63 protein-coding genes, 1 pseudogene and 1 riboswitch (2 of these 65 running past the window's edge) are annotated in these 55,891 nt (G+C 49.2%); of the genes and pseudogenes, 48 read left to right on the forward strand and 16 right to left on the reverse strand.

All coding sequences use genetic code 11. From position 1 onward, the window contains the following. From ACYQ2N_RS15535 to ACYQ2N_RS15570, 8 genes are all read right to left on the reverse strand, one after another. Positions 1 to 354, reverse strand: partial view of a recombinase zinc ribbon domain-containing protein gene (locus ACYQ2N_RS15535; RefSeq protein ID WP_460000184.1) — the 5' portion only. It extends 144 nt beyond the left edge of the window; only the first 354 of its 498 coding nucleotides appear in the window; it begins with the start codon at positions 352 to 354; its stop codon lies beyond the left edge, outside the window. Continuing rightward, complete coding sequence (locus ACYQ2N_RS15540) at positions 317 to 574, reverse strand: recombinase family protein (RefSeq protein WP_460000186.1); 258 nt, start codon at positions 572 to 574, stop codon at positions 317 to 319. Before ACYQ2N_RS15540 ends, ACYQ2N_RS15535 begins: the two co-directional genes overlap by 38 nt. After that, positions 571 to 786 (reverse strand): recombinase family protein, encoded by a 216-nt coding sequence (locus ACYQ2N_RS15545; protein ID WP_460000187.1) that lies wholly within the window; start codon positions 784 to 786, stop codon positions 571 to 573. Before ACYQ2N_RS15545 ends, ACYQ2N_RS15540 begins: the two co-directional genes overlap by 4 nt. Positions 787 to 1,304: 518 nt before the next feature. Continuing rightward, a riboswitch (cyclic di-GMP riboswitch) is annotated at positions 1,305 to 1,394 on the reverse strand. Between the two features lie 134 nt (positions 1,395 to 1,528). Beyond that, positions 1,529 to 1,963 (reverse strand): hypothetical protein, encoded by a 435-nt coding sequence (locus ACYQ2N_RS15550; RefSeq protein WP_460000188.1) that lies wholly within the window; start codon positions 1,961 to 1,963, stop codon positions 1,529 to 1,531. A 74-nt stretch (positions 1,964 to 2,037) separates the two neighbouring features. Beyond that, entirely contained in the window at positions 2,038 to 2,292 is a 255-nt protein-coding gene (locus ACYQ2N_RS15555; RefSeq protein WP_460000558.1) for a DUF4367 domain-containing protein, read from the reverse strand. After that, positions 2,240 to 2,563 carry a hypothetical protein gene (locus ACYQ2N_RS15560; RefSeq protein ID WP_460000190.1) on the reverse strand — a complete coding sequence of 108 codons (324 nt, stop codon included), beginning with the start codon at positions 2,561 to 2,563 and terminating at the stop codon, positions 2,240 to 2,242. Before ACYQ2N_RS15560 ends, ACYQ2N_RS15555 begins: the two co-directional genes overlap by 53 nt. Further along, positions 2,560 to 2,805, reverse strand: coding sequence for a hypothetical protein (locus ACYQ2N_RS15565; RefSeq protein WP_460000191.1), 246 nt, complete (start codon positions 2,803 to 2,805; stop codon positions 2,560 to 2,562). The genes ACYQ2N_RS15560 and ACYQ2N_RS15565 overlap by 4 nt, the downstream gene beginning before the upstream one ends. Continuing rightward, complete coding sequence (locus ACYQ2N_RS15570) at positions 2,795 to 3,364, reverse strand: RNA polymerase sigma factor (RefSeq protein WP_460000193.1); 570 nt, start codon at positions 3,362 to 3,364, stop codon at positions 2,795 to 2,797. Before ACYQ2N_RS15570 ends, ACYQ2N_RS15565 begins: the two co-directional genes overlap by 11 nt. Positions 3,365 to 3,585: 221 nt before the next feature. On the opposite strand from ACYQ2N_RS15570, the gene ACYQ2N_RS15575 reads away from it, so the two are divergent. Both ACYQ2N_RS15575 and ACYQ2N_RS15580 read left to right on the forward strand, forming a co-directional pair. Beyond that, on the forward strand, positions 3,586 to 4,701 hold the full coding sequence (locus ACYQ2N_RS15575) for a hypothetical protein (protein WP_460000194.1): 1,116 nt from the start codon (positions 3,586 to 3,588) through the stop codon (positions 4,699 to 4,701). Between the two features lie 264 nt (positions 4,702 to 4,965). Next, entirely contained in the window at positions 4,966 to 5,310 is a 345-nt protein-coding gene (locus ACYQ2N_RS15580; protein WP_460000195.1) for a hypothetical protein, read from the forward strand. A gap of 621 nt (positions 5,311 to 5,931) precedes the next feature. Here the strand turns inward: ACYQ2N_RS15580 and ACYQ2N_RS15585 are convergent. Further along, positions 5,932 to 6,289 (reverse strand): annotated as a pseudogene (locus ACYQ2N_RS15585) (phage holin family protein); the annotation flags it as partial. Position 6,290: 1 nt separating this feature from the next. Further along, entirely contained in the window at positions 6,291 to 6,842 is a 552-nt protein-coding gene (locus ACYQ2N_RS15590) for a sigma-70 family RNA polymerase sigma factor (protein WP_460000196.1), read from the reverse strand. Positions 6,843 to 7,349: 507 nt separating this feature from the next. Here ACYQ2N_RS15590 and ACYQ2N_RS15595 point away from each other — a divergent pair. From ACYQ2N_RS15595 to ACYQ2N_RS15630, 8 genes are all read left to right on the forward strand, one after another. After that, complete coding sequence (locus ACYQ2N_RS15595) at positions 7,350 to 8,228, forward strand: YicC/YloC family endoribonuclease (protein WP_460000198.1); 879 nt, start codon at positions 7,350 to 7,352, stop codon at positions 8,226 to 8,228. 15 nt (positions 8,229 to 8,243) lie between these two features. After that, positions 8,244 to 8,519 (forward strand): extracellular matrix/biofilm regulator RemA, encoded by a 276-nt coding sequence (gene remA / locus ACYQ2N_RS15600; protein ID WP_460000199.1) that lies wholly within the window; start codon positions 8,244 to 8,246, stop codon positions 8,517 to 8,519. 10 nt (positions 8,520 to 8,529) lie between these two features. Beyond that, positions 8,530 to 9,138: a guanylate kinase gene (gene gmk / locus ACYQ2N_RS15605; protein ID WP_460000200.1), complete on the forward strand. Its 609-nt coding sequence runs from the start codon at positions 8,530 to 8,532 to the stop codon at positions 9,136 to 9,138. Next, positions 9,135 to 9,341 carry a DNA-directed RNA polymerase subunit omega gene (rpoZ, locus tag ACYQ2N_RS15610; RefSeq protein WP_460000201.1) on the forward strand — a complete coding sequence of 69 codons (207 nt, stop codon included), beginning with the start codon at positions 9,135 to 9,137 and terminating at the stop codon, positions 9,339 to 9,341. Before gmk ends, rpoZ begins: the two co-directional genes overlap by 4 nt. Before the next feature lie 12 nt (positions 9,342 to 9,353). Further along, complete coding sequence (gene coaBC / locus ACYQ2N_RS15615; RefSeq protein WP_460000202.1) at positions 9,354 to 10,562, forward strand: bifunctional phosphopantothenoylcysteine decarboxylase/phosphopantothenate--cysteine ligase CoaBC; 1,209 nt, start codon at positions 9,354 to 9,356, stop codon at positions 10,560 to 10,562. Between the two features lie 6 nt (positions 10,563 to 10,568). Next, positions 10,569 to 11,759 (forward strand): methionine adenosyltransferase, encoded by a 1,191-nt coding sequence (gene metK, locus ACYQ2N_RS15620; RefSeq protein WP_460000204.1) that lies wholly within the window; start codon positions 10,569 to 10,571, stop codon positions 11,757 to 11,759. A 171-nt stretch (positions 11,760 to 11,930) separates the two neighbouring features. Further along, entirely contained in the window at positions 11,931 to 13,190 is a 1,260-nt protein-coding gene (locus ACYQ2N_RS15625) for a phenylacetate--CoA ligase family protein (RefSeq protein ID WP_460000205.1), read from the forward strand. Between the two features lie 14 nt (positions 13,191 to 13,204). Then, the gene (locus ACYQ2N_RS15630; RefSeq protein ID WP_460000206.1) at positions 13,205 to 13,606 is read left to right on the forward strand and encodes an ACT domain-containing protein; all 402 of its coding nucleotides are present in this window, start codon (positions 13,205 to 13,207) and stop codon (positions 13,604 to 13,606) included. Between the two features lie 70 nt (positions 13,607 to 13,676). Here the strand turns inward: ACYQ2N_RS15630 and ACYQ2N_RS15635 are convergent, their stop codons facing one another. Further along, positions 13,677 to 14,879: a solute carrier family 23 protein gene (locus ACYQ2N_RS15635; protein ID WP_460000207.1), complete on the reverse strand. Its 1,203-nt coding sequence runs from the start codon at positions 14,877 to 14,879 to the stop codon at positions 13,677 to 13,679. Between the two features lie 292 nt (positions 14,880 to 15,171). Continuing rightward, positions 15,172 to 15,834 (reverse strand): TerC family protein, encoded by a 663-nt coding sequence (locus ACYQ2N_RS15640; protein WP_460000209.1) that lies wholly within the window; start codon positions 15,832 to 15,834, stop codon positions 15,172 to 15,174. A gap of 498 nt (positions 15,835 to 16,332) precedes the next feature. On the opposite strand from ACYQ2N_RS15640, the gene ACYQ2N_RS15645 reads away from it, so the two are divergent. The 17 genes from ACYQ2N_RS15645 to ACYQ2N_RS15725 all read left to right on the forward strand — a co-directional run bounded on the left by ACYQ2N_RS15645 (position 16,333) and on the right by ACYQ2N_RS15725 (position 34,585). Further along, positions 16,333 to 18,045 carry an IS1634 family transposase gene (locus tag ACYQ2N_RS15645; RefSeq protein ID WP_459997420.1) on the forward strand — a complete coding sequence of 571 codons (1,713 nt, stop codon included), beginning with the start codon at positions 16,333 to 16,335 and terminating at the stop codon, positions 18,043 to 18,045. Positions 18,046 to 18,345: 300 nt separating this feature from the next. Further along, the gene (priA, locus tag ACYQ2N_RS15650; RefSeq protein ID WP_460000211.1) at positions 18,346 to 20,697 is read left to right on the forward strand and encodes a replication restart helicase PriA; all 2,352 of its coding nucleotides are present in this window, start codon (positions 18,346 to 18,348) and stop codon (positions 20,695 to 20,697) included. Between the two features lie 115 nt (positions 20,698 to 20,812). Next, complete coding sequence (gene def, locus ACYQ2N_RS15655; RefSeq protein WP_460000213.1) at positions 20,813 to 21,268, forward strand: peptide deformylase; 456 nt, start codon at positions 20,813 to 20,815, stop codon at positions 21,266 to 21,268. Between the two features lie 53 nt (positions 21,269 to 21,321). After that, positions 21,322 to 22,320 (forward strand): methionyl-tRNA formyltransferase, encoded by a 999-nt coding sequence (fmt, locus tag ACYQ2N_RS15660; RefSeq protein WP_460000214.1) that lies wholly within the window; start codon positions 21,322 to 21,324, stop codon positions 22,318 to 22,320. Between the two features lie 23 nt (positions 22,321 to 22,343). Continuing rightward, complete coding sequence (locus tag ACYQ2N_RS15665) at positions 22,344 to 23,045, forward strand: zinc metallopeptidase (RefSeq protein ID WP_460000216.1); 702 nt, start codon at positions 22,344 to 22,346, stop codon at positions 23,043 to 23,045. Then, complete coding sequence (gene rsmB, locus ACYQ2N_RS15670) at positions 23,038 to 24,399, forward strand: 16S rRNA (cytosine(967)-C(5))-methyltransferase RsmB (RefSeq protein WP_460000218.1); 1,362 nt, start codon at positions 23,038 to 23,040, stop codon at positions 24,397 to 24,399. Before ACYQ2N_RS15665 ends, rsmB begins: the two co-directional genes overlap by 8 nt. 14 nt (positions 24,400 to 24,413) lie before the next feature. Continuing rightward, positions 24,414 to 25,484 carry a dual-specificity RNA methyltransferase RlmN gene (gene rlmN, locus ACYQ2N_RS15675; RefSeq protein ID WP_460000220.1) on the forward strand — a complete coding sequence of 357 codons (1,071 nt, stop codon included), beginning with the start codon at positions 24,414 to 24,416 and terminating at the stop codon, positions 25,482 to 25,484. A 3-nt stretch (positions 25,485 to 25,487) separates the two neighbouring features. Then, complete coding sequence (locus ACYQ2N_RS15680) at positions 25,488 to 26,276, forward strand: FhaA domain-containing protein (protein ID WP_460000221.1); 789 nt, start codon at positions 25,488 to 25,490, stop codon at positions 26,274 to 26,276. Positions 26,277 to 26,286: 10 nt separating this feature from the next. Beyond that, positions 26,287 to 26,730 carry an FHA domain-containing protein gene (locus ACYQ2N_RS15685; RefSeq protein WP_460000223.1) on the forward strand — a complete coding sequence of 148 codons (444 nt, stop codon included), beginning with the start codon at positions 26,287 to 26,289 and terminating at the stop codon, positions 26,728 to 26,730. Continuing rightward, the gene (locus ACYQ2N_RS15690; protein ID WP_460000224.1) at positions 26,717 to 27,436 is read left to right on the forward strand and encodes a Stp1/IreP family PP2C-type Ser/Thr phosphatase; all 720 of its coding nucleotides are present in this window, start codon (positions 26,717 to 26,719) and stop codon (positions 27,434 to 27,436) included. Before ACYQ2N_RS15685 ends, ACYQ2N_RS15690 begins: the two co-directional genes overlap by 14 nt. A 4-nt stretch (positions 27,437 to 27,440) precedes the next feature. Further along, positions 27,441 to 28,718 carry an FtsW/RodA/SpoVE family cell cycle protein gene (locus ACYQ2N_RS15695; RefSeq protein WP_460000226.1) on the forward strand — a complete coding sequence of 426 codons (1,278 nt, stop codon included), beginning with the start codon at positions 27,441 to 27,443 and terminating at the stop codon, positions 28,716 to 28,718. Then, positions 28,715 to 30,121: a peptidoglycan D,D-transpeptidase FtsI family protein gene (locus ACYQ2N_RS15700; RefSeq protein ID WP_460000228.1), complete on the forward strand. Its 1,407-nt coding sequence runs from the start codon at positions 28,715 to 28,717 to the stop codon at positions 30,119 to 30,121. Before ACYQ2N_RS15695 ends, ACYQ2N_RS15700 begins: the two co-directional genes overlap by 4 nt. A gap of 5 nt (positions 30,122 to 30,126) precedes the next feature. After that, entirely contained in the window at positions 30,127 to 32,034 is a 1,908-nt protein-coding gene (gene pknB, locus ACYQ2N_RS15705) for a Stk1 family PASTA domain-containing Ser/Thr kinase (protein WP_460000229.1), read from the forward strand. Positions 32,035 to 32,050: 16 nt separating this feature from the next. Continuing rightward, the gene (gene rsgA / locus ACYQ2N_RS15710) at positions 32,051 to 32,947 is read left to right on the forward strand and encodes a ribosome small subunit-dependent GTPase A (protein ID WP_460000231.1); all 897 of its coding nucleotides are present in this window, start codon (positions 32,051 to 32,053) and stop codon (positions 32,945 to 32,947) included. Between the two features lies 1 nt (position 32,948). Next, a complete protein-coding gene (gene rpe, locus ACYQ2N_RS15715; protein ID WP_460000232.1) occupies positions 32,949 to 33,593 on the forward strand; it encodes a ribulose-phosphate 3-epimerase in 645 nt (214 codons plus the stop codon). A 168-nt stretch (positions 33,594 to 33,761) separates the two neighbouring features. Beyond that, a complete protein-coding gene (locus ACYQ2N_RS15720; RefSeq protein ID WP_460000233.1) occupies positions 33,762 to 34,403 on the forward strand; it encodes a thiamine diphosphokinase in 642 nt (213 codons plus the stop codon). A gap of 29 nt (positions 34,404 to 34,432) precedes the next feature. After that, complete coding sequence (locus tag ACYQ2N_RS15725; RefSeq protein WP_460000235.1) at positions 34,433 to 34,585, forward strand: Hsp33 family molecular chaperone HslO; 153 nt, start codon at positions 34,433 to 34,435, stop codon at positions 34,583 to 34,585. Positions 34,586 to 34,593: 8 nt separating this feature from the next. Here the strand turns inward: ACYQ2N_RS15725 and ACYQ2N_RS15730 are convergent, their stop codons facing one another. Continuing rightward, on the reverse strand, positions 34,594 to 34,947 hold the full coding sequence (locus ACYQ2N_RS15730; protein WP_460000236.1) for a response regulator: 354 nt from the start codon (positions 34,945 to 34,947) through the stop codon (positions 34,594 to 34,596). A gap of 161 nt (positions 34,948 to 35,108) precedes the next feature. Beyond that, positions 35,109 to 35,300 carry a 50S ribosomal protein L28 gene (rpmB, locus tag ACYQ2N_RS15735; RefSeq protein ID WP_460000237.1) on the reverse strand — a complete coding sequence of 64 codons (192 nt, stop codon included), beginning with the start codon at positions 35,298 to 35,300 and terminating at the stop codon, positions 35,109 to 35,111. 277 nt (positions 35,301 to 35,577) lie between these two features. On the opposite strand from rpmB, the gene ACYQ2N_RS15740 reads away from it, so the two are divergent. From ACYQ2N_RS15740 to ACYQ2N_RS15765, 6 genes are all read left to right on the forward strand, one after another. After that, a complete protein-coding gene (locus ACYQ2N_RS15740) occupies positions 35,578 to 35,937 on the forward strand; it encodes an Asp23/Gls24 family envelope stress response protein (RefSeq protein WP_460000239.1) in 360 nt (119 codons plus the stop codon). Positions 35,938 to 36,023: 86 nt separating this feature from the next. Then, positions 36,024 to 37,619, forward strand: coding sequence for a DAK2 domain-containing protein (locus ACYQ2N_RS15745; protein ID WP_460000559.1), 1,596 nt, complete (start codon positions 36,024 to 36,026; stop codon positions 37,617 to 37,619). Positions 37,620 to 37,675: 56 nt separating this feature from the next. Further along, complete coding sequence (gene sdaAB / locus ACYQ2N_RS15750; RefSeq protein WP_460000240.1) at positions 37,676 to 38,347, forward strand: L-serine ammonia-lyase, iron-sulfur-dependent subunit beta; 672 nt, start codon at positions 37,676 to 37,678, stop codon at positions 38,345 to 38,347. Between the two features lie 12 nt (positions 38,348 to 38,359). Next, on the forward strand, positions 38,360 to 39,223 hold the full coding sequence (gene sdaAA / locus ACYQ2N_RS15755; RefSeq protein WP_460000241.1) for an L-serine ammonia-lyase, iron-sulfur-dependent, subunit alpha: 864 nt from the start codon (positions 38,360 to 38,362) through the stop codon (positions 39,221 to 39,223). A gap of 90 nt (positions 39,224 to 39,313) precedes the next feature. After that, positions 39,314 to 41,638 (forward strand): ATP-dependent DNA helicase RecG, encoded by a 2,325-nt coding sequence (gene recG / locus ACYQ2N_RS15760; RefSeq protein WP_460000242.1) that lies wholly within the window; start codon positions 39,314 to 39,316, stop codon positions 41,636 to 41,638. 167 nt (positions 41,639 to 41,805) lie between these two features. Beyond that, the gene (locus tag ACYQ2N_RS15765) at positions 41,806 to 41,925 is read left to right on the forward strand and encodes a small, acid-soluble spore protein, alpha/beta type (protein WP_460000243.1); all 120 of its coding nucleotides are present in this window, start codon (positions 41,806 to 41,808) and stop codon (positions 41,923 to 41,925) included. Between the two features lie 129 nt (positions 41,926 to 42,054). On the opposite strand, the gene gpr is transcribed toward ACYQ2N_RS15765, so the two are convergent. Then, positions 42,055 to 43,041 carry a GPR endopeptidase gene (gene gpr, locus ACYQ2N_RS15770; protein ID WP_460000244.1) on the reverse strand — a complete coding sequence of 329 codons (987 nt, stop codon included), beginning with the start codon at positions 43,039 to 43,041 and terminating at the stop codon, positions 42,055 to 42,057. A gap of 247 nt (positions 43,042 to 43,288) precedes the next feature. Between gpr and ACYQ2N_RS15775 the strand changes: the two genes are divergently transcribed. From ACYQ2N_RS15775 to ACYQ2N_RS15785, 3 genes are all read left to right on the forward strand, one after another. After that, complete coding sequence (locus ACYQ2N_RS15775) at positions 43,289 to 43,963, forward strand: class I SAM-dependent methyltransferase (RefSeq protein ID WP_460000246.1); 675 nt, start codon at positions 43,289 to 43,291, stop codon at positions 43,961 to 43,963. Between the two features lie 120 nt (positions 43,964 to 44,083). Beyond that, the gene (gene rsmD, locus ACYQ2N_RS15780; RefSeq protein ID WP_460000560.1) at positions 44,084 to 44,662 is read left to right on the forward strand and encodes a 16S rRNA (guanine(966)-N(2))-methyltransferase RsmD; all 579 of its coding nucleotides are present in this window, start codon (positions 44,084 to 44,086) and stop codon (positions 44,660 to 44,662) included. Between the two features lie 65 nt (positions 44,663 to 44,727). Then, entirely contained in the window at positions 44,728 to 45,210 is a 483-nt protein-coding gene (locus tag ACYQ2N_RS15785) for an ATPase (RefSeq protein WP_460000247.1), read from the forward strand. Positions 45,211 to 45,213: 3 nt separating this feature from the next. Here the strand turns inward: ACYQ2N_RS15785 and ylbJ are convergent, their stop codons facing one another. Then, on the reverse strand, positions 45,214 to 46,368 hold the full coding sequence (gene ylbJ / locus ACYQ2N_RS15790; protein ID WP_460000248.1) for a sporulation integral membrane protein YlbJ: 1,155 nt from the start codon (positions 46,366 to 46,368) through the stop codon (positions 45,214 to 45,216). 163 nt (positions 46,369 to 46,531) lie between these two features. Between ylbJ and ACYQ2N_RS15795 the strand changes: the two genes are divergently transcribed. The 12 genes from ACYQ2N_RS15795 to ACYQ2N_RS15850 all read left to right on the forward strand — a co-directional run. Next, entirely contained in the window at positions 46,532 to 47,296 is a 765-nt protein-coding gene (locus tag ACYQ2N_RS15795; RefSeq protein ID WP_460000249.1) for a patatin-like phospholipase family protein, read from the forward strand. Between the two features lie 166 nt (positions 47,297 to 47,462). Next, positions 47,463 to 48,665, forward strand: coding sequence for an acetate/propionate family kinase (locus ACYQ2N_RS15800; RefSeq protein ID WP_460000251.1), 1,203 nt, complete (start codon positions 47,463 to 47,465; stop codon positions 48,663 to 48,665). Between the two features lie 76 nt (positions 48,666 to 48,741). Further along, a complete protein-coding gene (locus ACYQ2N_RS15805) occupies positions 48,742 to 49,251 on the forward strand; it encodes a YceD family protein (protein WP_460000252.1) in 510 nt (169 codons plus the stop codon). 36 nt (positions 49,252 to 49,287) lie between these two features. Then, positions 49,288 to 49,467 carry a 50S ribosomal protein L32 gene (gene rpmF, locus ACYQ2N_RS15810; protein WP_460000254.1) on the forward strand — a complete coding sequence of 60 codons (180 nt, stop codon included), beginning with the start codon at positions 49,288 to 49,290 and terminating at the stop codon, positions 49,465 to 49,467. Between the two features lie 148 nt (positions 49,468 to 49,615). Next, positions 49,616 to 50,188 carry a transcription factor FapR gene (gene fapR / locus ACYQ2N_RS15815; protein ID WP_460000256.1) on the forward strand — a complete coding sequence of 191 codons (573 nt, stop codon included), beginning with the start codon at positions 49,616 to 49,618 and terminating at the stop codon, positions 50,186 to 50,188. Positions 50,189 to 50,192: 4 nt separating this feature from the next. Next, complete coding sequence (plsX, locus tag ACYQ2N_RS15820; protein ID WP_460000257.1) at positions 50,193 to 51,191, forward strand: phosphate acyltransferase PlsX; 999 nt, start codon at positions 50,193 to 50,195, stop codon at positions 51,189 to 51,191. A 29-nt stretch (positions 51,192 to 51,220) separates the two neighbouring features. Continuing rightward, on the forward strand, positions 51,221 to 52,216 hold the full coding sequence (locus ACYQ2N_RS15825) for a beta-ketoacyl-ACP synthase III (RefSeq protein WP_460000258.1): 996 nt from the start codon (positions 51,221 to 51,223) through the stop codon (positions 52,214 to 52,216). Positions 52,217 to 52,218: 2 nt separating this feature from the next. After that, positions 52,219 to 53,166: an enoyl-[acyl-carrier-protein] reductase FabK gene (gene fabK, locus ACYQ2N_RS15830; RefSeq protein WP_460000260.1), complete on the forward strand. Its 948-nt coding sequence runs from the start codon at positions 52,219 to 52,221 to the stop codon at positions 53,164 to 53,166. Between the two features lie 80 nt (positions 53,167 to 53,246). Further along, the gene (fabD, locus tag ACYQ2N_RS15835; RefSeq protein WP_460000262.1) at positions 53,247 to 54,185 is read left to right on the forward strand and encodes an ACP S-malonyltransferase; all 939 of its coding nucleotides are present in this window, start codon (positions 53,247 to 53,249) and stop codon (positions 54,183 to 54,185) included. Position 54,186: 1 nt separating this feature from the next. Next, positions 54,187 to 54,930, forward strand: a complete 744-nt coding sequence (gene fabG, locus ACYQ2N_RS15840) for a 3-oxoacyl-[acyl-carrier-protein] reductase (protein ID WP_460000263.1) — start codon at positions 54,187 to 54,189, stop codon at positions 54,928 to 54,930. Positions 54,931 to 54,980: 50 nt separating this feature from the next. Then, positions 54,981 to 55,208 carry an acyl carrier protein gene (acpP, locus tag ACYQ2N_RS15845; RefSeq protein ID WP_460000265.1) on the forward strand — a complete coding sequence of 76 codons (228 nt, stop codon included), beginning with the start codon at positions 54,981 to 54,983 and terminating at the stop codon, positions 55,206 to 55,208. Positions 55,209 to 55,360: 152 nt separating this feature from the next. Further along, a protein-coding gene (locus ACYQ2N_RS15850) for an NAD(P)H-dependent flavin oxidoreductase (RefSeq protein WP_460000266.1) crosses the window boundary here: on the forward strand, positions 55,361 to 55,891 show its 5' portion. It continues 420 nt past the right edge of the window; only the first 531 of its 951 coding nucleotides appear in the window; its start codon is at positions 55,361 to 55,363; its stop codon lies beyond the right edge, outside the window.

Here is a 55,891-nt window from a genome sequence, read left to right on the forward strand (position 1 = left end):
TTTCATCCTTTTTTGAAACTGGATAAGCTCCTTTTGCTTGATTGCTAGCATTCGCTTATGGTTACGCATTGTATTGTGCATAACCATTTGCGCAAATTGATCCTTGTAAGCGGAAGCAAATCCGGTTACACGCCTTAGTTCATTTTGTACCACCTTTGTCAGCGGCTGTATGCTGATATAGTGCGCCGAGCATTGATGGACATTGGAACGATAGGTGGAGCAGGTATAATACTCATGCGTGTTATTGTGGGAACGGCAATGGTACATTTTCTCGCCACAGTCGGCACAGAATAGCAATCCTGAGAAGATGCCAACATCACCAAAGCGGTCTGTGTTGTCGTATCTTCTGCACAAGCTCAAACACTTCCGGTTCAATAATGGCTTCATGCGTATTTTCAAAGACAAGCTGATTTTCCTCCGGATTGTTGCATTTTTTCTTTTGCTTATAGGATTTCCGGTAAGTCTTGAAGTTTACCATATGCTCTAAATATTCCTTGTGTTCAAGGATATGGACGACTGCTGAAGAATTCCATTTCTCTGCCGCTTGCGTAAGACCGCCGCTTGCGCCACTCAATCCTTTTTAGCACGATATGCCGTGGGCGTTAGTACATTTTCCGCATTGAGGCGTTTGGCAATCTGCGTCGGGCCTACGCCATTGACGCACAGATTGAATGTCCGCTTTAAGATTTCCGCGGCTTCATCATCCACAACCCACTTCTTTGTAGAGGGAGGGGAGCGGCAGCCGGTTGAATGCCCTAAGAAAGCAGTAAAACCGAGCTTGTCCACTATTTCTTCATCCTCCATGTCCAACCAGAAGGACATAAGGAAGATGTTGCGCTTGGCCTCGCTTAAGGTTTTTAATATCTGGAATAAAAGTCCATCTCTGACGTGGACATTGAAGTGCGAGCCCTTCGGTTGTTTACATATAAAACTTAATTCCTGTTCCGTCCAATAAAAGCAAAGCTTTTCAAGGTTTCGTTCGCTAAGCTGTGAAAACAGGATTCCATTTTTTAATCGATAATGGTTGTCTTTTAGCCAATTTGTCAATTCATTTTTTAATATCTTTGGGGTAAGGGAAGAATGTTTTTGATATATAAAAAGTCGAAAATATGCCGTTTTTGCTAATAAGAAGACCGCAATTTTTTTGTAATAAATCGCGGTCTTATGGTCTATGAGATATATTGAATTATAGACATCTAATGTAAGCTACTCATCCAGATAGATTTTCACACTAAAGTCAATGAGCCGTGCTCCAAAGACAAAAAACCTGCCAATAAAAGGGCAGGTTTAAGACATATAGTCTCCGTGGCAGCCAGGCTGTCATAGTGCCGATCAGCACCTTAGACCCTTATGGCTTTGCGTCCCTGTTTTTAACAGGTTTGCCCTTATCACTGATAATTAATTTAATTAATAAAGAGGCCAGCGGATTGTTCTCTGACCTCAGCAAATAATCTTACTATTCGATGTCAATCCTTATTGGCTCCCCGTGTAATTTAGGGTACTCGATCCAACATTATAGCAAGCTAATTCAATATGTTACCGTAGCGGAATATAATGATTCAGTTTCCAACAGCATGCCGGAAGCATCATAAACTTTAGCGGTAGCACTTACCCTATAGGTGCCTGTGGTAACGTAGTAATATTCTACTATTTCAGTGCCGGCAACCCCGGTACCTGACGCCGTCCACGTCTTGATTGCGCTCCAGCCATTGCTGGTGGATTTTTGTAGCTGGACAGTCAAATCTGTACTGTACGAATTGTTGTAAAGTGTAACATTCCCAACACAAGCGGCTTTCCCAGATGAATCGATAGTTAGCCCCGCATCTAAAGTCCAAATGTACGTAAATAGAGGAGTCATCAATCCTTGTGTTTTTACGTTGTTTGTCCCGTCAGCCGCGTAAGCCGGAACGACAGAGAAAACGATCATAAGGACAACAAGACCCATGCACATAAATTTTTTCATAAAATAAAAAACCTCCTTTGAATATCTTTCAATAACTAAAGACAACAAAGAAGGTTTTTTGCAACAAAATTTTTTTAATCTACATATTTTACTCCTTCGGCTATCTTCACCGCAGTGTCCTCACTCGTCTGTGCCTGAACAGTAAACATATGGTTATCCATTTCCCATACGATTGTAACCATTGATTTTTTGACGACAAGCGTTCCCTCATGTCCGTTGATACTGATTGGTTTCAAGTCGGAAGCATCTTCAGTATCTACCCCATGGTTATTGCCTTCAGTTAATTCCGTATAAAGAATAAGCGAGCCCTGCTGATTTTCGAATACGATTTTTTTTTAAAAGTTCGTTGTTGGAAATGTTACTGACTTTATATCCGTCCGGCATATAAGTCGGAACATAGGCCTTGGTCCAGTTTACAACAGGACTTCTGCCGCCCGAACCGCTGTCGTTCTCCTTTAGTTCAAAAGATGTATATTTCGGTTGGATATCCATCAAAAAATTCAGCACCCTAACTCTCACTGCCTGCACGCTTGCCACTGTGGTAAACAATATAACAATCACAACCAGCATAGCTACAGCCACTCTGTTTAAGGGCTTCAAAATGCGCCGCCTTCCGGCATAGGCCTTCGGTTTTTTTTTAAATGAGCGTCCAGTTGTTGGCTAAACCTTTGGAATGCCTCCTCGGAAGGTAAAGACTCCGGGTCATTTTTCAGCTTTTCTTTTTCTTCCAGAAAAAGCTTTCCTTCTTTTTCCGAAGCGTCGTGCATGATCAACCTGAACAGACTGTCTTCATATTCTTCATAAAGCTTTTTCCGGATTTGTTCCGAGCTGTTATTCGACATGCTTAATCATCTCCTGATCCATGAGTTTTTTGGCTTTTCTTCGAGCTCTTGTCAAATACTGCCGTACACTAGCAGGCGCTATTCCCATAATTTCCGCTAATTTATCATTATCCATTTCCAGGATATATTCAAAATACAACAGATCTTTCTGCTTTTCCGGAAGCCTCAATATGGCATTCCCCATCTCTTCAATTTCTTCCTGTTGGATGATCCTGTCTTCTATGGTTTCTTCAAAGCCGGGAATTTTTTCAGCCAAATCCGTCTCTTCTCCATAATACGCATGCTTGTTCTGTACACGCCTGTGTTTTAAAAAGTTGATTCCCACACTCCTGGAGGTATAGACAACATAAGCAGCCGTTTTGCAACTGTCCAAAGTTTGAATTAAAGAAATTTTTTCAATTAGTTTTAGGAAAATATCGTTGATTAGATCTTCTACATTGTCCGCATCATGTATAATATTGTAAACGGTCTTTCGCACGAGACCGTAATAGCCCTGATACAAGTTAAGCATAAAGACTTTATCGTCATCGTTTGACATTGCGGCGATCATCATTACCATCCAATCACTCCTTCATGATTAATCATACCATAATTTTAGTGATTTTTTTTCAAGAACAATAGCCGCTGGCTTAGACTATCAGATTGAAACGATCATAAATTGAGTCGCTTCTGATGAACTTTCGATAAATAATTTTATAAAACCATGTTGCAAAAACACATCCCGGATGTCTTATATAATAAGAAGATTATCATTAAAAAATAAGAAGGTCATTGACTAGAATGAAAAAATATTTACTTCTGATTTTTTTTGTAACTTTGTTTTCTTCTGTTGTATTGCTCAGTGGCTGTACAGCCCAAATTGCAACATCAGCAGATAAAGAACGGAGACCTGTGACTTCATCCACGGGAGAGCCCGAAAATAATCAATCTGTTTTGCGGGATAATGATTTTTACGCCAAGACTTATGTTCAACCGCTGGTCGATTCCGCAATTTCCTGGGAATCTTGGGACAGCCCTGAAGAGATCGAAATCATTCCTTTGCTCACCTTTAGTTTCCAAAGTATTATCGGTGATAACATCAATGTTAGTTCTTATTGGAGTAATGAGGATCAAAAATGTCATATTCCTGCTGAAATGCTTGAAGCCCCCTTATGCAGACATTTCAACCTGTCGGAAAGTTATTTGAAATCATTAGAAGTATACAATCCCGTGGAAAATGCTTACCTAATAGGTCAAACATCCGGGGGAGGCGGTTTATTTGAAATCGATAAGGTTTCCAGACAGGATAAGCTTGTAACCATCGATTTTCATTATTATGATAATGTAACCGAAGAAAACCTTAAGAAGGTTACGCTTGTGGTGGATGAAGGTCAGCAGGACTTCAAATACCTGTCCTGTCAGGTAACACCAGTTCTCCCCTCTTTGACTGATCCCGGAGATACGGCTGCAGCCCAAAAACCTGAGATTGTTCTCTCAGAATCGCCGGCAGGCTGGTCATACATTGCTAAGCCTAAGGTATACTATTTCCATGCCGGGCGGGATATTTACGGCGTTGAATTTAGCTTGACTTACAATGCCGCTTCCGGCCAATATGAGTTTCAATCAGGTATGGGAGACTGCGACAAAATCATTTCCTATACGTTAACCGGGACTCGGTTCACAGTCGTGCTGAATGGAAAATATCAGCTGCTGTATCCGGATATCACGGCCATGGTTGGGATCAACAAGACTGTGAATGAGTATGGATATGAGGGAGTAAAAGATTGGTATAAAATGAAGCCGTCGTCTATCGTTACAGGCGAAGACGGCAATTATTACCTTACGGTTCCCTTTAATAAGACTTACAAAGATGGAGAAATTACCGATGTCCGGTTTTCTTTTGGCAAGATTGACTGACAACTAAAACATTTTATCAATCTCCCCTCTTTTTGGTGTTTAATTAAGATTTTTTATCAAAACATGTTGCACAAACCCCTTCTTGTTGTCTTATATCATAGTAAGAAACATTCATCAGACACTGTCATTTATAAAATTATATACATCTATGCGATGCGGGAGGTAAGACTTTGATTAGGAGCCGAGAGAAAAATTATCTTATTCTTTTTGCTGCTGATAATTTAAGAAGTAATAAAATAAACTGAAAAAAGGAGGTGACAGATATTGTCTGTAGAGTATGTTTTTAGGCAAGTAAATATAAGTAATATAAAAATGATTTTTATAGTCGCTACTCTAATTTTACTTATTGCACTTCTTCAAAAACTAAAACCAACTTTTTCAGTAACCTATCATATAAATAATAAACCTTCTTATGTAAAAGCCAAATTTATTTCCAAATTACTCACATCAGCTACATTATATATTTGTGGATTTTATTTATATTATTTTACTAATTTAACTGAAACATCAAAGTACTCTGCTTTTGCTTTATGGATTCCTATTATGTTGTATCATGCATACAAATGGGGATTTACGAAACTTTTTGAAAATGCAATTAGGGAAGAATAGCCTACCGGAGCGAAAGAATCATGATGATCAATCAGGCCAAAGACGCTTCTGATGTACACTCAACAGAACTAGGGCTCCCGCTGTAATGTCCCCACTTGTCAAGACACGATTTTAAAAATTAAAGATAATCTCCTTTTCTCACAATCGGTCTTGCTCTCTAATCGAGCGAGAGCATTTACCTCCTTTTCTTCTCTGAGGTCGACTTGACACGGGACCCTACGTTGGATGCTTCAATGGGTCGATGGCCGTGGCTTATAGAATGTATTTCTCTTGGGTAAGCCCCATCCCGCTGATTTAGCAGTAGCATCCGCCGCCCCCATGTCAAGTCTTGCTCTGGGATGCCATGACTTTGCTTTTTCATTTATCATATGATAATAATAAACACAACCCATGTCGCAAAAGTCCAAGGAATTTGGTCCAGTTGTTTTCTAATCCCAAAACAATGCCCGCATCACGTTCAAAGTGGTGCGGGCTTAATTTATATTTGGCTATTTTCACAGGGAAAGTGGGGATATAAAAATTTCCACTAAACTTTTGCAACAACCCCTTGTTAAGGCTAGTTTTTTCTCGCTTTTTTAGGTTAACAATTATAAACACCCGTAACGTTTTCATATGCCACATCTCTGGAAATGGCACCCCCATTTTTGCGGAGTTTTCAAGTATGCTGATACCTTCATTGGACAGATAAAAAGTAATAAGCATTGTTCTAAGCGAACTGCTTGAACCGATTATGTATTGGTCAATAATGTTCCCCAAGGCAACTCATGGAAAATATCAATACCTTTTTGCTAATACCTTTAAATCCGATATCACTCGAAATGTTTTTTTCGCAAATCGCCAACAGGACTCCGGTTACATAATCAATTGCCACAAACGCCATCAGCGCATAAACCAGAGAATCAAGACCCCCTAATAACCATCCCCAACCCCCCCCTATCAGAGCAAATATTATTTTGAAATTATTCAAAAACGTATCCACTTTAATTCCTCCTCAATGTTTCTCTGAACCATCTTGCCAATTTCTGCAAAGCCCGTTTTTTTGTTTTGCTGACTGCTTGTCTAGTAATTCCATAAATAGATGCAGTTTCTGTTACGGTATAGCCTAAAAAATAAATCATTTTGACAATTGTTAATTCAGATTCAGTCAGCACATCGTCAATACCTATTAACTCGAGCTTGAAATATGTGTCAGAGGTAGCCGATGCAGCTTCAGCATAATAAAGTTCACTGTCACTAAGGTCCGAATACGATACAAAATTGTGAAGTTTCTTTAGAGCTAATAATCTTTTTATATAGCTGCTGCGAATTGCTGTACATATATAGGAGACAAGGGTCCCTTCACTTGTGTTGTGCAGGCGGTCAAGCCGAATATTATTGAGAAGCTCAATAAAATCAAAAAGAAGATTGTTATAGGCATCATCATAATAGAGCTTATAAGCATACTTTTTTAGCAATGGATCAAATTTTTTTATAAGCATTAAAGTCGCGTCGCTGTCACCTTTCTGTGATTGGACAATCAGAGCCTCAGTCATCAGGCATCCCACCCTTCGACTGCTAAAGAGATGGCATGTCCAATTTTGTAAACCTCAAAAACTAATTTTTCAGCACCGCTTCACCTTATCCATGAAAAACAAAAGGGCAGAATTATGGGCAAATAAACCGCAATTCCTGCCTTTTTGCATTCTTGGAGATATGCTATTTGTACATTACGGAAAGCAATTTTTTGCCCGTAATAACTAACAAACCAATCACTCCGTCTTTTCCGATTAATTTTTAATAACCAATTATTTCCTTGCATATGTATAAGACAATTTTTGAAATGTTTTGCAACACTTAATTTCATACTTCGTAATTTTTGTGATTTCTCAAGAACAAAAAAAGAGGCTGCTCTAAAATGTGGGGTCTTTTTTTACCAATCCAGAAGAATAAAGTATAATGATAGAATAGCTTATGCGGTTCAAGTAGATGAATAAGGCTTAGGGAATCGCCATAGTATTTGAGGGGATGTAACTGGGCCAAGAATGGAGAGGTGCGTTTATTTGGCTAACAGTATGACCGGCTTTGGCCGGGGCGAGGCCAGTGGGCTGGATTACCAGTTTACTGTGGAACTAAAAGCGGTGAACCATCGTTTCTTGGAAGTAGTAGTCCGTCTCCCCAAGAACTTTATGAGCTTTGAAGAACCGATGCGCAAGCTGGTGCAGGAGAAGATCCAGCGCGGGCGGGTGGAGATATATCTCAATATCGCGCAAACGGAAGAAAAAAAGAGATTGGCTAAGGTTGACAAAGAATTAGCGCTGTCGTATGATAAAACACTGAAGGAACTCGCATTATCCTTACATACTGCCTATGAGGTGGATATTTACCGTTTGGCGGCGCTGCCGGAAGTTCTTTCCCTGGAAGAGGCTGAAACAGATCTTGACAAATTGTGGCCGGTCGGCGCTGAGGCCTTAGCGGCGGCACTTGATCATTTTGTACGGATGCGGGCGATGGAAGGGCTGAAACTGACAGAAGATTTGTTAGGACGCCTTGATTTCCTGGCCGCCTCTTTAGAGAAGATAGAGCAGCGATCCGATTCTGTGGTAGCTGATTATCAGAAACGGTTGCGGGAGCGGGTGCAAGCCTTGCTCGGCGAGACGGTGCTTGATGAAGCCCGCTTGGCTAATGAAGTTGCGTTCTTTGCGGATCGCGCTTCGATTACGGAAGAAATCGTGCGTTTCCACAGCCACTTGGAGCAAAGTAGGAAAGCCCTTAAAAGTTCAGATGCTGTCGGGCGCAAACTGGATTTTCTGATTCAGGAAATGAACAGGGAGATTAACACGATCGGCTCCAAAGCGAATGATTTAGGGATTTCCCAAGTTGTAATAGATGTCAAGAGCGAGTTGGAAAAAGTTCGGGAACAGGTTCAGAACTTAGAATAGGTAGGGGGGTTAATATTGGATATCAAACTTATCAACATCGGGTTTGGCAACATTGTCTCAGCTAACCGTATTATCTCTATTGTCAGCCCGGAATCCGCTCCGATTAAGCGGATTATCCAGGAAGCGCGGGATGCGGGCATGCTCATTGATGCGACTTATGGCAGGCGGACGCGGGCGGTTATCATTTGCGACAGCCATCATGTCATTCTTTCGGCTGTGCAGCCTGAAACAGTGGCCCACCGTCTCTCCAGCAAAGAGTCCAGTTCCCATGTAGAAGATCCGGCTGATTAGGTAAGTGAGCGTGGAGAAAAGAGATGGTTTGCTAGTTGTTCTTTCCGGCCCCTCTGGAGCCGGCAAGGGCACACTCTGCCGTGAACTGCTCCGGCAGGAACCGAATATCCAATATTCTGTTTCAGCGACCACCCGTCAACCCCGCCCTGCTGAAATAGAGGGGATTCATTATTTTTTCCGTACGAAGGCCGAGTTTGAGGGCATGATCGCTAAGGGTGAGTTGCTGGAATGGGCGGAGTTTTGCGGCAACTATTACGGAACTCCTATTTTTGCAATGGAACAGGCACTTAGTGCTGGGAAAGACGTTATATTAGAGATAGAGACGAAAGGTGCCCTCCAAGTCAAAAAGCGCATCCCGGACGGATTGTTTATTTTTGTGGTGCCGCCGTCCCTGGAGGCCCTGTCAGAAAGAATCCATAAGCGCGGGACTGAAGCTGAGGAGGTTATCGCCAAGCGGCTAGCCACTGCCCGTCAGGAAATTAAGCTGGTAACTGAATACGACTATGTTGTGGTAAATGATGAAGTTCCTGCCGCGGTTCACAGATTGCGCAGCATTCTTGTTGCAGAGAAGTGCCGTGTTCAGCGGAATCCATTTCTCTTTAAGGAGGAACATTCATGAAGCAGCCTTCACTCGATTTATTAATGAGCCAGGTAGACAGTAAATACACGCTGGTCGTAGTTACGGCCAAACGGGCACGCTTTTTAATGGAAGACAGTAACTCAGATGTAGTTACTAAGGGTGTTAAGCCGGTAAGCTTGGCTCTCGAAGACATTGCTCTGGGCAAAATCCGTTACGAACGGACGCGTGAAGGTATTAAATAAGAAGGTAACACTATGCTTGAAGGTAAGTTTATTCTTGTCGGCGTTACGGGTGGGATTGCTGCCTATAAGGCTGCTGAGGTTGTCAGCCGCTTGCGCAAGCTCCGGGCTGATGTGCATGTGGTCATGACCAAGGAAGCGGCCCACTTTATTGCTCCGCTCACCTTGCAAAGCCTCTCCGCCAATCCGGTGCATGTGGAGATGTTTACCGAGCCCAAGCTCTGGAATGTTGAGCATATCGCCTTGGCTGAGCGCGCAGACGCGGTTGTGGTCGTGCCGGCTACGGCTAATATTATCGCCAAAATGGCGGTAGGCTTGGCTGACGATTTGCTCTCGACGGTGCTCCTTGCTGTCCGGAGCCCTCTTTTTGTGGCTCCGGCGATGAATCATTGGATGTACCACCATTCGGCGACCCAGGAAAACCTAAGGTGCCTCACTGAACGTTCTGTGCACATGATCGGGCCGGCGGAAGGGTTTCAGGCCTGTGGCACAGATGGGGATGGTCGCATGAGCGAGCCGGAAGAGATCGTGGCAGAGCTTGAGCGCTTTTTCCAAAGCCAAACTTGGCTTAAAGGAAAGCGGGTTTTAGTGACGGCAGGAGGGACGCAGGAACCGCTTGATCCTGTGCGCTACATAGGAAACCGCAGTTCCGGGCGTATGGGCTATGCTATCGCCCAGGCGCTTCAGGAAGCGGGGGCGGAAACGGTTCTGATAAGCGCCCCGACTTCACTCCACCCGCCGTCGCAAGTTCTGCATGTGCCGGTAATGACTGCTCTCGAAATGCGGGATGAAGTGATCAAGCGCTTTCAGGAGGTTGATGTTGTGGTTAAGGCGGCGGCAGTCGCTGATTACCGACCAGCTGTGCAGTCAGAGCAGAAGATTAAGAAGCAGGGAGACAAGCTGCAACTCGAACTCATTCCGAACCCGGACATTTTAGCGGAACTCGGACGCTCTAAGAATGGGCAAATCTTAGTTGGGTTTGCCGCGGAAACCGAGGAACTTATCAAACACGCTCAAGAGAAAATGCACCGTAAAAATGTGGATTTATTGGTAGCTAACGATGTTACCAAGCCGGGAGCTGGTTTCGGCAGTCCCACGAATATTGTCAGCTTTCTCTTCCCGGACGGGAGAAGAATAGATTTACCCCAACAAGAGAAACTGGAAATTGCGCGCAGGCTTGTTCGTGAAATTGCAGTTTTACTCGGTGTAAAGGAGGAAAATTAACAAACAATGGTCAGAAAACTTTTTACTTCTGAATCTGTAACCGAAGGGCATCCCGATAAGATTTGCGACCAGATTTCAGATGCTATTCTCGATGCAATCTTCGAAAAAGACCCTAATGCCAGAGTCGCTTGTGAAACCTCAGTTACCACCGGACTGGTACTCGTAAGTGGGGAAATTACAACGACCTGCTATGTTGACATTCCCCGGGTTGTCAGGGAGACGATCAGGGAAGTAGGCTATACCAGGGCTAAGTACGGTTTCGATGCTGACACTTGTGCTGTCCTGACCTCAATCGGGGAGCAGTCTGCTGACATTGCTTTAGGAGTAGACAGAGCCTTAGAAGCGAAAACAGGGGAAATGTCAGACCAGGAGATCGAAGCGATCGGTGCCGGAGACCAGGGCATGATGTTTGGCTATGCCACGAATGAGACGGAAAGTTATATGCCCTTGCCCATTGACTTAGCACACCGGATGGCTTTGCGCCTAAGCCAAGTGCGCAAATCCGATCTCCTCGACTACCTCCGTCCGGACGGCAAGACGCAAGTGACAGTGGAATACGAGGATGGCAAGCCTGTGCGCGTTGATACAATTGTGATTTCGACCCAGCACCATCCGGATGTTACTCAGGAACAAATCCGCAAGGATTTGCTCGAACACGTGGTCTTTCCGACCGTGTCCTCTGAACTTCTCGATGAAAAGACCCGGTATTTTATCAACCCTACCGGACGCTTTGTCATCGGCGGCCCGCAGGGGGATGCGGGGCTCACCGGACGTAAGATTATTGTGGACACTTACGGCGGGATGGCTCGCCACGGCGGTGGCGCTTTCTCAGGCAAAGACCCCACCAAAGTTGACCGCTCTGCAGCCTATGCCGCGCGTTATGTAGCCAAAAACGTAGTTGCGGCCGGTTTGGCCGAACGTTGCGAAATTCAAATAGCGTATGCGATCGGGGTAGCCCAACCTGTATCCGTTGCTGTTGAAACATTCGGCACCGGCAAGCTTTCCGAAGAAAAAATCATTGAGTTAGTGAAGAAGAACTTTGACCTGCGCCCGGCAGGGATTATCAAGAGTTTAGACTTGCGTCGGCCTATTTACCGCCAGACTGCGGCATACGGTCATTTCGGCAGGACTGATCTTGATCTGCCGTGGGAGAAAATCGACAAAGCACAGGAACTGAGACAACAAGCAGGGCTGTAAATAATATTTTTTCTGGTATAGACTCCTTGTCGTATCTTGACAAGGAGTTTATTAATTAGATATGATAGCACAAAATAAGGACACTTTGTCTATATGGTGAAATACTAAATGTCGCTAAGCTAAAGTTTTGAGCACTAAGTTATTGAATATGCCTACTAGGAGGAAAAGCTGATGCTGCAAGAGGAAGAGATTGTGCACGAACTGCGCGAGACCGTTGCCAGAATTTTAAGAGTTCCGTATTATCAACAGCGTTTAGAAAAACTCGGTGTGACCAAAGCGGAGGACATTAAGTCTTTAAGCGATTTCCAGCGCCTTCCGCTGACCAGCAAAGAAGATTTAAGGCTTAACTATCCGTTCGGGCTGATGGCAGAGCCTTTGGAAAAACTGGTACGGGTGCATGCCTCGTCAGGGACAACCGGCAAACCAACGGTAGTAGGGTATACCCGTCAAGATGTTCAACTGTGGGCGCAGATCGTGGCTAACGGTCTGCGCCTGGCGGGTGCAACTTCTAAAGATGTTGTCCAGGTAGCGTATGGTTATGGGTTATTTACCGGGGGTATGGGCTTGCACTACGGGTGTGAAGAACTTGGCGCTTTAGTCGTGCCAATTTCAGGAGGGAATACCCAAAGACAACTCATGCTCATGCGGGATTTCGGCACGACAGTTTTGGCCTGCACCCCGTCTTATGCCCTCTATCTGGCTGAAAGTATGGAAGAAGCAGGAATCTCCCGCGCTGAACTGCGCCTGCGCATCGGGATTTTTGGGGCGGAACCCTGGACTGAGGGAATGCGTGAAGAGATCGAGGCCCGTCTCGGCTTAACGGCTATTGATATTTACGGCTTAAGCGAGATCATGGGTCCTGGAGTTGCGATTGAATGTGAGGCCCATCACGGGCTGCATATCGATGCGCATTTTTATCCGGAAGTGCTTGACGAAAATGGGAACCCCTTGGCGGAAGGGGAAAAAGGAGAGTTGGTGTTTACCACTCTCAAAAAAGAGGGTTTCCCGGTTCTACGCTACCGCACCAAGGATTTGACCACTCTCCGCTATGGCAAATGCGAGCACTGCGGACATGAGGGCTGGACCATGGACCGTGTGTCTGCAAGGGTTGACGATATGCTGATCATCCGGGGCGTGAATGTCTTCCCCAGCCAAGTGGAAGAAGCTATCCTCTCGGTCGGCGGCATCGAACCTCACTACCTGTTAGTCGTGGATAAGGTTGGAACGCTCGATCAGTTGGAAGTGCGGGTAGAGGTTAACACAGCTAGTTTCCTGGATGAGGTGCGTGAATTAGAGAATCTGCAAGAGCGAGTTAAGCGCAGAATTGAAGATATTATTGGCATATCCGTGCGCGTGCGCCTAGTTGAACCCAAAAGCATCCCGCGTAGTGAAGGGAAGGCTAAGCGGGTTATTGACAAACGCAAAGGTTAGAGGAGGGGACTAAGTTGCTGCAACTATCTATCTTTCTGGAAAACTCTCAGGGTCGGTTGGCTCAGGTCTTAAGCCTACTCGCGGAATTAAATGTTAACATTAGGGCTCTCTCTTTGGCAGATACCAAGGACTACGGTGTTTTGCGCATCGTGGTGGACGAGCCTGAAGCAGTAGCGGCTAAGTTAAGAGACCGGGAATGTGTCGTCTCAATCACACCTGTATGGGTGCTGAAAGTGCCTGACCGCGCGGGCGGCCTGGCAGAAGTCTTGAATCAACTGGTGGTACACGGGGTTACTGTTGAATATATGTACGCTTTCGTTGAAAAGGCCGGGGAAGCGGCGCAGGTGGTCATAAGAGTGCAGGATGAGAACGTGATGCGCGGGGCTATGGGGAAGTTAAATTACTCCCAAGGGTAATAACCTTATCCAAGAAATTTTAGAAGGGCCAACCTAGATTTAGGCTGGCCCTTGTTTTTAAGGAGTCTTCTTAATTCTCTTCCGGATCGCGGAGAACCAGGTTAAGCAGAATGCCTACAGCGGTAGCCCAGGCTACCCCGTGGTCTGAAACGCCGATGCCAAGGGCGAAGATAACGGAAGCGATAATCAGGTTTTTCGTGCGGGAAAAATCCACTTTAGCTTCGATCAGGGTACGCAAGCCTGCGGCACCGATCATACCAAAGAGGAGGATGGTAACTCCGCCCATAACAGCCTGCGGAATGGACATGACCAAAGCTTGGAGCGGATTAAACATGCTTAGGATTATGGCGATAATGGCAGCGACCCAGATGTTGCGTGTACTGTAAACGCGGGTGACAGCTAAGACGCCGATGTTTTCGCCGTAGGTTGTTACCGGAGGACCACCTAAGAAGCTCGCGACGCCAGTAGCCAGACCGTTACCTAGGAGCACTCTGTGAAAGCCGGGATTCTCGATGGGGTCAGAGTGCGTAATATTACCAAGGACGATCATATGGCCTAAGTCTTCGATAATTGTGACCATGGCTAACGGAGCCATCATGAAAATTGCTTCTTTATTCAAGCTAGGCAAGTGATAGGTGGAGAAGTTGACAGGGAAAGCAACCAGGTGTTGCATGGACGCAACGACTCCGCTGAAATCTACAATCCCCTTAAAAGCAGCTGCAATGTAACCGAGTATGATAGCTGCCAAGATGGGGATGATCTTAAGAAATCCTTTAGCATAGACAGACAGAAGCATTGCCACAGCCAGGGTGAAAATAGCTATATACCAGTCGTTGGCAGCCATGCCTGCTGCCACTGGGGTAAGGCTTAAACCGATGATGGCCACAACCGGGCCGGCTACTACCGGTGGGACGATTTTATGAATCCAGGCCGTGCCAAAGACTGACATAAGAAGGTACACTATAACATAGATAAGTCCTACTGCTAAGGCTCCACTCATCGCGGAAGCCAGGTCATTGGATTCTTTGACGAAGTAAGTTAAGGATGCGATATAAGCGAAAGACGAACCTAGGTAAGCAGGCACCCGGCTTTTGGTGAGGAGTAGGAAGATGATCGTGCCGATGCCTGAGGAAAGGAGAGCGATCGCCGGGCTTAAACCGGTTAGAAATGGAACCAGCACTGTTGCCCCAAACATGGCAAAAACGTGTTGCAAACCGAGCGGAATCGTTTGGGCAAGGGGGAGTTTTTCGTGAATCTGAACTTCTGTAGCCATGGAAAAACCTCCTTTTTCTTAAACAAAAAACCTCTTCCTTGCCCGCGAGCAAGAAAGAGGCACCCATGCCAAAAACATCATGGTCCACCATTCCCTTCTTAGCCTCACGGGACTAACTTAAAGGTAAAAGAGTTTTGCTTCGTTCAGAGCATACCATAAAAGCGTAAGTTTTGACAAGAAATTTTTTCGATCAAATAATTTTTCTGAAAGATTTTCTTTAGTCAGTGTTTATTTAAGATAAAGTAAACGCAAATGCTAAAGGTGAACTTTCCGGATGATCCAAGATATAAAGTTATCGGTGGGATCGATTTGCATCTGCTTTCTTTTTTAGTTTCCCCGCAACAATTACACCGACAACGATTAAGATGGTTAGGAGCCATTTTAAGTCGTTGTTCTCTTCAAAGAAAGTCTTAAGAAACGGCTCGTCAGTGATCATTTTCCCGGCTGTATAAGCAATGACTGCCGAACCAAGGTAGATAATAACCGGGAACTTGTCGATAACTTTAATGACCAAGGTGCTTCCCCAGACCACGATCGGAACACTAATCAATAAACCAAGGATAACCATTAAGAAACTACCGTGGGCCGCTCCTGCCACTGCTAATACATTATCAAGCCCCATCACTGCATCTGCAATAATAATCGTGCGAATAGCTGCCCACATCGTTGCGCCTGACTGAACGTCATGTTTTTTCTCTTCAACTAAGAGCTTATACGCCATCCAAATTAGGACTAAGCCCCCAGCTAAAAGTAACCCGGGAATTCTTAAGAGCCAGACGACTACCAAGGTTGCGGCAGCTCTAATCACAACTGCCCCGACTGTGCCCCAGGCAATCACAGCTTTTTGATTTTTCGGTGGCAAATTTCTGGCCGCCAGACCAATAACAATGGCGTTATCTCCGGCCAGGACCAGATCGATGATAATAATTGAGAACAAAGCAGACAAGAATTCCAATTAAACCACTCCTCTTCAAATTAATTACCTAGCTAATCTAAACGACCTCATAAATACATAATGTAGGTTAAATATAATTTCTCATTTTTTAATGAAAAAAATCACTACTGTTAAATCGAATGCCCCGTAGTATATAAAAAGACCTTTACCATTAATGGTAAAGGTCTTGCAACAACATGTTCGTTGCCTACAAAGCCGAGGGCAAACCCTGAGCTGACGACTTTGTAGTAAAGCTACTCCCCTTGAACATTTTATTTTGATAATACAGCATGAATGGTGTTGAGTCAATAAGCAGTGCAAGCTAGATTCGACAAACGTCGAAAGTCGGGAAGTACCAGTCCCCTCCTCGGGTCTTTGACACTTGCATTAAAAGAGAAATCCCTACAAGCCTTGAAAACAGGGCTTTTTTTATTGATAATCTGTCAAATTTGTCCTGGATAGTAGTGCGTAATGTTGCGTAATGTGGTATAATGTAAGGGATTGGAGGGATCCCTTATCATGAGGCTGAGCGTATCAAAGTCCAAAAATGCCATCTCGCTTTATGTCATACAATCTGTTTATGAGAACGGTAGGCGTTCTACTAAAGTTGTTGAGAAGTTAGGTACGATTGCCGAGTTACAAAAGAAACTAAATGGGCATGACCCCATTGAATGGGCCAAGTCATACATCGAGGAGCTTAATAAAAAAGAAAAAGAGCAGTCGCGTGAAATCATAGTCAAATATTCACCTTCTAAAGTAATTTCTAAAGACCATCAGCACCTGTTTAACGGCGGTTATCTTTTTCTGCAGCAGGTCTATCATGAACTTAATCTCCATAAGGTTTCTGCTGAGATATCAAAAAGACATAAGTTTTCCTTTGATCTGAATGCTATTTTGTCACGGCTCCTATACGGACGGATCCTTTTCCCTTCCTCCAAGCTCTCTACATATCTGCATTCCTCAAGGTTCATTGAGCAACCCGGTTTTGAACTACAGCATGTTTATAGGGCGCTTGAGGTCATTTCTAAGGAAATGGATTTTATACAGTCTTCTCTTTACCACAACAGTCTTAGGATCTCTAAAAGAAATACAAGCATCCTCTATTATGACTGCACTAATTATTTCTTTGAGATCGAACAGGAGGACGGCCTTAAACAGTATGGTGCCTCAAAAGAACACCGGCCTAACCCCATCATTCAAATGGGTCTGTTCATGGATGGGGACGGCATTCCCCTTGCTTTTAGCTTAAATAGTGGCAATACTAATGAGCAAGTAACACTTAAACCTCTGGAAGAAAAAATTCTTACCGATTTTAAACTTTCTAAATTTGTTGTTTGCACGGACGCCGGCCTGGCTTCCGTGAGGAATAGAAAATTTAACGACGAGGGCCAGCGAGCATTTATCACAACCCAATCGATTAAAAAACTGAAAAAACATTTAAGGGAATGGGCACTCGATCCAGAGGGTTGGCATCTTACGGATCATGATAAAACTTACGATATCACTAAACTTGATGAAGAAAGCTGCTGGGACAAATACTTTTACAAAGAACGCTGGATTAAAGAAGGTGATCTGGAACAAAAGCTCATTGTCACTTATTCCGTTAAGTACAAAAATTACCAACGTCAAATTCGCAACTCGCAAATCGAACGCGCTCAAAAGGTAATCGATACTAATCCCACCAAAATCTCAAAGAATAATCAGAATGACTATAAACGCTTCATCAAGAAAACCAGTTGCACATCTGACGGCGAAGTAGCAAGCAATGAAATTTATGCACTAAACACCGAATCTATTTCTGCCGAAGAGGTCTATGATGGATTTTATGCCGTTTGCACGAACCTTGAAGGCTGTGCGCAGGAGATTATCCGGATTAATCAACAGCGCTGGGAGATTGAAGAATGCTTCCGGATTATGAAAAGCGAATTCAGAGCGCGACCCGTATATTTGAGTCGCGAAGATAGAATTAAGGCCCATTTTACTACCTGCTTCATTTCGCTTATTATCTACCGATTACTGGAAAAGAAACTGAATAGTAAATTTACCTGCAGTGAGATCATTAACGGGCTAAGGGACATGAATTTCTACAAGGTCAAGGATGAGGGATATATACCCGTTTATACGAGAACCGATTTTACCGATGCCTTACATGGAACTTTTGGCTTCAGAACTGACTACGAGATAATAAAAAATAAACAGATGAAAAATATTTTTCGTGCGACAAAAGGATAGAAAATATTACTCACTTTTTTAAATCGCAAAAAAGCTTGGAAGTGCCGTGGGTACAACGTTTCCAAGCTTTTTGTAATCTTTAACTGTCAAAGATGAGATAATACAGCATGAATGGTGTTGAGTCAATAAGCAGTGCAAGCTAGATTCGACAAACGTCGAAAGTCGGGAAGTACCAGTCCCCTCCTCTTTTTGGGAGTAAAAGGAAGAAGCATGTAGGCGGTAAGTTCGTTTCCGGCGGGGAAATATGCTAAAATAGATATAAGTGAGGAGTCTTTAGTAAGTAAGGGAGGCGTCTGAGTTTTGCGCTATGCCCAAGTGTTCGTTGATGTAGCAAATCGGCGCTTGGATCAAATATATACATACATCATACCCGCGCACCTGGAGATAAACCCGGGGGCTAGGGTTTTAGTCCCTTTGCAAAAGCGCGTGGTTCAGGGAATAGTGGTAAAGATCACTGCAGAATTGCCGTCAGACTTACCGCCTGAACTTGAATCTTCCAAGCTGCGTCCGGTGGCGGCTGTGCTTGAGGGTCAGCCGGTGCCACCTGACCTCATTGAGCTGGCTCTCTGGCTGGCTGAGACTACAATCTGCCCTGTTGCCCAAAGCTTACATACGGTCTGGCCTGTGCTCAAAGGGAAGGCAGAGGAATGGGTGATTCCTTTAATAACTGCCGCTGATCCGGATTTGCAAGCAATGGAGATTTTTGATCTGGAATTGTACCAGGCTATGACAGTACTGCTCAGGGCCCGGCGCAAAGCCTTGCCTCTTTCTCTTTTATCTAAGCGCACAGGGATTGACCGCGCCCGGTTTGCCGACATGCTCAGGAGGGGTTGGGTAAAAACAGAATTTCGGTTTACATCGAACTGGAGACCTGGGCCCACACGGGAATTCGAGACGGAGCAGGGGAAAACTTTTGTCGCTAACGTTAGTAATGCGGATATATTATTTTCAGGTTCAGATGCAGAAGACCGGTTTGGGACAAGGGATTCTTCTGGCTCAGGGGCAAAAGGTGCTTTCACGTTAACTGACGAACAACAGGAAGCCTTAAAAAAAATAACTGCCGGGCTCGCTACCGGTTCTTTTCAAACTCTCCTGTTGCATGGGGTTACAGGGAGCGGAAAAACGGAAGTGTACCGGGCTGCGATCGCGCAAGTGCTAAGAGAAGGCGGGGATGCTATTCTTTTAGTGCCGGAGATTTCTCTGACTTCCCAGATCGCGGATTATTTCATTAAGGAATTCCCATCTGAGCTTATCATCCTGCACTCCGGACTCAACGCAGGGGCAAAGGCCAAAGCCTGGGAAGAAATCCTGGCTGGGACAAAGCGTCTGGTCATCGGCGCGCGCTCGGCGGTATTTGCCCCGCTGGCAAACTTGCGTCTGATTATCCTGGATGAGGAGCATGACGGCGCATATAAGCAAGGAGAGAATCCTAAATATCATGCGCGTGAGGTCGCGCGCAAGAGGATGGAGCGAAAAGGTGGCGTGGTAGTGCTTGGCAGCGCTACTCCGTCCCTGGAAGCATATGCAGCCGCCCGCAGCGGTAAAATCCAGCTCGTGACCATGCTGGCGCGGGTAGGGCAAAGGCCATTGCCTCCGGTCAAGGTCATTGATATGAGGGAGGAGTTGGCCCAAGGAAACAGGAGTATTTTCTCTCTCTATCTGCAAAGCGCTTTGCGGCAGAGACTTGAGCGCGGGGAACAGGCGATGCTCTTTCTCAACCGCCGCGGCTACTCCACGTTCGTAGTCTGCCGGGAGTGCGGGCATGTGGCCCGCTGCCCTTCGTGTGACGTAGCTTTGACTTATCACAGCCAGGGGCAGATGATGCGCTGCCATTACTGCAACCACGAAGAAGGTGTCCCCCACCGCTGTCCCCAGTGTGGCAGCCGCTACATCCGCTTTTTCGGGCAGGGCACCCAGCGAGTGGAGGAGGAATTAGCAGCCATTTTGCCTGAAGCCCCAGTCTTAAGGATGGATTATGACAGTACGCGGACACCAGAGTCTTATCGCGTAATCCTGGAACGTTTTCGGCGGCAGGAAGCATCTATTCTAGTTGGAACCCAGATGATTGCGAAAGGGCTGGATTTTCCCAATGTGACGCTGGTGGGTGTCATAACTGCGGATCAGACATTGAATATGCCGGATTTCCGGTCGCGGGAAAGAACGTTTCAGCTCCTTACCCAAGTGGCAGGGAGGGCAGGCCGTGCGCATAAGGAAGGTGAAGTAGTGATCCAGACCTATGCCCCAACCGACCTGGCGATCGTGCGGGCCTCAAGCCATGATTTTACCTCTTTTTTCTGGGAAGAGATTAATTACCGCCGCGAGCGGGGGTATCCTCCATTTACCCATGTCATTCGGGTGCTGCTGCAGCATGAGAAAGAAGAGAGAGTTGTGCGGGCGGCCCATGAACTTGCCTTAAGCCTGCAGAGGGGAATGGGTGACACGCCTGCCGGGAATAATGGATTGGATATCCTGGGACCGGCGCCGGCCGTCTTGCCCAAGCTTAAGAATGAGTACCGTTGGCAGGTTTCTGTTAAAGGGAAGGACCGGGACAGTTTGCGTGCTTTTCTCCATCGCGGGGTGCAAGACTATACGCAGAACCCTGCCAGTAGCGGAATCGCTCTAAATATTGAGGTTGACCCTCTTTCAGGGTAAGGTAGTGTATATAAGGTTAAAGTGTATATAAGGTTAATATGTGTAAAGATATTAAACATAGAGGTTATTTTTGGCCTAAACTTAGATCTATAAAGCAAGAGGAGGGAACGGAACTTTGGCGGTATATAAAATTGTAGAAATAGGCACACCGGTTTTGCGTGAGAAGGCGCTTGAAGTAAAAGAGGTAACTCCCAATATTAAAAAGTTACTCGACAATATGCGCGACACCATGTACGCTGCTGACGGAGTAGGCTTGGCTGCGCCGCAAATTGGAGTGTCAAAACGAGTAATCGTGGTCGACGCGGGAGACGGTCCGCTAGAGCTGATCAACCCGGTTATCTTGGAAAAGCAGGGGGAAGAGACTGATGCTGAAGGGTGTTTAAGCATTCCGGGCGTAACCGGGGATGTCACCAGGGCAGCCCAGGTGCGGGTGCAAGGGTTAAATCGCGAGGGAATAATGACCGAGATAAAAGGAGAAGGACTCCTGGCCCGGGTGCTGCAGCACGAAATCGACCATCTTGAAGGTGTCTTATTCGTGGATGTTGCGTCCAAGACTTATAAGAGTCGATAAGATTGGGTTGGATTGAACAGAATAAGGTATTTGGGGTTCATAGGGGGAATTCAATGAGAGTGGTTTTTATGGGAACGCCGGATTTCGCCGTTCCTTCTTTGCAAGCACTCCTCGAAGGTGGGCATGAGGTGGCGGCGGTATTCACCCAGCCGGATAGGCCTGCCGGACGGGGCAAACAGTTAAAACTAAGTCCGGTCAAAGTCTTTGCCTTAGAGGCCGGGATTAAGGTACGTCAGCCATACAAGATTAAAGATCCTATAGCTGTGGCCAAACTAAAGGAGCTTAATCCGGACTGCATTGTGGTTGTCGCTTACGGCCAGATTCTTTCCCGCGCGATCTTGGACATACCCCGGTTTGGCTGCATCAACGTCCATGCCTCTTTGCTCCCGCACTACCGGGGAGCAGCACCGATTCACTGGGCGGTCATGAACGGGGATTCTGTGACCGGGGTTACAACGATGCTGATGGATGAAGGGCTGGACACCGGGGACATACTATTGCAAAGAGAATACGCAATTGAGCCGGATGAGACGACCGGGGAAGTGCACGATGCCTTAGCCGAGATGGGCGGCAGGCTTTTGCTGATGACGTTGGATGCTTTGGCTGGACGTGCTGTTACTCCGCGTCCTCAGGGCGATGATTCTAACTATGCTGCCCTGCTGACGCGGGAACACGAACAGATCGTCTGGGAGCGTTCCGCCTGGGAAGTCCATAACCAAATCCGCGGTCTAAATCCTTGGCCCGGAGCATATACAAATTTTCAAGGAGAAGGGCTAAAAATCTGGCACAGCAGGGTAATCCCTCAGAACTACGACACAAAAATCCAAGTTCAGGCAACACCGGTATCCGAGGCTGGCTCGCTGACTGAGGCTCAACCGGAAGAAGCTGCTCAACCTGGACAAATTATTGGTATAGAGCCGGACGGGATTTTGGTACAGACTGGGCACGGAATTCTCAAACTCCTCGAAGTCCAGCCTGCCGGCAAGCGCCCCATGTCCGCGCGCGATTTCTTCAACGGCAGACGCGCCAGCATCGGAGAGGTCTTTAGATAGTTTTTTAAGAACGGAGGATGCTAATGTTCGGTTATCCTTTCTTTGATTCTACAATGGTACTTTTGATTCCGGCAATTTTACTGTCTATCTACGCCCAGATGAAAATTTCTTCCGCTTATAGGCGTTATTCAGAGGTGCCCTCCCGCTCCGGCCTGACCGGGTCACAGGCAGCCCGTGCCATCCTGCACGAGAATGGGCTTTATGATGTTCAAGTAGAACCCATTGGCGGCCGCCTTTCTGACCATTATGACCCACGCACCCGGGTCGTGCGCCTGAGTGAAGATGTCTACCACGGCAACTCTCTGGCTTCAATCGCAGTTGCGGCTCATGAGACAGGGCATGCCCTGCAGCATGCCACCGGGTATTTTCCGCTCCAACTGCGGTCTTCGTTCGTGCCTGTGGCCAATTTCGGCAGCAGTCTGGGCCCGATTTTGATTTTAGTTGGCTTATTTATGCCGTCTTTCGATTTTCTGTTACAATTAGGGATTTATGCTTTTGCGCTGGCGGTCGTTTTCCAAATTATTACTTTACCCGTTGAATATAATGCCAGCGGTCGCGCCCTGGCTCTCCTTCAGGACGGAAGTATGCTGGCCGGGGATGAAGTGCGGGGGGCGCGCAAAGTGCTTAATGCTGCTGCGCTTACCTATGTAGCGGCAGCTTTAGCGGCAGTGCTGCAATTGGCCCGCTTTATCTTAATTACCCAGGGCCGGAGCCGGGATGAATAATCCTTCACCACGGCAGGCTGCTGCCGGGATTCTGACCCAGGTGGAAGCAGAGAAAGCATACGCTAACCTGTTATTGCAAAACAGGCTGGCTCATTATCCTGAGGCTCGTGACCGTCAGTTTATCACCATGCTGGTTAACGGCGTGCTCAAGCACCGTCTGACCTTAGACTTCGCCCTGCGCTTACATCTCTCCAAGCCTCTCTCCAGCCTGCCCCATCAAGTTCGTTCAATATTAAGGATCGGTGCCTGGCAGGTTCTCTTCATGGAGAAAACACCCACGGCGGTGGCCGTAAATGAAGCGGTCGAGCTGACCAAGGGCAGCCAGCACAAGTTCTCCGCTTTAGTGAACAGCGTTCTGCGGCAGGTCAGTGCCCGGGGCTGGGATTTGCCGTGGCCTGACCCTAAGAGGGAGCCTGTGCGCTATCTGTCTGTGCGCTATTCCCATCCGGAATGGCTGGTGCGCCGCTGGTGGAAGCGCTGGGGCTTTGACGAGACCCAAGCGCTGTGCCAGGCCGATAACGAGCCGGCGCCGACGTGGATCCGCACGAATACCTTAAAGGTTTCCCGGCTGGAACTCGAGCAACGCCTGGAAGAAGAAGGGGTTAAGACTGAATTAGGGGCGCGTGTGCCTGAAAGCTTGATTATCCGGGAATTTGGAGCGGTGGAAAAACTGCAGAGCTTCCAGGAAGGGTTGTTTACGGTCCAGGATGAGAGTTCGCAGTTAGTGGCTCATGTCCTCTCCCCTGTGCCTGGGGAGCACGTGCTTGATGCCTGCAGCGCTCCCGGCGGGAAAACTACTCACTTGGCACAGCTGATGGATAACAAAGGATTAATTCTGGCGTTTGACGTCCATTCCCATAAACTTAACTTAATCGAAGGCCTGGCCGACCGGCTGGGTGTCAGTATTATCGAGCCGCATCTGGGGGATGCGCGCGCCCTGCCGGGGGTGAAACCTCTGAGTCAGGAGCGGGTGTTAGTAGATGCCCCTTGTTCCGGTCTGGGCGTGATCAGACGCAAAGCGGATTTACGCTGGCAGAAGGAAGATCAGGATTTGCAGGAGCTGCCGGTTCTACAACTGGCCATCCTGGAAAAAGCAGCAGAGTGTGTGGCCCTCGGTGGAGAACTCCTCTATTCCACCTGCACGGTGGAGCCGGAGGAAAACTTCGAAGTGGCCAAATCTTTTCGCCAGGCTCATCCAGAGTTCGAGCCGGTGGATTTAAGAGAGGGTCTCCCTTTTATCCTCACAGAAGAGCAAGACGCCCGCCAGGCAGCCAAGGGGATGCTCCAACTGCTGCCACACCGCCATGGAATGGACGGGTTTTTCTTAGCTAAATTCCGGCGCACGCAAGTTTAGCACGCGCGAATTAGGTGAATACTATGAAAAGATTGGAATTACGCGCCCTCGCAGAGGAAGAGTTAACTGAAGTTTCCATCGGCCTCGGACTGAAAAGGTTCCGGGCCGGCCAGCTATTCCAGTGGGTTCAGGGAAAAGCAGTGCAAACCTGGGACGAGATGAAAAACATCCCTGCTCAGGAGCGTTTGCAGCTTGCGGAAAGTTTAGACTTTCACCCTTTGGAACGAGTGCGGGAGCAACGGTCTCAGGACGGCACGCGCAAATATTTATTCCGCCTGCATGATGGGGAAACGATCGAGTGTGTCCTTATGGATTATGAACGGAGGCATGCCCGCGATCGGCGCACGGTCTGTGTCTCAACTCAGGTAGGGTGTGCGGTGGGCTGCGCTTTTTGCGCCACCGGCCTCGGAGGGTTCAGGCGCAACTTGTCGGTCGGGGAAATCGTAGGTCAGGTGCTCGACATTGTCTGTCACCTGCGCCGGGAAGACCCGGAATTTAACATCACCAATGTCGTCTTTATGGGTATGGGAGAACCCCTGCTCAACTACGACAACCTCTTACAAGCTATCGCCCTCTTAAATCATCCCAAAGGGCAAAATATCGGGATGCGTCGCATGACCATCTCGACCAGCGGGGTCGCCCCCAAAATTCGGGACTTGGCTCGCGCTAACCCGCAAGTAGGGTTGGCGGTGTCTCTCCATGCGGCCAGTGATGAGCTTCGGGATGCCTTAGTGCCGATGAACCGCCGCTACCCGCTTAAGGAGCTCTTGGGAGCCTGCCGTGAGTATTCAGAACTTACCAACCGCCGTATTACCTTTGAGGTCGCGTTGACCGAAGACACGGCTACGCGGGCACATGCGGAAAAATTGGCCGCTCTGCTTAAAGGACAGCTGGGGCACGTTAATTTAATTCCGGTGAATCCGGTGGCGGAAGCGGGAATGAAGCGCCCTCTGCAGTCGGAGTTAAAGACTTTTGCCGAATTGTTGGAAGGAAACGGAATTACCGTAACCGTGCGTGAGGAAAGGGGTACGGATATTGACGCAGCTTGTGGTCAACTTCGTCGACAGTGGGAGGGTGAATCATAGCTTATGAGTCTGTTGGCACGGTTTGAAGAGGTTGCCGAGCGCTTGTTCACCGGTCCGTTCAAAAAGAATATCAGTCGGCTTCAGCCTGTGGAAATAGCCAAGGAATTGGTAAAAGCCATGTTTAAACATAAGCAAGTCAGCGTCTCACGGGTGTATGTGCCCAATGTTTACCGCGTCTTTCTTCATTCGGGAGACTGGGGGCCTTTAGCCAGCTTCGGAGATGCTTTCCTAATTGAACTCTCGAAATATGTTTATAAAGAGGGGGAGCGCTCAGGGTTCACCTTTCTGACTAAGCCGGCGATTGAACTCCATGCTGATGATACAGTGAAAGCGCGGGAAATGTTTATTGAAGTCGATTTTGACGATTCTGTCGACATGAAGTGGGATGATGATGCGGACGAGGCCGCAGATGAATCGAATTGGCCGGAAAGGACGAATGTTTTGAAGAATCCGGTCAAGACAAACTTTCAGCTTGCAGAGGACAGCGGCAGGAATTCAGACTACTTTCTCGAAATTATTGAAGGATCGGATGCAGGAAAGATTTTCCCGCTGGCTCGGGGTACGCTCTACATAGGCAGGCATGCCCAGTGCGAACTGATGTTGTCTGACCCGGAGGTGTCCCGCCGCCATGTGACGCTTACCCAGGGGGAACAGGGGTGGATGCTTGACGATCTCGGGAGCACAAATGGCACTTGGGTCAACAGCCAAAGGATTACCCTGGAAGCGGTGGCACCGGGGGACCGCATCCAGATCGGACAGACAGTCATGATGATTAAGCGCAGAACTGCTTGAAGGTGGTTTTATGCAAATTATTTCAGTAATCGGGCGGCTTGTATTTGTTGCCCTAATTTATCTTTTTCTTTTTAGAGTGTTGACGGCGCTGCTGGCAGACCTCCAGGTCAAAGGCTTTTTTAGCCGCCCGGAGCGGGAGTTTGGCCGCCTTGAAGTACTTACCGGCGCGGAGAACTTGCCGCGGGGGAAAACTTTTCGCGTTGACAGCAAAGGGATCCGCATCGGACGCGGGAAAAACAATGACATCGTAATTCCCGACCATTTTGCTTCAATCGATCATGCCTATTTTCGCCAGTACAAAGGGAAGAGTTTCGTCGAAGATTTGGGCAGCACCAATGGAACTTGGGTGAACGGGGAGCGCATTAATTCTCCGGTGCAGCTCGTTGTAGGAGACTATGTGAAAATTGGAAGTATTACTTTCCAATATTCGAGGTGGCAACATGAGAATTCTTAGTTTCAGCGAAACAGGGTATGTGCGCAAAAATAATGAAGATGCCTACCTAGCCTTGTCAGAATACGGTCTCTATGCAGTTGCGGACGGCATGGGTGGGCATTTGGCCGGGGAGGTGGCCGCACGCACCGCTCTTAAAGAACTGGAACGCATGGTTCCTGAACTTGCCGATCTTGGTGAAGAAGAGGTGGAACCATGGATCAAGGCAGCTCTGATCCGGGCCAATGAGGTGGTGTATGAATCCTCCAGCCGTTTGCCGGAGACTGAAGGGATGGGTACCACTTTAACCGTGCTTTTTGTGCGCGGTTCCTTCGCTGTTATCGCTCATGTGGGGGATAGCAGGGCGTATCTGTGGCGGAGTGAGGAACTTAAGCGCCTTACTGATGATCACTCCCTGGTAGGGGAACTGGTACGACTGGGGCAGATTTCTGCCGAAGAAGCGGAAAAACATCCGCGCCGCCATGTCCTGATTCGGGCGATCGGAGCGGCCGAAGATATTCAGGTCGACTGCCTCAGCCTGGAAGCAAAGCCTAATGATGTCTTTCTTCTATGCACTGATGGTTTTTCCAGTGTCTTAGCTGAAGAGGAAATCGGGCAGGAGTTTGTAGAAGATAGTTCGTGGGAGGAACACTTGGAGAATTTGAGGCAATTAGTATTGGAGCGGGGAGCGCCGGATAATTTTACGGCTCTCTGCTGCATCGTGGAGTGATTTTATGTATCGATTGACACTCCGGATAATTATCCTGGCCATTCTCTGGGTTGGCCTCGGAATTCTCAAACTCGAGGGTAAAGTCAACCCCGACATTCTGTGGCAGGCGGGAATTTTTTCGTTTTTGCTGGTGGTCGGCAGTTTACTCGAGTACCTGCTGCACTACCGCGGGGATCCTTTTATTCTCCCCGCTGTTGAAGGCATTCTCGCGCTCGGGCTCGTGTTCCTAGTGAGAATCAGTCCGGAAACAGCCTTGCGCCAATTTCTATGGGCTAATTTAGGCTTGTTCGTCTTTTATGGAATGGTCTGGGTTTTGCGCGATTACCGGCGCCTGAGCCATCTTACCTATTTGTGGGGATTGGCGGCTGTCGGGCTCCTGCTCCTTACTCTTCTACTCGGGGTGACCAAAGGCGGCGCTACCAGTTGGCTTCAAATAGGAGGTCTAACCGTCGAACCGGAGGAATTAGTAAAGGTTGTTGCCCTCCTCTTCCTCGCTTCGTATCTGGGAGAGCACAAGGAACTTCTCAGTATCGGCACGGTCCAGGTGGGGCGCTTTTCTGTGCCTGACATCCGGACATTAGGACCGTTCGTGGTCATGGCCGGAATCTCCTTGGGGCTTTTGGCTGCGCAGAAGAGTCTGGGCACGGCTTTGGTCTTTTATACCCTCTTTGCCTTGCTCATTTACGTTGTGACTGAGAGACCCCTGTATCTGGGACTTTCTCTCCCTATTCTTGTGCTTACAGGCTCTTTAGGATACTTTTTGTTTGGGCATGTGCAACGCCGGGTTGCTGTCTGGCTTGACCCCTGGCAGGACGTATCCGGTAACGGGTTCCAGATTGCTCAGTCGTTGTTTGCGATTGGTGGGGGTCAGGTTTTGGGTACGGGTTTAGGAAATGGCATCGGGGCGTTTACAGTGCCCTCTGTCAGTACGGATTTTATTTTTGCCGTGATCGCCGAAGAACTGGGGTTTGCCGGGGCGATGGCTCTCTTGAGTCTGTTCTTGGTGGTAGTCATGCGTGCCTTTGTGATCAGTCTCGGTGCCAGGGACCAATTTGGACAGATTCTGGCTGCTGGAATTGGAATTTTGATTGCCACAGAGACCCTGATTATTCTCTTGGGGGTAACCAAGCTCTTGCCTTTGACCGGAATTCCGCTCCCTTGGGTCAGTTATGGCGGGAGTTCACTTTTAACTCATTTTCTGCTTCTAGGGCTATTGGCCAACATTTCTGAGACAGCGGCCGTCGGCGCACCGCGCTCTCCGAGGAGGGAGTATGCTGCATGATGAGAGGTTTGCGCCAAGTGGCCTTGGGATTTGCCTTGAGCTTCATCTTGCTCAGCTTAGGTCTGGTTTACTGGCAGGTAGTTAAGTCGGATGCCCTCTTGCATAATCCTGCTAACCGCCGTTTGGTAATGATGGAAGGCAGGGTGCAAAGGGGAGGAATTTTCGATAGAAATGGCGAAGTATTAGCGCAAACTAAAAAGAATAACGGAAAATCTGAGCGCATTTACCCCAAGGGGGAGACTTTTGAACCTTTGCTCGGGTATGCAACGGTCACCCACGGGTCAACTGGCCTTGAAGCGGGCCTGGCAGACTGGCTTTTGGGCATCAAGAGCGCAACACCCACGCAGGAATTGCAGCATACGTTTGACCTCCCCCGTGCGGGAGATGATGTGGTTCTTACCCTGGATTCCCGTCTGCAGCAAACTGCCTATGAAGGACTTAAGGGCAAGGTCGGGGCCGCGGTGGCCCTCGACCCGCGCACGGGGGCGGTGCTGGCTCTGGTAAGCCAGCCGAGTTTCAACCCCAATAAGTTAGAAGAAGATTGGAGTGCAATCTCCAAGAGCAAAAACGGCCCCCTGCTTAACCATGCTTTTGCCCTATTTCCGCCGGGGTCGGCTATGAAAGTTGTGACCTCGGCAGCTCTCCTGCGCTCTAGTCTGAATGTTACAGATCTTTATAATTGCACCGGTTCCACGGTCATCAACGGTCAGGTTATCCGGGAACAGAACGACCGGGCGCATGGCTGGGTTAACTTCAACATGGCCTTGGCTGATTCCTGCAACACCTATTTTGCTACATATGGTGTGCAAGCCGGGGAAGAAAAATTTCTGGCGGCTGCCAAGGGATTCGGCTTCGGGCAGCAGATCCCGTTTGAACTGTATATTCCGCCCAGCCAGATAACGAACGCAGCAAGCGTGCCGAAACGGCTTGACCGCAACGTGCTGGCTGCCAGTACGTTTGGTCAGGGTGAGGTTTTGGTAAGCCCGTTTCACATGGCCTTAATTACCTCAGGGATAGCCAACGGAGGAGTAATCATGGCTCCACACCTAGTGGAGAGGGTCTTGGACAGCGAGCAGAACATCTTGTATAAAAATCAGGCGCGCCCGTGGCTGACCGCCTTGTCCCGCGAGGAAGCGGACAAAGTTACAAGCGCGATGATTACCGCTGTTAATGACGGTACGGCCGTTCCCGGGGCTCTGCCCAATGTGCAGGTAGCGGCTAAGACCGGGTCAGCGGAACCGGGCGGGGATGTTTCCACTCATGCCTGGTACATTGCTTTTGCTCCGGCGGACAAGCCCCGCATCGCTGTGGCGGTGTTAGTGGAACATGGGGGCACCGGAGGAGGAGCAGCAGCTCCAATAGCCCAGGCTATGATCGCGCAAGCATTATCAGAAGGCAGGTGATAGAGGTGAGTAAAGTATTTGGCGGCCGTTACGAAGTTCTGGAACAAATCGGCACCGGTGGCATGGCAGTGGTCTATAAAGCGAAGGACGTGCTGCTTAACCGGATTGTCACGATCAAAGTTTTACGTGAGCAATTCGGGAGTGACGAGGAATTCCTGCGCCGTTTCCGGCGTGAAGCCCAGTCTGCAGCCAGCCTGTCCCATTCTAATATCGTTTCAATTTATGATGTTGGCAAAGATGGGGATATTGAGTATATCGTGATGGAATATATTGAGGGGCGCAATCTGAAAGAAATCATCCGCAATTATGCTCCTCTGTCCCCAGAGCAGGCAATTCTCATTGCCAAACAAATAGGGGAAGCAATTCACCATGCTCATGAGCATCACATCATTCATCGTGATATTAAGCCCCAGAATATTCTGGTTACAGCGGAAGGCAAAGTTAAGGTAACGGATTTCGGGATTGCCCGGGCAGTATCGTCGGCCACGGTTACGCATACCGGAAATATCGTGGGTTCAGTTCATTATTTATCTCCGGAACAGGCCAAAGGGGTTCAGACTAATGAGCAATCTGACATTTACTCTTTGGGTATTATTCTCTATGAACTGGTAACGGGTAAAGTCCCATATGACGGTGAGACTCCGATCGCTATCGCCTTAAAGCACCTACAGGAGGAAGCTGTTCCTCCGAGTAAACTTAATCCGCGCATCGGGCAAGAACTTGAAAATGTAATTATGCGGGCAGTGGCCAAATCTCCTGACACCCGTTATCCTACAGCAAGGGAACTGCTCAAGGATCTCGATCGGGTCCAAGCCGGATTACCGGTAGAGTGGTCTAAGCCCAAAGAGATTTATGATATTGGTGCCACGATCGTGCACAAATCTTTAAGCAAGGAAATTGCGGAAGCTTCCAAAGCTGACACACCGCGCCCGAAGAAAAAATGGAATAAGCGCTGGATTTGGGCAGTTGTGCTGGGGGCTGTGCTCATCCTCTTGGGCGGCACAGGACTGTGGGCCCGCAACTATGTGGTGGGGGCGAGTACGACGGTGCCTCCTCTGGAAGGCTTGAACGTGCCCGATGCAGGCAAGGCCCTGCAAGCTGCTAAGCTCGTGCTAGCTCCTAATCCTGCCGAAGAGTTTAATGATAAGATGGAAAAAGGTAAGGTTATTCGGCAGATTCCGGCTTCAGGCTCAAGTCTGAAAGAGGGCAAGGAAGTAACGGTCGTTGTGAGCAAGGGCCCGGACATGGCAGTGTTCCCCGACCTTATTAACCCGCCTGTATCTAAAGACAACGCACTCACTAACCTGCAAAATTTTGGCTTTACGGCTGAGCCGACGATTGAAACCCGTCCAGGCCTGGATATTCCTGAGGGGATGGTGGTGGAACAGGATCCTGCGCCTAAAACACCGTGGGCGAAAAGCGGGCCAATTCACCTGGTCGTTAGCGGAGGTCCGCTCTTGCAGACGATTAGCATGCCCAATGTCGTGGGCGTGGGTGCCGCTGAGGCGCGCAAGATTTTGCAGGATAACAAGCTCAACGACGTAGTGGTTAACAGCGAGCCGTCCAACACGTATCCGCGTGATGTGGTGATCAGCACTACGCCTAAGGCTAATGAATCCGTACAGCAGGGAAGCCAGGTGACAATGGTGATTTCGGGAGGCCCGGGTCCAATGGCGCGCGAGCTTGATCAGAGGATGCTCCTCGCAAATCTGCTGCATGCAGTGCCCAATGACGGCAAGACGCATAACGTAGCCATCAAGATTAATGATTCCCGGGGCCAAGTCGAAGTCTGGCAAGGAAGCTACCAAGTCGGGATGACCGAGGGAGTTCCTGATGGAGTACGCTACTATCCGCCGGCAGTTATGCAAATACTAGTAGACGGAACGATCGAATATGAAGACAAAGTGAGTTAATTTGGGATGGGTAAACATGATTGAGGGAATCTTGCTCAAAGGGTATGGTGGGTTTTATTATGTGTACGCGGAAGGCCGGGTATGGGAGTGTTCCCTGCGCGGTCGCTTTCGTATTCGGGATCAGGAATTCTTTCCAGGCGACCGGGTAATAATTCTACCTGCAACAGATACTAAAGCAGCAAAGGATAATAAAGCTGTGATTGAAAAAGTAAAGGAACGGTGCAACTCACTCGTGCGCCCGTCTATTGCCAATGTCGACCAAGCTTTCCTAGTCTTTGCCTTGACTTCGCCTGAGCCGGATCTCAATCTTCTCGACCGTCTCTTAATCCAGGTTGCGGAGGCCGGAGTAAGTCCGGTCATTGTATTTACCAAGCTTGATCTATGGGAAAAGGGTGCAGCAACTCAAGAAGACATTGTTGAGGTATACAAGAAAATAGGGTATACGGTTCATGCCGTTTCAAACAAATTAAAGCGCGGAATTCCTGAGGTTATCACGGAATTAGCAGGAAAGATCACCGTGCTCGCCGGTCCGTCCGGTGTGGGCAAGTCGAGCTTGCTTAATGCGTTCGCGCCTGGACTATCTCTGAAAACGGGGGAAGTGAGCCGTAAATTAGCACGCGGGCGCCATACTACCAGGCATGTGGAGCTGATGCTGGCGGGCGGAGGCTTAGTTGCCGATACGCCGGGCTTTTCCGTGCTTAATCTTCCTTCCATGAAGAGGGAGGAACTTACGCACTTTTTCCCGGAATTCGGACCTTTTCTGGGGCGATGCCGCTTTAAGAGCTGCCTGCACAACCAAGAACCGGACTGTGCGGTCAAAGAGGCCTTGGCCCAGGGAGAAATCCCTGCTTCACGTTATGAACATTATCAGGTTTTTTTACAGGAAGTAATCGCTGCCGAGAGGAGATACTAACTTGATTGCACCTTCGATATTGTCCGCTGATTTTGCCCGCCTGGGCGAGCAGGTGCGCCTCATTGAGGACGCAGGGGCGCAAGTTCTGCATATTGATGTGATGGATGGGCATTTTGTTCCTAACTTGACTTTCGGTCCGGCTTTAGTTAAGGCATTGCGCCCGCATTCTCGCATGCGTTTTGACGTGCACCTTATGATTGAGGAGCCGGAGCGCTATGTCAGCGAATTTGCGGCAGCGGGAGCTGACCATTTGACAGTGCACTGGGAAGCGACCCATCATGCTCACCGTCTAATTCAGCAGATTAAAGGCCTGGGGGTTACAGCCGGGCTTGCGCTGAATCCCGCCACGCCAGCGGACATGCTAACTCATGTCTTAGAGAATCTTGACATGGTATTGCTTATGAGTGTGAACCCTGGCTTTGGGGGACAGGAATTTATCAAGGCAGTCCTGCCCAAGATAGAAGCTGTGCGCCTCCAACTGGAGGTGCAGAACCCATCGTGCCAGATTGAAGTTGATGGTGGGATCCATAGCGGCACCGCTCCCGCTGTCATCAGAGCGGGAGCGGACATTCTGGTTGCGGGGGCGGCCGTCTTTGGTGCCCCTGATCCGGCGCAGGCTTACCGCGAGTTAGAGAGACTCAGTTAATCTACTAGGAGTCAGGAGTCAGGAGCCAGAATAAGAGAACCGGGGTAAACATTTGAGGACTCACTGGTATGGCAGAAGACGTAATTGTTCGTGACTACTGACTACTGAATTCTGAATTCTGGACAGGAGAGTAAATCTATCGAATCAGGATTTGAGGAGAGAGGCTTTGTGAAAATTGCGGTGATAGCCGGCGGGGAGTGGGATGCCGCTTGGGGTAAGGGGCAACTGCAAGAGGTTGATTTTCTCGTGTGTGCCGACAGCGGCGGGGATGCGGCTTTGGCAGCCGGGCGTCTGCCTGATTTGCTTATTGGGGACCTGGACTCTATCTCTGAAGCAGGCCTGAGTGAGATCCGACGCTCCGGAGTTAAGATAGAACAATATCCCCAGGCGAAAGATGAGACGGATTTGGAATTGGCTCTCAAGGACGCCATAACGAAAGCCCGAGCGGCCGGGGAGAAAGATATTCTCCTGTACGGAGCCAGTGGAGGACGCATTGACCATTTTTTGGGTAATGTGGCCTTAATGCTTAAGGCCGCCTTCCAAGGCTTGCGCCTCATACTCAAGGACCCGCAGCATGAGGTCTGGGTCTTGCATGGAAAACAGCGCATTCAGGGAGCGGTAGGACAGGAAATTTCCCTGATTGCCTTAACTGAAAAAGCAATTGTTCGTACAGAGGGATTAGCCTACCCTTTGAATGCCGAGTTACTATGGCAGTATTCCCCAAGGGGCATAAGCAATGTTTTTCTCGGCGAAGAAGCCACTGTGGAAGTCAGTGAAGGATATGTGCTTGTCGTGCAATTAGTTGCCTAATACCACACCGGTTGCCGCTCTTTTATCAAGTGCTGGAACGCCGTCCGGCCACGTTTTTGTGCAACTGTTCCAAGCCGCGTCTCGGTCAAACCTTGGTGTTGCTGGGAGAAAAAGAAATAGCAGAACTGATCGCATCTGCCATTTTTGTAATGAACACTATCAGTTTTCAGAAGAGGAACTGAAGGACTTATTACTTAAGTAAGCTTGAAACTTGCTCGATTAACGTCTCGATTTTTATGGGTTTGCTTAAGATGTTTTTGACTCCAAGAGCCTCATAGTGTGGGATGTACTGAGATTCTAGGTAGCCGGAGATTACAAGCACGGGGATTTTCTGCATCTCAGGCACCTGTTCGAGGATGGAGTAACCGTGCATGTCTGGGAGGCGGTGATCAAGGATGAGAAGATCAGGATCAAAACTTGCGATCTCTTGAACAGCTGTGGACCCGCTGGCGTATTCGTGAATTTCAGCCTTCATGGGTTCGAGAGCATTTTTGTACAGTTCACGAATCGCCGGAAAATCTTCTACTATGGCAATTTTCCTCATTGCTACACCTCCCACTAATCTTAATTATAGATAATTCGAGTTTCTTTAACAAGATTCCTGCAGAGGATATAGACAAAGAATGTCGCAATATCTAAAAGTTGGTCGTTAATTGGTGAAAAAGAAAAAAAGCCCGGCTAATACCGAGCTTTTCGTTCTGCTAATTAAACAGCGCGCTGAACTTTGCCTGACCGCAAGCATCTGGTGCAAACTCTGATCCGGGTGGGAGTACCGTTCACCAGGGCGCGCACTCTTTGCAAGTTAGGTTGCCAAGTCCGCTTTGTCCTAATATGGGAGTGGCTGACTTGCATCCCGGTGGAAACTCCTTTGCCGCATACAGCACAAATATTAGCCATACTCTACGCCTCCTTTGCACCCGAAATGACACTTATGTATTTTATCAAAAGATCCTGACCTTGGCAAGGTTTTGTCATTTATTTTTTGTCCATAATTTTTCTTGTTTTTACGTCCTCGAATATCAGGAATATTTTTGAACAGGCTTAATGGCTTCTTAACGGTGATTCTCTTTATAAAAACATAAAATCTTAAGATTTTCGTGGTTTTTTCTTTGAATAATACCAATTTACTTGATAGAATGTGGATGGACAATCGCAAGCGGGGAGGTTCCGTGGAATGGGCAAGGAAATCAATAACAATTTGGGGAAAATAGATATTTCCGAGGAAGTAATCGCCACGATTGCAGGGGCTGCTGCAATTGAATGTTATGGCTTGGTGGGGATGGCTTCTCAAAAGAAAATTACAGACGGGGTTGCTGATTTATTAGGACGGGAAAACCTGGCCAAAGGAGTTCAGGTTTCTATCCAGGAGGATGTAGTCGTCATTGACCTTTATATTATTGTCGGGTATGGAGTAAGAATTTCTGAAGTTGCGAGCAATGTGATGGAACGGGTGCGCTATACCACCGAGAACTTTACGGGTCTAAAGGTCAGCCAGGTTAATGTCAACGTGCAGGGAGTGCGTATCCTGGACTAGGACATATTCGAAACAAGAGTAGGAGGATTAGTTTGATACCAGGTACGGACTCGGGTAACAGCATAAACGGACAACAATGGAAGCACATGGTTGCCGGCGGGGCCAGAGCTTTGGAGCAAAGGAAGCAGGAAGTAGATGCTCTGAATGTATTTCCCGTGCCCGATGGGGATACAGGAACCAACATGTTCCTGACGATTCAGTCTGCAGCCCGCGATGCGGAGCAGACGGCGGGGGATTCTGTGTCCGAGGTAGCGGCTGCTGTTTCTATGGGTTCTTTAATGGGGGCCCGGGGTAATTCAGGGGTAATCCTGTCCCAGCTTTTGCGCGGTATCGCCAAAGGAGTTGAAGGCCTGAAGACTGTGACTTCCGGTGAATTGGCCCAGGCCTTGCAAACAGGAGTGGATACGGCGTATAAAGCAGTGATGAGGCCGGTCGAAGGTACGATTCTAACGGTATCCCGGGAGACTGCACGCGCAGCCCTCGCTAAGGCCAAACATGGCGGTACTCCGCTAGAGACTTTAACAGAAGGTTATCGTAAAGGTCAGGAGGCCTTAGCCAAAACGCCGGAACTCCTGCCGGCTTTGAAACAGGCAGGAGTGGTTGATGCCGGCGGGCAGGGGTTTCTGATTATTTTAGGCGGCTGGATTGCAGTGCTCGAAGGCAAGGCTCCTCAGCCAGAAAGTTTTGCTGCGGCAGCGGCAGTTCAGGGCATTGTCCGAGTTGAAAATCTGGAATATCCTTACTGTACTGAATTTCTGGTTAAGGGCAGTGATATAAATCCCAAGCAAATACGTCAGGATTTGATGGACAGGGGAGACAGCCTGCTCGTTGTTGGGACTCCGGAAGTGGTTAAGATTCACATTCATGTCAAAAACCCGGGTCAGATTTTGGATTATGCCTTGCGCTGGGGTGCGCTCCATGAGGTGGAGATCCATAATATGCTGGCTCAGAACGAAGCGATGGCTCACGCTCAGAAGGAACCGCCGTCGGCTGCGGAAAGTGCGGCCACACCGGAGCCTGACAAAGAAAACGGGGTTGTGGCCGTCACTATGGGGGATGGGATTACAGAGATATTCAAGAGCCTGGGCGTGGATGAAGTGGTTTTTGGCGGCCAGACCATGAATCCGAGCACGGAAGATCTGGCCGAGGCTGTTAGGAAAGTTAAAGCGAAAAACATCTTCATCCTTCCAAACAATGGAAATATTATGCTTGCAGCCCGCCAAGTGCGGGAAGTCGTGAAAGAACGTGAAGTCAGTGTAATTTCGAGCAAATCTATTCCACAGGGAATTGCAGCCTTAATCAACTTTGATCCTGAAGGGGAAGTTGAAAACAATCTGATGGCGATGGAAAACGGGTTGGCGGCGGTTAAATCCGGGGAAGTGACCTATGCGGTCAGAGATTCACAGTGGGACAGTCTTGAGATTAAGGCCGGAGATGTCCTGGGTTTGGTGGAAGACAAAATCGTAGCTACCGGAACAAGTCTGATGGCAGTAGCCCAGGCGACTTTAGAAAAAATGGAGTGGCGGACGCGGGATTTGGTTACTATATTTTATGGACAAGAAGTTGAACCCCAGGAAGTACAACGCTTGCAGGATTGGCTGCGGCGCGAAAGTTCCGGCGTGGAAGTTGAAGTCCATTCGGGTGGTCAGCCCCTCTATTACTACATTTTTGGCGTAGAGTAGTCTTCATGCCCTCCGGATCGACCGGAGGGTTTTGTCTAAGGAGGAAGCCAGGAAGCATGGGAAAGGCTAATGTATTTGACCTGCTCGGGCCCATTATGGTAGGACCTTCAAGTTCCCATACCGCTGGAGCCGTGCGTTTAGGTGCCATGGCCCGCAAGATTTTTAACGGGAAGTTGGCCCAGGCGCACATTCTTTTGCACGGGTCGTTTGCGGAAACGGGCAAAGGGCACGGGACAAACCTCGCCCTGGTGGCGGGGCTTTTGCAGATGAAGCCGGATGATGAACGGATTAGCCGGGCATTAGAACTTGCCGAAGAGTATGGACTCAAAGTGAGCTTCGCTAAGACAGATTTAGGGGATGTTCATCCGAATACGGTGAAGTTTATGCTCCAGAGCCCTGAAGGCCGCCAGATGGAGATTACCGGGTCTTCAATCGGAGGTGGGAGAATCGTAATCACGGAAATCGACCAGTTTGTGGTCGAGATTCCGGGGGATTATCACACCTTGGTACTCTTGCACCAAGATTTGCCCGGGGTAGTGGCTCAAGCCACTAATCTGCTGGCTACTGCGCAAATTAATATTGCCCAGATGCGGGTTTCACGTGAGAAAAAGGGGGCTCAGGCCCTGACAGTTGTGGAAACTGACCAGGCGATTGAACCGGCTGCCCTGGCATTAATGAGGAAATTGCCGAGTGTTTTCCAGGCTATGGCTATTGAACCGTTGGAATAAGGAGGAATCCTGATGCTCGCGTATGAAGACCTGGTGCATCAAGCGGAAAAGAAAAACCTTAAAATCGGCCAGGTCGTAATCCTGGATCAAAGCGAACAGTTGGAACAAACGGAAGCAGAACTGCGTCGGCGAATGGCTGAGAATCTGCAGGTGATGCGGGATTCGGTAAGGATAGGGCTCACGGGGGAGCGCAAGTCCCTTTCCGGAATGGTAGGGGGAGATGCGGCCAAGGTTGAGGCCCGACGTGCCCGCGGAGAAAGCCTGGTAGGAGATACTGTAACTAAGGCGATCGCGCGCGCGCTGGCGGTATCTGAAGTGAATGCGAGCATGGGTAAGATTGTGGCAGCCCCGACCGCGGGCTCGAGCGGTGTGCTGCCGGCAGTGCTCCTTACTGTGGAAGAAGTTTACCAGGCAGCGGAAGATGATGTCATAACCGCTCTTTTTACTGCAGCAGGCTTAGGAGTAGTTATAGCAGACAGGGCCAATGTTTCCGGAGCAGAAGGCGGGTGTCAGGCAGAAATAGGTTCGGCCACGGCGATGGCAGCGGCCGCAGCGGTGGAATTGGCCGGGGGGACTCCGCGCGCAGGCGCGTATGCGGCAGCAATTGCCCTCAAATCAATGCTCGGGCTGGTGTGTGATCCTGTGGCCGGGCTGGTTGAAGTGCCGTGTGTCAAACGTAACGCAACCGGGGCTACGTTGGCCTTGGCGGCGGCAGAAATGGCTTTGGCCGGGGTCAAGAGTGCCATTCCGCTGGATGAGGTTATCGACACCATGGAGGCAGTTGGGCGGCAAATGCCCTGTGCCCTAAGGGAAACTGCCCAGGGAGGCCTGGCTATTACCCCCACTGGTAGAAGGGTGCATGCGGATTTTCTCTAAAGCCTGTTGGGCGGCTGTCCGATACAACTGTTTTCCGGTAGTGGCTAACTTGCTATGATTACATAATATGGAGGCTCTTAAGAGGTTCTGATGAAGGCTGAGGAATTAATCTTTAATAACTTAAAGAAAGCCCTGCGGGCTGAGGAAAGACACGGTTTTAGCAATACCGGTGCGCTCGGGGGCTTTTCTTCGTTCCTGCAGGGGTTAGCAGCTAGGCTGGAACAGCTCTCCCTGGACGGGGACTGGGAAGTGCTGCGCCGGATTGCTGAAGTTTACCAGGCTTCGGCACCGGGTGCACGGCGAAAACTAATTACTGAACTGAGCTCTTACATCGAAAAATGGGAAGACCATTTAAGCAGTGAAGCCTTTGCACCAAAAAACCGTAATACTGTCCCCAATTCAGATAATAACCTGGCAGACAATAACTTGCGCTATGTCAAAGGGGTTGGGCCGGAAAGAGTGAAACAACTGGCTAAGCTCGGGATCACTACCCTACCGGAGCTTTTTCTTCATTTTCCCCGCCGCTATGAAGACAGAAGGCCCAGGCCTATACCTGACCTCAAAGATGGGGATTATGCCACAGTAATCGGCACGGTAACAGCCGCTCAGATCAGTCAGGGCAAAATCAAGGTCATTAAGCTCAGCCTCGAACAAGAGGGGAGAATAATCTATGCAGTCTGGTTTAACCAAACATACATCCTTAAGCAATACCCGCCCGGTACAGCCCTGGCGGTAAGCGGAAAAGTGCGCTGGAACTATAAAGTTCCGGAAATTATGGTCAGTGACAGCGAGAAGGTAGAAGGGGGTGTAAGTCCTGCCGCCATCCTCCCAGTTTATCCGGAAACGGCCAAGCTTTCCTCCAAAGTCTTGCGCAACCTGATCCACGGTCAGCTTGCTAAGGTTAAGGAGTGTTTTCCTGAGTATCTGTCACCCGAGCTGGGCGAGGGCTGGATGGCGCGGGATGCGGCCTATCGCGAAATGCATTTTCCCTCAAGCTTTCCTTCCCTGGGCAAGGCCCGCGACCGTTTGGTTTGGGAAGAAATTCTCTTTCTCCAGCTGGCGGTTGCACGCCTGCGCCAAACTCCGCGTGCATTTAAGAGCCCGGTGCTGACAGGCGGAGATGAATTGGTGCAAGGATTTCGGGCCAGCCTTCCATATGAGCTTACTAAGGCCCAAGAGCGGGTGATCAGCGAAATCTTCCGGGATATGGCCCAGCCTAGGGGAATGACGCGTCTGGTCCAGGGTGATGTCGGTTCAGGCAAGACAGTGGTAGCGATGGCAGCCTTGCTCAAAGCGGCAGGCTGTGGCTACCAAGGGGCAATGATGGCCCCTACAGAAGTGTTGGCGTGGCAGCACTATCAGTCCTTAACAGAGGCTTTTGCCCCTTTGGGAATCACGGTCGTTTCCCTGCTGGGCAGCCACAACCGGGCCGAACGGGAAGAGAACCTGGCGTGCATTGCAGAGGGACGGGCTCAGATTGTGGTTGGAACTCATGCTCTAATCCAGGAAAGTGTCGTATTTCATTCCTTGGGCTTGGCGGTTACGGATGAACAGCATCGTTTCGGGGTACGCCAGCGCTCCCTGTTGCAGGAAAAAGGGTCCTATCCCCACGTGTTGGTCATGACAGCCACTCCCATTCCAAGGACACTCGCCTTAACTTTATACGGAGATTTGCAGATATCAGTAGTAGATGAGATGCCTGCAGGGCGCAAACCGATTATCACCCGCAAGCTCTCAGAACGGGCGCGGCCGAGTATGGAAAAGTTTTTAGCGCAAGAAATGGAGCGCGGGTGTCAGGTTTATGTTGTTTGCCCTTTGGTCGCGGAATCCGAAGTCCTTGACTTAGTCTCTGCGACTGAGCAAGCCCAGGATCTTAAAGCCAAGTTCCCGAACAGGCGCGTGGAACTCTTGCATGGACGGATGAAAGGTTCGGAGAAAGAAGAGATTATGCGGGATTTTCAGGCCGGGCAGATTGACATCTTGGTTTCAACCACTGTAATCGAGGTAGGGGTCAATGTCCCTAACGCCACGGTAATGGTCATTGAGAGAGCGGAACGCTTCGGCCTCGCTCAGTTGCACCAGCTACGGGGCCGGGTCGGCCGCGGCACAGAACAGTCATACTGTATTCTTATGACTGAATCCCCCCGCAGTAAGCGCTTAGACATCCTGTGCCAGAGTCAGGACGGTTTCAAAATTGCCGAGGAAGATCTGAAACTGCGCGGACCGGGAGAACTTTTGGGAACAAGGCAGCACGGACTGACAGAACTTAGACTGGCAGACCTGGCGCATGATGGCAGGCTGGTCGAGCAGGCTTATATGACAGCCCAAAAAGTGCTCGCCCAGCCGGAGAATTATCCTGCAGTGTGGCGGGAAATGGAGCGCTTCCATGATCCGCGCAAGGCCGGGATTCATTAAAAAACTTTCCTTGTCAGGAATTTATTTGCGGGGATAAAAAAGGCTCTTTGTTTGATACTATCTTTAGAAATATGAGATAAAACTTACGGGCAGCGATGAAGGACTGGCCCGCGAGGCGCACAAGGCGCAGACAGCGCAGAATGCGTAAACAGAGGAGGTGTAAGCAAGTGGCTGACAATAATAAGACGCAAATTAAGCTCACACCTGAACTGGAGAAGTTTAAGTATGAGGTGGCACAGGAAATAGGGATTGCTAACCGCAAGCACAAAAAGTTCCCTAACACTTAAGGAAAGATTTTCAGCTTACAATGTGGAAACTAACCCTTAAGAAAAGGGAACGTAAGCCTTGATACAGGCGATTTGCGGAAAGTGAATTACGAAGCGAAAGAAGCGGGAGAGATCCAGCTTCTTTCGCTGTTATTGGAGATACCGTTCATACTCTTCCCGGTCAATCCCTGGGTGCAGGCTTATGCCCAAAGCGCCGGCAATAATTCTGGCAGTCGTTTGGATTAAAGTGTCAATTTCTTTCGGGGTTACCATTAAGTTTTCATTATAGGGAGAGAGGACCTCATTCATAATAGTATGCACTGCCTGGGGGTTAAGCCCTTTATAAAGCTTATAGAGGCTGGGACTGCTTTTAAGTTGCTCCATTAAAGCATCAAGAGTATTGCTCGCTATGACTGCGGCGTTAACAACTGTCGGAATTCCGATCGCCACTACCTTGCAGCCTATGGATTCTTCATTAATCCCAAGACGACGGTTGCCCACTCCTGATCCAGGATGAATTCCGGTATCAGCCAATTGGATGCTGGTGCCGATCCTATCCAGTGATCCCGCTGCCAGGGAATCAATCGCGATGACCAGATCAGGTTTTACGTGTTCCACAATGCCACGGATAATTTCCGCTGTTTCAATTCCGGTTATTCCCAAAACACCCGGTGCAATCGCACTTACTTTGCGCAGCTTACCCTGCAATTCTTCCGGGGAATACCGAAATAGATGTCTGGTCACAAGGCTTTTATCAACCACCTGGGGTCCAAGGGCATCCGGGGTAGCGTTCCAGTTGCCGAGGCCAACGAGCAGAATACTGGCCTCTTCCGTCAATTTCATTAGTTCCACAAGTTTCCGGGCCAGGATCTCCGTTATTTCCTCATGAACCAGATAATTGTTCTGGCGAACTTCAGGGGCATCGATTGTTATGTACTGCCCGCGTGGGCGGCCCATTTCTTTAACCCCTTCGTCTGTTTCAATGGTAATAGTGGTCACCAAGGCATGCTCAAAATGCTCTTCATCCATGCGGACGCCGGGAATTTCCTCCCCGACTTCACCCCGCAAAATCTCGTGCGCTTCAACGACCAAATCTAAGGATACATTAAACTCGCGAAAAAACTCTGATTTTTTCATTTTACATATTCCCTCCTTGGCTGGAAAAAAGGTCACTGGCCCGCGGACCAGTGACCAGAGAGGAGAAACATAAGGAAGAACTGGATGGGGGAAAGGCATCATAAAAAAGATTGCCTGCTCGTTTAGTATTAAACACCTTTCGTAAAGATATACAATTTTTCAAGGCTAAGTTTCAAAAAACCGGGAGCACAGCTTAAATGGATTTTTTGTGATATACTGGGTAAAAGTGCTTGAGGAGGAGAGAGACGTGAGTCGAAATTCTTTGTTTGATAGGGTTGCCGCTGATTATGACAGCTGGTATAGAAGTGAATTAGGGCAAGCTGTAGATCAGGTGGAAAGGGAAGGAATCGATAATGCATTCACTCCTCCAGGATCCAATATACTTGAAGTCGGGTGCGGAACCGGGAATTATACGCTCAGTTTGGCTGGGAGAGGTTATATCCTGAGCGCGCTCGATGTTTCCGGGCAAATGCTGGCTGTGGCGCGAGCTAAAGCTAAAGAGGCTGGACGGGATGTTAACTGGATACAGGCAGATGTCAGGAAGGTCTTGCCCAAACTGGGGGAGTATCACGGAATTCTCTCTGTCACTGCGTTTGAGTTCATCCACAAGCCTCAGGAAGTGTTGGCTGATTTATATAAGCATCTTCTCCCCGGGGGATGTCTTGTCATTGGAATAATAGCCGCGAACAGCCCGTGGAGCGACCTTTATCGGCATGCAGCAGCGGATAACCCTGAATCTGTGTTTGCCCAGGCTAGCTTTTACAGTGAAGCTGATATTCAGAGTTGGGATGTTGGCGCAAGTCCGGTGATCAGCAAAGCACTCTATTTTCCGCCGACTGTTTCCGGTCTGGCCGAAGCCCTTAAGTTGGAACGGGCACAAATGGGGGCACCGGGTTTTTTGGTGGCGAAATGGGTCAGATAATCTGATATAATATAGCTAGGGTTACTATTTAGGTATACAGAATTCAGTAGTCAGAATTCAGAATTCAGAATGCCTGAGAATAAGCTTCCCCTCCTGACTCCTGTCTCCTGAGTAGTTACCATCCAGGAGGATAAACATATGCGGATCATTGCGGGAGATATGCGCGGTCGCCGTTTGCGAACCCCGGAAGGGAATGTTACCCGTCCCACGGCTGATAAAGTTAAAGGAGCAATCTTTAATATTTTGAGGAATAAAGTAGCAGGTGCCAGAGTGCTTGATTTATTTGCCGGCACCGGTAACCTTTCCTTTGAAGCGCTTTCCCGCCATGCAGCTTCCGCTGTCATGGTCGAAAATAACGAGAAAGCTCTCCGGATTATTAGGGAAAACATGATCCTCGCCGGGATAGAAGAGTGTGTTGAGCTGATGGCGATGGACGCTTTTCGTTACCTGCGCGCATATCCTGATCAAATCTTTGATCTTATTTTTCTCGACCCTCCGTATCAGCACGGCTTAGTGGTGCGTGCGGTACGAGAATTAGCTCAGCCCTGCCGTTTAAGCCCTGACGGGGTAATCGTCGCGGAAACCGCTAAAGATGAGGAGTTAGAAGATATTCCGCCCGAGTTTGGGCTGCGCAAGACGGGAGAGTATGGAGACACCAAGGTTTGGTACTTGCAGCGCAATATTTTAGGCAGCCGATAACTTCGAGTAACTAAGTATCATGGTAAAGATTATAGTGGAATTATTGAGTGAAGGAGAGGATGAATATGGAAAGTGATGTTCTTAGCCTCTTAGATGAACTGGAGGAAATCGTTGACCGCGGCACGAAGATTCCGATGACGGGGAAGGTACTGGTTGATGACACGGTCATCTTTGAGCTCCTGGATAAAGTGCGGGCAGCCTTGCCGGAGGAAATGCAAAACGCTAAATGGGTTTTGGCTGAAAGACAGCGCATCCTGACTGAAGCGGAAACAGAAGCGCAAAAGATGGTGGAACAGGGCAAAAACTACGTGGAAAAAATGGCGGAAGAAAATGAAGTGGTAAAACAAGCACAAGGATATGCCGAGGATATTGCCAGGCAGGCCCAAGCTTTTGCCCGGGAGGTGAAAGTGGGCGCAATCCAGTACGCGGACGAACTCTTGCAGAAAGCTGAAGTGAGTCTCTATGACACCATCCAGGCACTGCACCGCAACCGGGAAGAACTGCAGTCAGTAAAAGAAGAGCGCCGCAAACCTGCGGCTAACGAGTAATACTTAAACCCGCCGCATTGCCCTCGCAAATAAAGATAAACAGAGCATCCCAGCGAGGATAAGCACAAACCACTCAAGGGAGTACCAGCTCATCAGCCAAAAATCGCGGGTGGTAAAGGAAGCGGGAACTGCAGTCTGGGCCGGAATGTCAACCAATTTGAGCAAGAACTGGCTTAAGATCAAGGCAAATAATCCTTGCAGGGTTCGGCCGATAACAAAGGGAGAGAAGCGCAAGTCAGTAAGGCTCGTAAAACTCATAACCTGGAAAAAGACTGAGAGCCCGCCCCAGCCCATTACAAAAGCCAGAGCGGCGATTTGTTGGTTCAAGTTTGGAAAGGCACTGATTGCGCTCCTGCAGCCTATGGTCGTTTCTAATAATCCTTCTAAAAGTGCTTTTACCCCTGCTGCCGGCACAAAAGTGCCTAAGAGCGGCTCCAGGAGAAAGGCCAGGATATCGGTGACATGCCAAACGCTCAGAAGGTGGATAATAACAGAGAAGAAAACGATGAATCCCCCTACCGTTAAGATCGTTTTTCCGCTTTGCGTAATGGCATCACCGATTACCTGGCCGAGAGGGCGAGCGTCTTCCTCCTGGGCTTTTTTCATTTCTTGCCAGGCGCGGCTTAGTGTTATTTGCTGTCCTTGGGGTCTGGACACGTCTTGAGGGCGGTAGAAACGAAAGATTAAACCAACGATTAAATTAGCCGAGTATACAGAGCCAGCCAAAACTGCTCCTAAAACCGGTTGTCCTAGCATTCCTGCAGCGACCGCTCCCAGCATAAAGCCAGGGCTGGGATTACTGGTGAAAGCGAGTAGGCGCTCTCCTTCTTCCCTGGTAATTTCCCCACGCTGACGCAGACGCGCCGTCAGGATCGCGCCCATGGGCATACCTGAGGTGTGGGCCATAGCTAAGACGAAGGAGGCCTTGCCCGGAAGGCGAAAGAGTGGCCTCATCAGGGGTTCAAGCAATACTCCCAGGAAGTGGACAAAACCCTGTCCCATCAACAGTTCAGACAGGATGAAAAAGGGAAAAAGCGCAGGAAGGACAAAGCGCCACCAGAGGGAGAGACCTGTGGTGGCAGCGGTTACAACTTCCTGCGGATAATAAAACATGGCAAAGGCCAAGAAAAAAAGTACAAGTGCACGTACTGCGGACATGCTCACCCTCCGAATCCTGGTAGGTTAATCACATAAGATGTATATGGAAACATCGTTAAAGCTAGACCTCACGCAGTTGAAGAGAAGGATGGTTTGGTTTTAGCTGATTGTTCATGAGAAGATAGAGCTTAGGTTAGTGAAAACTCGCAGAGAGGTGAAGAAAATGGGAGGCAAAACTGGGTTGGTGCTGGGAGCCGGGGGGGCCCGCGGGTTTGCCCATTTGGGAGTCTTACAGGTTCTGCGGGAAGAGAAGATAAATTTCGATTTTGTCGCCGGCTGCAGTGCAGGCGCTATTTTTGGGGCGGTGTGGGCGGCGGGCTTAGATCTGTACCGAGTGGAACGGCTGCTCACTTATCCCGGGTTTACCAAGAAATTATTTGACCTCTCAATGTCGCGGGAGGGTTTGGTCAAAGGGGATAAAATCTTGGAAGTAATGCGCCTGCTGCTGAAAGACGCTGTTTTTGCCGAATTGCAAGTCCCGTTCGCAGTGATTGCCACCGATATTGAAAACGGAGAAATGGTGCTTTTCCGGGAAGGGAGTGTGGCGCACGCTGTCCGGGCCAGCATCTCGATTCCCGGATTCTTTAAGCCTTACCGCTATCAGGGGCGGCTGCTGGTAGATGGTGCAGTCACGAACAGGCTGCCTCTCGATGTCGCCAAAGAAATGGGAGCGGACAAAATCCTGGCTGTAGATGTCAAAAGAGGGCTGACAAGCAAACTGACAAGCGCAGTGGACATCTTGCAGCAGTCAGTTGAGATTTTGGAGGAAGAAGTATTCCGCTGCCGCTCCCTTGGTGCTGATTTTCTCCTGCAGCCGGAAGTGGCGCATATTGGCAGCCTCCAGTTTGACCGGGCGCAGGAGGCGATTGAGATCGGGAGGCAGGCTGCTTTGGCTAAATCTTCTGAAATTCGGCGAATTCTTGCGTAAATCATTGAAAATCAAAGAAATTATGCTACACTCAATAAGGAACAAGGAGGGATAGCAGATTTTATTTCGAGCTTGAGGGACAGAATAAATACATACTACGATAAAACACTAATATTGTGAGAGATTAAACACGAATCTCAAAGCGGCTAAGGGAGTTGTAAACGAGTTGAAGATCCTAGTAATTAATTGTGGCAGTTCTTCGTTGAAATATCAGTTACTGGACATGGACACACATAATCCCCTGGCCAAAGGGCTGGTGGAGCGAATCGGCTTGCCGGGGGCAGCTCTTACCCACTGTACCGCCGCCATAGGAAAAAAAGTCATCGAGGTAGATATCCCAGATCACAAGGTGGGTATAAGTTTAGTGCTGGAGGCCTTGGTGCATCCTGAGTACGGCGTGATCACAGGGCTTGAAGAAATTGCGGCTGTTGGGCACCGAGTGGTTCACGGCGGGGAAAGGTTTTCCAAGTCGGTCATAGTGGAGGAAGAGGTCTTGGAGGGGTTGCGGGAGTGCATAGAGCTAGCTCCCTTGCACAACCCGCCAAACATCGCCGGGATTGAGGCCTGTCAAAAACTAATGCCGAAAGTCCCGCAAGTCGTAGTTTTCGACACAGCCTTTCACCAGACTATGCCTCCTTATGCCTATTTATACGGGTTACCCTATGAGCTTTATGAAAAGTATAAAATCCGCAAATATGGGTTTCACGGGACTTCGCATAAATATGTGAGCCAGCGGGCCGCCAAACTTCTGCGCAAGCCGCTGACAGAGCTGAAGCTGATCAGCTGCCACCTGGGCAATGGGTCTTCCATTACCGCGATTAAAGGCGGGAAATCAATAGAGACCTCAATGGGCTTTACTCCCCTTGAAGGGCTGATGATGGGGACGCGTTCAGGAGACTTAGATCCGGCAATTGTAGCCTTCATTATGGAAAAGGAGAAACTCAGCTCTGAGGAAATAAACGACTTCCTCAATAAAAAGTGCGGAGTGCTCGGGGTTTCCGGAGTCAGCAGTGACTTTAGGGATATCGAGGATGCCGCTGCCGAGGGCAATTATCGCGCCCAACTCGCGCTCCAGATTTTTGCCCATGATGTTAAGAAATACATTGGCGCTTATGCTGCGGTTCTCAATGGTGTGGACGCAGTCATCTTTACGGCCGGCCTAGGGGAGAATTCAGGAAGCATGCGCGCGGATATTTGCAACAATCTTGATATTTTCGGAATTCTCCTCGACCCGGAAAAGAATAAGATCAGAGGGGAAGAAGTAGATATTTCCGCTGCTGCTGCAACTTGCCGCGTACTCGTCATACCGACTAATGAGGAACTGATGATTGCGCTGGATACTAAAGCACTTATCAAAGTAATCGAATGATTTACTGTCAAAGAGTTTTCCTTGACAAAGAAAAATGTGCCAACTATAATAGTCTATGTGTATCGAGGTGGTGTCTATGAAAGTCAGTGTAGCCCAGCTTCTGCGTGATGAAGGGTCAAGCGCAAATTATGATTTGCTGGAGGAATTTCCTCCCCTTCAATTTGATGGTGATGATCTCACTTTTGAATCCCCGGTACATGTTACACTTAGGGTAAGTAATACGGGCAAGGAACTGCTGGCAAACGGCAGGGTTCAAACCCGGGTGCGGGCGCACTGCAGCCGCTGCCTGGAAGAGATGGGTTATCCGCTTGACCTCGAATACGAGGATGAGTGGGTTTCAGCTGCCAAAGCCACAGATGATCAGCTTGAGAATGCGTTGCTGTTTGAGAAAGATCAAATAGAACTTAAAGAGCGGATCCTGGAGCAGATTGTTTTGGTTCTGCCGATGAAGTTCGTTTGTAAGCCTGAATGTAAGGGTCTGTGCTCCCACTGCGGGACTAACCTTAATCAGGCGAAGTGCAGCTGCGGCGAGGAGAATATTGATCCGCGCCTGGCACAGCTGGCCAAGTGGCACCCGGCCGAGTGACTGGGATTAAGATAGGAAATTAAAGGGGGTGTAAATATGGGTGTTGCTCAACATCGTCAATCTAAATCCAGAGTGCGCAAGCGGAGGGCTATGTGGAAACTGACTGCGCCAAACCACATCGAATGCCCCCAATGCCATAAACCGAAACTTTCCCATCATGTATGCCCCTCATGCGGTTACTACGATGGCAAAGAAGTTGTTAAAGTAGGGGAATAATCTATTGACGCGGACGCTGTGGCCGCGAACGAGCCTAAAGAGCCTTCAAAAGAGGGCTCTTTATTCTTTTGTCTCTCTTGAAATCTCTCACGCTATCCTTTATAATTGTGACCAGGTCACAAGAAAGATTAGGAAATTGGTGATGTGATTGACCCGCTATCGCAAACAGGAACGGCGTGATGCATTGAAATCTGCTCTCTCCCACAACCCTTTCCTCACGGATGAGGAATTGGCGCAGCGCTTCGGGGTGAGTGTTTCTACGATCAGGCTTGACCGCGGCAAGTTAGATATCCCTGAGGTGCGCCTGCGCACCCTGGCCGTTGCCCATGAGTCCATCAGCACCTTGAAAGCCTTGGGGCAGCAAGAGATTATCGGCAGTTTGCTTGAATTAAGAATTGGAGAGTATGCCCGCTCAGAGCTTATCATTGATGAAAGCATGGTTTTGGCGAAAGCCAGAGTTGCCAGAGGACATCACCTTTTTGCCCAGGTAAACTCGCTCGCGATTGCTGTAGTAGATGCTGAGGTTGCCGTAACCGGGAGCACCCGCCTCAAGTTCGTGCGTCCGGTGCGTCTGGGGGAAAGAGTCGTGGCGGAAGGACATGTTATAAAGCGCAAAGACAATAAATATTGGGTTGAAGTAGTTGCCGAGGTTGGGGAGGAGCAAGTCCTTAAAGGGAGACTGGTAGTGTTCGCTTTTGCTGGGAGCATAAGGAGGGAGTGAGAGCATGAGGATTGCCTTGGATGCCATGGGCGGCGACTATGCGCCCGGGGAAATCATCAAAGGGGCTGTGAAAGCGGCCCAGGCTTATCCCAGGATGGAGATTATCCTAGTGGGGCAAAGCGCAAGGATTAATCCCTTACTATCGAATATACTTAAGAATATTTCTGTGCTGGAAGCATCAGAAGTTATCGGCATGGATGAACACCCGGCTCAGGCCGTGCGTAAGAAAAAAGATTCTTCAATTGTGGTTGCGACCCGTCTGGTAAAAGAGAAAAAAGCTGACGCTGTCGTTAGTGCCGGCAGCACCGGGGCGCAAATGGCGAGTGCACTGCTTGGACTGGGGAGAGTAAAAGGGGTGGAACGACCGGGTATCGCGACGGTCTTGCCGACTCTCGCTGGGGGCAAGCTAGTTCTGGATGTTGGTGCCAATCCGGACGCCAAACCGGAACATCTGCTGCAATATGCCCAGATGGGAAGCATTTATGCCCACCATATTATGGGGATTGAAAATCCCCGCATTGCCCTGCTTAATATCGGAACGGAAGAGAGTAAAGGGAATGAGCTGACTCAGCACGCCTACCCGCTATTACAAGCATCCAGCTTGAACTTTAGCGGGAATATTGAAGGCCGCGATGTTCCGTACGGGCGGGCGGATGTGGTTGTATGCGATGGCTTTGTGGGGAATGTCGTGCTTAAAACAGCTGAGGGATTGGCTGGGGCGCTGTTTGAACTTATTAAAGATAAAATTACATCCACACCTGTGAGGAAACTGGGAGCGCTGGCGGTAAAACCCGGTCTTAAGGAAATAGCCAGCATGATGGATTATGCGGAGTATGGAGGCTCTCCTCTGCTCGGGGTTAATGGAATTAGCATTGTCTGTCACGGCAGTTCCAAAGAAAAAGCTATCTTTAATGCTATCAGGGTGGCAGGGGAATGTGCAGAGGCCGGATTAACCGAACTTATCGCGCAAGAAATGACGGCTCAGACCCAAGACTTAAGTTAATAACGTCAAGAGAAAAGAGGGTGTATTTAATGCGTCAAGTAGGAATTGTGGGAACGGGGTCATATGTTCCGGAAAATGTTTTGACTAACTTTGATATGGAAAAAATGGTGGATACGAATGACGAATGGATTGTAACCCGGACAGGAATAAAGGAAAGGCATATCGCCGACAAGGAGACTCCTGTGTCTGAGTTGTGCTATCAGGCAGCAGTACGGGCTTTGGAGGATGCCAAGGTGTCCCCGGAAGATCTGGACTTGGTAATTGTAATGACAGTTACTCCGGACCATCTCTTCCCAGCTACCGCGTGCCTGGTGGCAGACCGCTTAGGGGCTAAACGGGCAGCTGCCTTCGATTTGGAGGCGGGGTGCAGCGGCTTCCTGTACGGAGTAACAGTGGGCAGCCAGTTTATTGCCACAGGCATGTATAATAATGTTTTAGTCATTGGGGCGGAGACGCTGAGCAAGCTGTTAAACTGGGAAGATAGAGCAACCTGTATTCTCTTTGGCGATGGAGCAGGGGCTGCGGTACTCAAGCCGGTTGAAGACGGATACGGTTTCTTAAGCTATGAACTGGGAGCAGACGGCTCAGGCGGGCCTCTTCTGATCGTGCCGGCCGGCGGGTCTAAGCAGCCTCCTGCGCCTGAGACAATTGCCAATAAGCTGCACACCATTCACATGGCCGGCAGTGAGACGTTTAAGTTTGCCGTGCGGACGATGGGGGAAGCCTCAATTCGGGTTTTGACAAAAGCCGGCCTGACCAGGGAAGATGTAGACTTCCTGGTGCCGCACCAAGCGAACATTCGCATCATTGATGCAGCCATGAAGCGTTTAGGAATCGGCCAGGACAAGGTGGTAGTAAACCTGGATCGTTATGGCAATATGTCTGCCGCCTCCATCCCGGTGGCGCTTGATGAAGCGGTGCATACTGGTCGCATTAAATATGGAGATGTGGTGGTTATGGTAGGGTTTGGCGCCGGCTTGACTTGGGGTGCTACCGTTATGAAATGGGCCAAGAGAGGGGAATAAGGATGATCACAACCAAGCTGTGCGGCATGCTAGGTATAGAGTACCCCATCTTTCAGGGGGGAATGGCCTGGGTGGCGACAGGAGAACTGGCTGCAGCGGTATCTGATGCCGGAGGGCTCGGTATCATAGGTTCGGGTCAGGCTCCCGCCGACTGGTTACGCCAGGAGATTCGCAAAGTAAAGGAAACTACCACTAAACCCTTTGGCGTAAACATTATGCTGATGTCGCCCTATGTTGACGAGATTATGCAGGTGATTGTCGCGGAAAGGGTGCCTGTGATCACCACCGGTGCCGGGAATCCGGGAAAATACGTGGGCATGCTTAAAGAAGTGGGTACGAAAGTAATCCCAGTTGTCGCTTCGGTCGCTTTAGCTAAGCGTTTGGAAAAGGTGGGAGTTGACGCGCTCATAGCCGAAGGAACGGAATCAGGCGGGCATGTAGGGGAAATCGGCACTTTACCTCTGGTGCCCCAAATAGTCGACACCGTTAAGATTCCGGTGATTGCAGCCGGAGGCATTGTGGACGGACGCGGTCTGGCTGCGGCACTTGCCTTAGGGGCGGAAGGAGTGCAAATGGGTACCCGCTTCATGTGTGCCGAAGAATGTACGATTTCCCCTAAGATCAAAGAAATGATCATTAAGGCCAAAGACAGAGACACTGTTGTGACGGGCCAGACTACCGGACATCCGGTGCGTTGCCTGGAAAACCGTTTCATTCGAGAGTTTGTGCGCCTGGAACGGGAACAAACTCCGGTTGCAGAACTTGAACAGTTCGGAGCCGGACGGTTGCGCTTGGCAATGGTAGAAGGGGACACGGATAACGGATCCATAATGTCCGGTCAGGTTGCGGGAGCGGTGAAACGGATCGAACCGGCGGCAGTGATCATTCAAGACGTTATGGAAGGCGCTGAGCGCAAATTAAAGAGGCTGGCAGGGTTAGTGAATCTATAAGTAACTCTTTCCGCTGTGCAGCCAACAACCTCTGGAGTCTCCAGAGTGTACTAATTAGTCCGAGTAATGGAGAGGATTGAATGGGTAAATTAGCGTTTGTTTTCCCGGGTCAAGGATCACAGTACGTGGGGATGGGCCAGGAATTATGGCAAACCCAGGTAGGGCAAGAAACCGCCGCGACTGCACGTACTGTCTTAGGGCAGGGCTTTCTCGACTTAATAGCGGACGGCCCGGCGGAAGTTCTGCAGCAAACAGCCAATACCCAGCCTGCGATCCTGCTTGTAGGCGTGGCCGCGTGGCAGCTTCTGGCGCAAGCAGGGGTTACGGCTGATTATCTGGCCGGCCACAGCTTGGGCGAATACTCCGCCCATGTGGCCGCCGGGAGTGTATCCTTGGCTGAGGCCCTGCTGGTCGTGCGCCGACGGGGAGAACTGATGCAGGATGCGGTTCCGGCCGGGCAAGGGAGCATGGCCGCGATTTTAGGGCTTAAAACGGAAGATGTGGAAGAGGCCTGCCGTCAAGCTTCTGAGGTAGGAGTAGTGGCACCTGCCAACTATAACTGTCCAGGTCAAGTGGTTATCTCCGGTGAAGCTCCTGCGGTGGGGAAAGCGATGGAAAAGGCCAAGGAGCTGGGGGCCAAACGAGTGATGCCCTTAGCTGTGAGCGGCCCGTTTCACTCGCACTTAATGGTCCCTGCTGGAGTCAGATTCCGGGAAGTGCTCTCGGACATTGACTGGCGTACCCCGGCGCAGCCGGTCATAGCCAATGTGGATGCCTCTCCGGTGACGACGGCAGAGCAGATTATAGAGTCTTTAGTTAAGCAAGTGAGTTCTCCGGTACGCTGGGAGCAGTCTATCCGCTATCTTGTAGGCGAGGGTGTGGATACCTTTATCGAGTGCGGTCCGGGCAAAGTCCTGACTGGCCTGATCAAAAAGATCGCTCCGGAGGCCGTGCTTTTGAATGTTGAAGATATCCCCTCTCTGGAAAAGTCACTTGCATATTTAAAGGAGAGTAGATAAAATGTTGCTGAATGACAGCGTGGCCATCGTGACCGGTGGAGCGCGTGGGATTGGTAGGGCTATCGCGCTTGAACTGGCGCGTGCCGGAGCCAAAGTGGTGGTAAACTATGCTGGCAGGGCGGATAAAGCGGAAGAGACCGTCCAACTCATCCGGGAAGCCGGAAGCGAGGGGATAGCGGTACAGGCAGACGTTAGCCAGGCCGCTGATGTTGAACGCTTAGTAAAAACGGCTGCTGGAGCTTTCGGTAAAGTGGATATTTTAGTGAACAATGCGGGTATAACCCGGGACAACCTGATCCTGCGCATGAAAGAAGCGGATTGGGATGCCGTTTTGGATACCAACCTTAAAGGGATGTTTTTGTGTACGAAAGCGGTGAGCAAAGGGATGCTCAAACAACGATTTGGTACCATCGTTAACATTTCCTCTGTGGTCGGGGTCAGCGGCAATGCAGGACAGGCAAACTACGCCGCTGCCAAAGCAGGAGTACTCGGGTTTACCAAATCAATTGCCAAAGAACTGGCTCCGCGCGGGATCAGGGTTAACGCCGTGGCTCCCGGGTATATTTTGACTGATATGACGGGAACATTAGCGGAGGAAGTAAAAAACCAGATACTCGGAGAGATTCCACTGAGCCGAATCGGTGATCCCGAGGAAGTGGCCCAGGCGGTCTTGTTCCTTGTTTCTCCGGCAGCAGCCTACATCACAGGGCAAACCCTGTGTGTTGACGGCGGCATGGTAATGTAGACAGAGTCGCAGGCGTGCGTAACTCCAGCGGAAGGAGGTGAATAAACAGAATGTCCATTTTCGATAAGGTAAAGTCAATCGTTGTCGATCAACTCGGGGTGGATGAGAGCGAGATCACCTTGGAAACCTCCTTCGAAGAGTTAAATGCCGATTCCTTAGATATTGTTGAACTTATTATGGCTCTGGAAGAGGAGTTTGACTTGGACATACCGGATGAAGACGCTGAAAAAATCCGGACAATCGGTGACGCAGTAAACTACATTAAGGAAAACAAGTAGTTGCCCCAAGGTCCCGTAGAATACTGCGGGGCTTTCTTTTAGGACAGCCCTCTCAACTGAGGTTAAGATATAAATATTTCGAACAGTCTAGCGTCAGAAATTTTTAGGGGTAGGCGTTGGCGGATTTGTTTTAAGATTAAGGGGGACTTGGCGTGAAAATACCTGAACTTCGCCTGGCTGATTTGGTTGCGAAGGTCCCGGTGATTCAAGGCGGGATGGCGGTTCGCATCTCAATGGCACCTTTAGCGGCTGCCGTGGCCGAGGAAGGCGGGATCGGGCTTATTGCCGGAAGCGGGCTTACCGTGGCCGAACTGAGAGCGGAAATCCAGGAGGCGCGTAACCGGACTAAAGGAATTATCGGAGTCAACATTATGTTTGCAGTAAGGGAGTTTGCGCAGTTGGTCAAGGCCGCCCTGGAAGAGAAAGTTGACCTCTTGGTTTCAGGTGCCGGTTTTTCACGCGATATGTTCACCTGGGGCAAGGAAACGAATACCGCGGTTGTTCCTATTGTTTCGTCTGCAAAGCTTGCCCAACTCTCAGAAAGGCTGGGGGCTGCGGCTGTGATCGTAGAAGGCCAGGAAGCGGGAGGGCACTTAGGCACAGACCGCTCGATGCGGGAGATCGTGCCTGAGGTCAAAGAGGCTGTGAAGATTCCGGTGATTGGTGCAGGCGGGGTTGTTAAC

It is taken from the genome of Paradesulfitobacterium aromaticivorans (assembly GCF_054657415.1).

What these genes read in the sequence shown, in the direction of transcription:
- ACYQ2N_RS15550 (WP_460000188.1), bottom strand. Translation starts at nt 1,963, where the DNA reads ATGAAAAAATTTATGTGCATGGGTCTTGTTGTCCTTATGATCGTTTTC.
- ACYQ2N_RS15565 (WP_460000191.1), bottom strand. Translation starts at nt 2,805, where the DNA reads ATGTCGAATAACAGCTCGGAACAAATCCGGAAAAAGCTTTATGAAGAA.
- ACYQ2N_RS15570 (WP_460000193.1), bottom strand. Translation starts at nt 3,364, where the DNA reads ATGGTAATGATGATCGCCGCAATGTCAAACGATGACGATAAAGTCTTT.
- ACYQ2N_RS15575 (WP_460000194.1), top strand. Translation starts at nt 3,586, where the DNA reads ATGAAAAAATATTTACTTCTGATTTTTTTTGTAACTTTGTTTTCTTCT.
- ACYQ2N_RS15590 (WP_460000196.1), bottom strand. Translation starts at nt 6,842, where the DNA reads ATGACTGAGGCTCTGATTGTCCAATCACAGAAAGGTGACAGCGACGCG.
- rpoZ (WP_460000201.1), top strand. Translation starts at nt 9,135, where the DNA reads ATGAAGCAGCCTTCACTCGATTTATTAATGAGCCAGGTAGACAGTAAA.
- coaBC (WP_460000202.1), top strand. Translation starts at nt 9,354, where the DNA reads ATGCTTGAAGGTAAGTTTATTCTTGTCGGCGTTACGGGTGGGATTGCT.
- metK (WP_460000204.1), top strand. Translation starts at nt 10,569, where the DNA reads ATGGTCAGAAAACTTTTTACTTCTGAATCTGTAACCGAAGGGCATCCC.
- ACYQ2N_RS15625 (WP_460000205.1), top strand. Translation starts at nt 11,931, where the DNA reads ATGCTGCAAGAGGAAGAGATTGTGCACGAACTGCGCGAGACCGTTGCC.
- ACYQ2N_RS15635 (WP_460000207.1), bottom strand. Translation starts at nt 14,879, where the DNA reads ATGGCTACAGAAGTTCAGATTCACGAAAAACTCCCCCTTGCCCAAACG.
- ACYQ2N_RS15645 (WP_459997420.1), top strand. Translation starts at nt 16,333, where the DNA reads ATGAGGCTGAGCGTATCAAAGTCCAAAAATGCCATCTCGCTTTATGTC.
- fmt (WP_460000214.1), top strand. Translation starts at nt 21,322, where the DNA reads ATGAGAGTGGTTTTTATGGGAACGCCGGATTTCGCCGTTCCTTCTTTG.
- ACYQ2N_RS15665 (WP_460000216.1), top strand. Translation starts at nt 22,344, where the DNA reads ATGTTCGGTTATCCTTTCTTTGATTCTACAATGGTACTTTTGATTCCG.
- rsmB (WP_460000218.1), top strand. Translation starts at nt 23,038, where the DNA reads ATGAATAATCCTTCACCACGGCAGGCTGCTGCCGGGATTCTGACCCAG.
- ACYQ2N_RS15680 (WP_460000221.1), top strand. Translation starts at nt 25,488, where the DNA reads ATGAGTCTGTTGGCACGGTTTGAAGAGGTTGCCGAGCGCTTGTTCACC.
- ACYQ2N_RS15685 (WP_460000223.1), top strand. Translation starts at nt 26,287, where the DNA reads ATGCAAATTATTTCAGTAATCGGGCGGCTTGTATTTGTTGCCCTAATT.
- ACYQ2N_RS15690 (WP_460000224.1), top strand. Translation starts at nt 26,717, where the DNA reads ATGAGAATTCTTAGTTTCAGCGAAACAGGGTATGTGCGCAAAAATAAT.
- ACYQ2N_RS15695 (WP_460000226.1), top strand. Translation starts at nt 27,441, where the DNA reads ATGTATCGATTGACACTCCGGATAATTATCCTGGCCATTCTCTGGGTT.
- ACYQ2N_RS15700 (WP_460000228.1), top strand. Translation starts at nt 28,715, where the DNA reads ATGATGAGAGGTTTGCGCCAAGTGGCCTTGGGATTTGCCTTGAGCTTC.
- rsgA (WP_460000231.1), top strand. Translation starts at nt 32,051, where the DNA reads ATGATTGAGGGAATCTTGCTCAAAGGGTATGGTGGGTTTTATTATGTG.
- ACYQ2N_RS15730 (WP_460000236.1), bottom strand. Translation starts at nt 34,947, where the DNA reads ATGAGGAAAATTGCCATAGTAGAAGATTTTCCGGCGATTCGTGAACTG.
- rpmB (WP_460000237.1), bottom strand. Translation starts at nt 35,300, where the DNA reads ATGGCTAATATTTGTGCTGTATGCGGCAAAGGAGTTTCCACCGGGATG.
- ACYQ2N_RS15740 (WP_460000239.1), top strand. Translation starts at nt 35,578, where the DNA reads ATGGGCAAGGAAATCAATAACAATTTGGGGAAAATAGATATTTCCGAG.
- ACYQ2N_RS15745 (WP_460000559.1), top strand. Translation starts at nt 36,024, where the DNA reads ATGGTTGCCGGCGGGGCCAGAGCTTTGGAGCAAAGGAAGCAGGAAGTA.
- sdaAB (WP_460000240.1), top strand. Translation starts at nt 37,676, where the DNA reads ATGGGAAAGGCTAATGTATTTGACCTGCTCGGGCCCATTATGGTAGGA.
- sdaAA (WP_460000241.1), top strand. Translation starts at nt 38,360, where the DNA reads ATGCTCGCGTATGAAGACCTGGTGCATCAAGCGGAAAAGAAAAACCTT.
- recG (WP_460000242.1), top strand. Translation starts at nt 39,314, where the DNA reads ATGAAGGCTGAGGAATTAATCTTTAATAACTTAAAGAAAGCCCTGCGG.
- gpr (WP_460000244.1), bottom strand. Translation starts at nt 43,041, where the DNA reads ATGAAAAAATCAGAGTTTTTTCGCGAGTTTAATGTATCCTTAGATTTG.
- ACYQ2N_RS15785 (WP_460000247.1), top strand. Translation starts at nt 44,728, where the DNA reads ATGGAAAGTGATGTTCTTAGCCTCTTAGATGAACTGGAGGAAATCGTT.
- ylbJ (WP_460000248.1), bottom strand. Translation starts at nt 46,368, where the DNA reads ATGTCCGCAGTACGTGCACTTGTACTTTTTTTCTTGGCCTTTGCCATG.
- ACYQ2N_RS15795 (WP_460000249.1), top strand. Translation starts at nt 46,532, where the DNA reads ATGGGAGGCAAAACTGGGTTGGTGCTGGGAGCCGGGGGGGCCCGCGGG.
- ACYQ2N_RS15805 (WP_460000252.1), top strand. Translation starts at nt 48,742, where the DNA reads ATGAAAGTCAGTGTAGCCCAGCTTCTGCGTGATGAAGGGTCAAGCGCA.
- rpmF (WP_460000254.1), top strand. Translation starts at nt 49,288, where the DNA reads ATGGGTGTTGCTCAACATCGTCAATCTAAATCCAGAGTGCGCAAGCGG.
- plsX (WP_460000257.1), top strand. Translation starts at nt 50,193, where the DNA reads ATGAGGATTGCCTTGGATGCCATGGGCGGCGACTATGCGCCCGGGGAA.
- ACYQ2N_RS15825 (WP_460000258.1), top strand. Translation starts at nt 51,221, where the DNA reads ATGCGTCAAGTAGGAATTGTGGGAACGGGGTCATATGTTCCGGAAAAT.
- fabK (WP_460000260.1), top strand. Translation starts at nt 52,219, where the DNA reads ATGATCACAACCAAGCTGTGCGGCATGCTAGGTATAGAGTACCCCATC.
- fabD (WP_460000262.1), top strand. Translation starts at nt 53,247, where the DNA reads ATGGGTAAATTAGCGTTTGTTTTCCCGGGTCAAGGATCACAGTACGTG.
- fabG (WP_460000263.1), top strand. Translation starts at nt 54,187, where the DNA reads ATGTTGCTGAATGACAGCGTGGCCATCGTGACCGGTGGAGCGCGTGGG.
- acpP (WP_460000265.1), top strand. Translation starts at nt 54,981, where the DNA reads ATGTCCATTTTCGATAAGGTAAAGTCAATCGTTGTCGATCAACTCGGG.